50 protein-coding genes and 1 pseudogene (2 of these 51 running past the window's edge) are annotated in these 56,587 nt (G+C 68.5%); 13 read left to right on the top strand and 38 right to left on the bottom strand.

The window, feature by feature from the left end; genetic code table 11:
• The 4 genes from FHS55_RS04135 to FHS55_RS04120 form a co-directional block, all read left to right on the top strand.
• Positions 1–970, top strand: partial view of a pyridoxal-phosphate dependent enzyme gene (locus FHS55_RS04135; RefSeq protein WP_183188362.1) — the 3' portion only. The gene continues 524 nt to the left of window position 1, outside the view; 970 of the gene's 1,494 nt are visible here — the last part of the coding sequence; its start codon lies beyond the left edge, outside the window; the stop codon is at positions 968–970.
• Between the two features lie 16 nt (positions 971–986).
• Positions 987–1,976 (top strand): CoA transferase subunit A, encoded by a 990-nt coding sequence (locus tag FHS55_RS04130; RefSeq protein WP_183188644.1) that lies wholly within the window; start codon positions 987–989, stop codon positions 1,974–1,976.
• A gap of 82 nt (positions 1,977–2,058) precedes the next feature.
• Positions 2,059–2,784: a CoA-transferase subunit beta gene (locus FHS55_RS04125; protein ID WP_246339870.1), complete on the top strand. Its 726-nt coding sequence runs from the start codon at positions 2,059–2,061 to the stop codon at positions 2,782–2,784.
• Between the two features lie 134 nt (positions 2,785–2,918).
• The gene (locus FHS55_RS04120; protein WP_183188360.1) at positions 2,919–3,866 is read left to right on the top strand and encodes an LLM class flavin-dependent oxidoreductase; all 948 of its coding nucleotides are present in this window, start codon (positions 2,919–2,921) and stop codon (positions 3,864–3,866) included.
• A gap of 243 nt (positions 3,867–4,109) precedes the next feature.
• Here FHS55_RS04120 and cofH read toward each other — a convergent pair whose 3' ends face one another.
• Both cofH and FHS55_RS04110 read right to left on the bottom strand, forming a co-directional pair.
• A complete protein-coding gene (gene cofH, locus FHS55_RS04115) occupies positions 4,110–6,536 on the bottom strand; it encodes a 5-amino-6-(D-ribitylamino)uracil--L-tyrosine 4-hydroxyphenyl transferase CofH (protein ID WP_183188359.1) in 2,427 nt (808 codons plus the stop codon).
• Positions 6,537–6,540: 4 nt separating this feature from the next.
• Positions 6,541–7,311, bottom strand: a complete 771-nt coding sequence (locus FHS55_RS04110; RefSeq protein WP_343055995.1) for a LamB/YcsF family protein — start codon at positions 7,309–7,311, stop codon at positions 6,541–6,543.
• A gap of 119 nt (positions 7,312–7,430) precedes the next feature.
• Here FHS55_RS04110 and pxpB point away from each other — a divergent pair, with 119 nt between their 5' ends.
• The 3 genes from pxpB to FHS55_RS04095 all read left to right on the top strand — a co-directional run bounded on the left by pxpB (position 7,431) and on the right by FHS55_RS04095 (position 10,112).
• On the top strand, positions 7,431–8,201 hold the full coding sequence (pxpB, locus tag FHS55_RS04105; RefSeq protein ID WP_343055964.1) for a 5-oxoprolinase subunit PxpB: 771 nt from the start codon (positions 7,431–7,433) through the stop codon (positions 8,199–8,201).
• Positions 8,198–9,268, top strand: coding sequence for a 5-oxoprolinase subunit C family protein (locus FHS55_RS04100; RefSeq protein WP_183188357.1), 1,071 nt, complete (start codon positions 8,198–8,200; stop codon positions 9,266–9,268). The genes pxpB and FHS55_RS04100 overlap by 4 nt, the downstream gene beginning before the upstream one ends.
• 91 nt (positions 9,269–9,359) lie before the next feature.
• The gene (locus FHS55_RS04095) at positions 9,360–10,112 is read left to right on the top strand and encodes a GntR family transcriptional regulator (protein WP_183188356.1); all 753 of its coding nucleotides are present in this window, start codon (positions 9,360–9,362) and stop codon (positions 10,110–10,112) included.
• A 152-nt stretch (positions 10,113–10,264) separates the two neighbouring features.
• On the opposite strand, the gene FHS55_RS04090 is transcribed toward FHS55_RS04095, so the two are convergent.
• The 3 genes from FHS55_RS04090 to FHS55_RS04080 are packed head-to-tail and all read right to left on the bottom strand — an operon-like array spanning position 10,265 to position 14,720.
• The gene (locus tag FHS55_RS04090) at positions 10,265–11,440 is read right to left on the bottom strand and encodes a xanthine dehydrogenase family Fe-S subunit (RefSeq protein ID WP_183188355.1); all 1,176 of its coding nucleotides are present in this window, start codon (positions 11,438–11,440) and stop codon (positions 10,265–10,267) included.
• Entirely contained in the window at positions 11,437–12,297 is an 861-nt protein-coding gene (locus FHS55_RS04085) for an FAD binding domain-containing protein (protein ID WP_183188354.1), read from the bottom strand. The genes FHS55_RS04090 and FHS55_RS04085 overlap by 4 nt, the downstream gene beginning before the upstream one ends.
• Positions 12,294–14,720, bottom strand: coding sequence for a xanthine dehydrogenase family protein molybdopterin-binding subunit (locus FHS55_RS04080; RefSeq protein WP_183188642.1), 2,427 nt, complete (start codon positions 14,718–14,720; stop codon positions 12,294–12,296). Before FHS55_RS04080 ends, FHS55_RS04085 begins: the two co-directional genes overlap by 4 nt.
• A 182-nt stretch (positions 14,721–14,902) precedes the next feature.
• Here FHS55_RS04080 and FHS55_RS04075 point away from each other — a divergent pair, with 182 nt between their 5' ends.
• Entirely contained in the window at positions 14,903–17,206 is a 2,304-nt protein-coding gene (locus FHS55_RS04075) for a xanthine dehydrogenase family protein molybdopterin-binding subunit (RefSeq protein WP_183188353.1), read from the top strand.
• A gap of 184 nt (positions 17,207–17,390) precedes the next feature.
• Here the strand turns inward: FHS55_RS04075 and FHS55_RS04070 are convergent, their stop codons facing one another.
• The 13 genes from FHS55_RS04070 to fgd all read right to left on the bottom strand — a co-directional run bounded on the left by FHS55_RS04070 (position 17,391) and on the right by fgd (position 30,608).
• Positions 17,391–18,098: a phosphoribosyltransferase gene (locus FHS55_RS04070; protein WP_183188352.1), complete on the bottom strand. Its 708-nt coding sequence runs from the start codon at positions 18,096–18,098 to the stop codon at positions 17,391–17,393.
• A gap of 128 nt (positions 18,099–18,226) precedes the next feature.
• The gene (locus FHS55_RS04065; RefSeq protein ID WP_183188351.1) at positions 18,227–19,789 is read right to left on the bottom strand and encodes a GMC family oxidoreductase; all 1,563 of its coding nucleotides are present in this window, start codon (positions 19,787–19,789) and stop codon (positions 18,227–18,229) included.
• Between the two features lie 36 nt (positions 19,790–19,825).
• On the bottom strand, positions 19,826–20,326 hold the full coding sequence (locus FHS55_RS04060) for a hypothetical protein (protein WP_183188350.1): 501 nt from the start codon (positions 20,324–20,326) through the stop codon (positions 19,826–19,828).
• Between the two features lie 16 nt (positions 20,327–20,342).
• On the bottom strand, positions 20,343–21,284 hold the full coding sequence (locus FHS55_RS04055; RefSeq protein ID WP_183188349.1) for an acetamidase/formamidase family protein: 942 nt from the start codon (positions 21,282–21,284) through the stop codon (positions 20,343–20,345).
• 10 nt (positions 21,285–21,294) lie between these two features.
• A complete protein-coding gene (locus FHS55_RS04050) occupies positions 21,295–22,131 on the bottom strand; it encodes a carbohydrate ABC transporter permease (RefSeq protein WP_183188348.1) in 837 nt (278 codons plus the stop codon).
• A gap of 11 nt (positions 22,132–22,142) precedes the next feature.
• Entirely contained in the window at positions 22,143–23,072 is a 930-nt protein-coding gene (locus FHS55_RS04045; protein WP_246339802.1) for a carbohydrate ABC transporter permease, read from the bottom strand.
• Between the two features lie 135 nt (positions 23,073–23,207).
• A complete protein-coding gene (locus tag FHS55_RS04040) occupies positions 23,208–24,620 on the bottom strand; it encodes an extracellular solute-binding protein (RefSeq protein WP_183188347.1) in 1,413 nt (470 codons plus the stop codon).
• Between the two features lie 41 nt (positions 24,621–24,661).
• On the bottom strand, positions 24,662–25,834 hold the full coding sequence (locus tag FHS55_RS04035) for an ABC transporter ATP-binding protein (protein WP_246339801.1): 1,173 nt from the start codon (positions 25,832–25,834) through the stop codon (positions 24,662–24,664).
• The gene (locus tag FHS55_RS04030; protein ID WP_183188346.1) at positions 25,831–26,931 is read right to left on the bottom strand and encodes an ABC transporter ATP-binding protein; all 1,101 of its coding nucleotides are present in this window, start codon (positions 26,929–26,931) and stop codon (positions 25,831–25,833) included. The genes FHS55_RS04035 and FHS55_RS04030 overlap by 4 nt, the downstream gene beginning before the upstream one ends.
• A gap of 274 nt (positions 26,932–27,205) precedes the next feature.
• The gene (gene cofC, locus FHS55_RS04025; protein WP_343055961.1) at positions 27,206–27,877 is read right to left on the bottom strand and encodes a 2-phospho-L-lactate guanylyltransferase; all 672 of its coding nucleotides are present in this window, start codon (positions 27,875–27,877) and stop codon (positions 27,206–27,208) included.
• Complete coding sequence (gene cofD, locus FHS55_RS04020; protein ID WP_183188345.1) at positions 27,874–28,839, bottom strand: 2-phospho-L-lactate transferase; 966 nt, start codon at positions 28,837–28,839, stop codon at positions 27,874–27,876. Before cofD ends, cofC begins: the two co-directional genes overlap by 4 nt.
• Positions 28,836–29,597 (bottom strand): coenzyme F420-0:L-glutamate ligase, encoded by a 762-nt coding sequence (cofE, locus tag FHS55_RS04015; protein WP_183188344.1) that lies wholly within the window; start codon positions 29,595–29,597, stop codon positions 28,836–28,838. The genes cofD and cofE overlap by 4 nt, the downstream gene beginning before the upstream one ends.
• Positions 29,598–29,603: 6 nt before the next feature.
• Positions 29,604–30,608, bottom strand: coding sequence for a glucose-6-phosphate dehydrogenase (coenzyme-F420) (gene fgd, locus FHS55_RS04010; protein ID WP_183188343.1), 1,005 nt, complete (start codon positions 30,606–30,608; stop codon positions 29,604–29,606).
• A 224-nt stretch (positions 30,609–30,832) separates the two neighbouring features.
• On the opposite strand from fgd, the gene FHS55_RS04005 reads away from it, so the two are divergent.
• Both FHS55_RS04005 and FHS55_RS04000 read left to right on the top strand, forming a co-directional pair.
• The gene (locus tag FHS55_RS04005) at positions 30,833–31,870 is read left to right on the top strand and encodes an AI-2E family transporter (RefSeq protein ID WP_183188342.1); all 1,038 of its coding nucleotides are present in this window, start codon (positions 30,833–30,835) and stop codon (positions 31,868–31,870) included.
• Positions 31,867–33,432, top strand: a complete 1,566-nt coding sequence (locus tag FHS55_RS04000; protein ID WP_183188341.1) for an alpha/beta hydrolase — start codon at positions 31,867–31,869, stop codon at positions 33,430–33,432. Before FHS55_RS04005 ends, FHS55_RS04000 begins: the two co-directional genes overlap by 4 nt.
• 100 nt (positions 33,433–33,532) lie before the next feature.
• Here FHS55_RS04000 and FHS55_RS03995 read toward each other — a convergent pair whose 3' ends face one another.
• The 3 genes from FHS55_RS03995 to FHS55_RS03985 form a co-directional block, all read right to left on the bottom strand.
• Entirely contained in the window at positions 33,533–33,754 is a 222-nt protein-coding gene (locus tag FHS55_RS03995) for a YMGG-like glycine zipper-containing protein (RefSeq protein ID WP_183188340.1), read from the bottom strand.
• A 152-nt stretch (positions 33,755–33,906) separates the two neighbouring features.
• Positions 33,907–36,966: an efflux RND transporter permease subunit gene (locus FHS55_RS03990; protein ID WP_183188638.1), complete on the bottom strand. Its 3,060-nt coding sequence runs from the start codon at positions 36,964–36,966 to the stop codon at positions 33,907–33,909.
• Entirely contained in the window at positions 36,966–38,114 is a 1,149-nt protein-coding gene (locus FHS55_RS03985) for an efflux RND transporter periplasmic adaptor subunit (protein WP_183188339.1), read from the bottom strand. The genes FHS55_RS03990 and FHS55_RS03985 overlap by 1 nt, the downstream gene beginning before the upstream one ends.
• A 360-nt stretch (positions 38,115–38,474) precedes the next feature.
• On the opposite strand from FHS55_RS03985, the gene FHS55_RS03980 reads away from it, so the two are divergent.
• Positions 38,475–39,719 (top strand): alpha/beta hydrolase, encoded by a 1,245-nt coding sequence (locus FHS55_RS03980; protein ID WP_183188338.1) that lies wholly within the window; start codon positions 38,475–38,477, stop codon positions 39,717–39,719.
• A gap of 40 nt (positions 39,720–39,759) precedes the next feature.
• Here FHS55_RS03980 and FHS55_RS03975 read toward each other — a convergent pair whose 3' ends face one another.
• The 4 genes from FHS55_RS03975 to FHS55_RS03960 are packed head-to-tail and all read right to left on the bottom strand — an operon-like array spanning position 39,760 to position 44,049.
• Positions 39,760–40,116: a YXWGXW repeat-containing protein gene (locus FHS55_RS03975; protein WP_183188337.1), complete on the bottom strand. Its 357-nt coding sequence runs from the start codon at positions 40,114–40,116 to the stop codon at positions 39,760–39,762.
• 56 nt (positions 40,117–40,172) lie between these two features.
• The gene (gene gltS, locus FHS55_RS03970) at positions 40,173–41,378 is read right to left on the bottom strand and encodes a sodium/glutamate symporter (RefSeq protein WP_183188336.1); all 1,206 of its coding nucleotides are present in this window, start codon (positions 41,376–41,378) and stop codon (positions 40,173–40,175) included.
• Between the two features lie 31 nt (positions 41,379–41,409).
• Entirely contained in the window at positions 41,410–42,867 is a 1,458-nt protein-coding gene (locus tag FHS55_RS03965; RefSeq protein WP_183188335.1) for a GntP family permease, read from the bottom strand.
• 21 nt (positions 42,868–42,888) lie between these two features.
• Positions 42,889–44,049 (bottom strand): patatin-like phospholipase family protein, encoded by a 1,161-nt coding sequence (locus FHS55_RS03960; RefSeq protein ID WP_183188334.1) that lies wholly within the window; start codon positions 44,047–44,049, stop codon positions 42,889–42,891.
• A 247-nt stretch (positions 44,050–44,296) separates the two neighbouring features.
• Between FHS55_RS03960 and FHS55_RS03955 the strand changes: the two genes are divergently transcribed.
• Entirely contained in the window at positions 44,297–45,118 is an 822-nt protein-coding gene (locus FHS55_RS03955; protein WP_183188333.1) for a quinoprotein dehydrogenase-associated SoxYZ-like carrier, read from the top strand.
• A gap of 80 nt (positions 45,119–45,198) precedes the next feature.
• Here the strand turns inward: FHS55_RS03955 and FHS55_RS03950 are convergent, their stop codons facing one another.
• The 9 genes and pseudogenes from FHS55_RS03950 to FHS55_RS03905 form a co-directional block, all read right to left on the bottom strand.
• Positions 45,199–45,528 (bottom strand): hypothetical protein, encoded by a 330-nt coding sequence (locus FHS55_RS03950; protein WP_343055991.1) that lies wholly within the window; start codon positions 45,526–45,528, stop codon positions 45,199–45,201.
• 206 nt (positions 45,529–45,734) lie between these two features.
• Positions 45,735–46,433 (bottom strand): hypothetical protein, encoded by a 699-nt coding sequence (locus FHS55_RS03945; protein WP_183188332.1) that lies wholly within the window; start codon positions 46,431–46,433, stop codon positions 45,735–45,737.
• Positions 46,434–46,454: 21 nt separating this feature from the next.
• Complete coding sequence (gene pqqE, locus FHS55_RS03940) at positions 46,455–47,597, bottom strand: pyrroloquinoline quinone biosynthesis protein PqqE (protein ID WP_183188331.1); 1,143 nt, start codon at positions 47,595–47,597, stop codon at positions 46,455–46,457.
• Positions 47,594–48,636, bottom strand: a pseudogene (pqqC, locus tag FHS55_RS03930) (pyrroloquinoline-quinone synthase PqqC). The gene pqqE and the pseudogene pqqC overlap by 4 nt, the downstream one beginning before the upstream one ends.
• Entirely contained in the window at positions 48,633–49,571 is a 939-nt protein-coding gene (gene pqqB / locus FHS55_RS03925) for a pyrroloquinoline quinone biosynthesis protein PqqB (protein ID WP_183188328.1), read from the bottom strand. The pseudogene pqqC and the gene pqqB overlap by 4 nt, the downstream one beginning before the upstream one ends.
• Before the next feature lie 38 nt (positions 49,572–49,609).
• Positions 49,610–49,687, bottom strand: coding sequence for a pyrroloquinoline quinone precursor peptide PqqA (pqqA, locus tag FHS55_RS03920; protein WP_183188636.1), 78 nt, complete (start codon positions 49,685–49,687; stop codon positions 49,610–49,612).
• Between the two features lie 166 nt (positions 49,688–49,853).
• Positions 49,854–50,543, bottom strand: coding sequence for a response regulator transcription factor (locus FHS55_RS03915; protein ID WP_183188327.1), 690 nt, complete (start codon positions 50,541–50,543; stop codon positions 49,854–49,856).
• Positions 50,540–52,126, bottom strand: a complete 1,587-nt coding sequence (locus FHS55_RS03910) for a sensor histidine kinase (protein WP_246339800.1) — start codon at positions 52,124–52,126, stop codon at positions 50,540–50,542. The genes FHS55_RS03915 and FHS55_RS03910 overlap by 4 nt, the downstream gene beginning before the upstream one ends.
• A gap of 206 nt (positions 52,127–52,332) precedes the next feature.
• Positions 52,333–52,542 carry a hypothetical protein gene (locus tag FHS55_RS03905; protein WP_183188325.1) on the bottom strand — a complete coding sequence of 70 codons (210 nt, stop codon included), beginning with the start codon at positions 52,540–52,542 and terminating at the stop codon, positions 52,333–52,335.
• Positions 52,543–53,036: 494 nt separating this feature from the next.
• Here FHS55_RS03905 and fae point away from each other — a divergent pair, with 494 nt between their 5' ends.
• The gene (fae, locus tag FHS55_RS03900) at positions 53,037–53,543 is read left to right on the top strand and encodes a formaldehyde-activating enzyme (protein ID WP_183188324.1); all 507 of its coding nucleotides are present in this window, start codon (positions 53,037–53,039) and stop codon (positions 53,541–53,543) included.
• 299 nt (positions 53,544–53,842) lie between these two features.
• On the opposite strand, the gene FHS55_RS03895 is transcribed toward fae, so the two are convergent.
• The 4 genes in view from FHS55_RS03895 to FHS55_RS03880 are tightly spaced (at most 7 nt apart) and all read right to left on the bottom strand, a layout consistent with a single transcriptional unit that may run on beyond the window.
• A complete protein-coding gene (locus tag FHS55_RS03895) occupies positions 53,843–54,583 on the bottom strand; it encodes an ABC transporter ATP-binding protein (RefSeq protein WP_210286826.1) in 741 nt (246 codons plus the stop codon).
• Entirely contained in the window at positions 54,580–55,329 is a 750-nt protein-coding gene (locus tag FHS55_RS03890) for an ABC transporter permease subunit (protein WP_183188322.1), read from the bottom strand. The genes FHS55_RS03895 and FHS55_RS03890 overlap by 4 nt, the downstream gene beginning before the upstream one ends.
• A gap of 7 nt (positions 55,330–55,336) precedes the next feature.
• Positions 55,337–56,359 (bottom strand): ABC transporter substrate-binding protein, encoded by a 1,023-nt coding sequence (locus tag FHS55_RS03885; protein WP_183188321.1) that lies wholly within the window; start codon positions 56,357–56,359, stop codon positions 55,337–55,339.
• Positions 56,356–56,587, bottom strand: partial view of a DUF3280 domain-containing protein gene (locus FHS55_RS03880; RefSeq protein ID WP_183188320.1) — the final stretch only. Its footprint extends 290 nt past the window's final position; only the last 232 of its 522 coding nucleotides appear in the window; the start codon falls outside the window, past its right edge; its stop codon occupies positions 56,356–56,358. The genes FHS55_RS03885 and FHS55_RS03880 overlap by 4 nt, the downstream gene beginning before the upstream one ends.

The raw sequence follows: 56,587 nt of genomic DNA, 5'->3' as shown, positions 1-56,587 counted from the left end.
GGAGCAGTGGGTGAGCGACCCGTCCGACATCGTGCGCACGCCGGGCACGGAATCGAACGTGAAGGAGATCTATGACGCCTGCGCGCAGATGGCGAAGGACGAGGGAAACTTCATCCTCAACCAGTTCTCGGAATTCCCCAATTACCTCGCCCACTACTCCATCACCGGCTCGGCGGCGGGCACGCTGTTCGAGGCGCTGAACGCCTCCGGCACGCTCACCCTCGCCGCCTTCGTGGCCGGCACCGGCTCGGCCGGCACCATCGGGGCGGGCGACTGGCTCAAGGAAAAATACCGCGCCCGCATCGTCGCCATGGAGCCGGAGGAATGCCCGACGCTGCTCTATAACGGCTTCGGCGAGCACAACATCCAGGGCATCGGCGACAAGCACGTGCCGCTCATCCATAACGTCACCAATACCGACCTCATTGCCGGTGTGTCGGACGCCGCCACCGACGATCTCGCGCTGCTGTTCGGCTCGGAGGCCGGCAAGGCCTATCTCGCGGAGCGGCGCGGCATCCATGCCGCGACCCTCGAGGGGCTCGCGAGCCTCGGCCTGTCCGGCATCGGCAATGTGCTGGCGGCGATCAAGACCGCGCGCCGGCTCGATCTCTCCGAGACCGACGTGATCATCACCGTCGCCACCGACGGCGCCGAGCTCTACCCTAGCGAACTCGCCGGCCACCTCGCCCGCAAGGGCGGCCGCTACGACCAGATCGATGCGGCGGAGGCTTTCGGCCAGCATCTGCTCGGCGGTGATGCGGACCATGTGCTGGAGCTGGACCACCGCGACCGCCAGCGCGTGTTCAACCTCGGCTATTACACCTGGGTCGAGCAGCAGGGCGTCTCGGTCGAGGATTTCGAGCGCCGCCGCCACCAGTCGTTCTGGAAGGGGCTCACCGCCTCTCTCCCGATCTTCGACGAGCTGATCGATCGCATGAACCGCGATGTCGGCATCGCCGACGCCGCGTGAGGAGCCCCTTGTGACGATGCCCCTCGCCTATTCCGAACTCCGCCAGCGCACCAAGGCGCGCGACCGCAGCCTGCGCGACAAGGTGATGTCGCTGGAGGCGGCGGCAAAGCTGGTGCAGGACGGCGACCATCTCGCGGTTGGCGGCTGCACCGCCTCGCGCACGCCCTTCGCCATGATCTGGGCGCTGGTGCGGGCGCAGAAGCGCGATCTCACGGTCTCGCGCTCGATCATGTCGACCGAGGGCGACATTTTCTATGCCGCCGGCCTGTCGCGGCACCTGATCACGAGCTGGTTCAGTCAGGGCATCGTTTGGGGCGTATCCAAAGTGATGCGCGACTATACCGAGAGCGGGCGTGCCCGCTTCGAGGAATGGAGCCACATGGCGATGGGGCTGCGCTATCGCGCCGGCGCCATGGGCGTGCCCTTCCTGCCGATGCGCTCCATGCTGGGCTCGGACGTGCTGGGCCGGGTGAGCGGCAACGGCGCCGGGCCGGCGGACCCCGCTTTTGCGGCCGCCAAGACCATGGAATGCCCCTTCACCGGCGAGACGCTGCTGCTGGTGCCGGCGTTGAACCCGGATGTCGCCATCATCCATGTCCAGCGCTGCGATGCCTATGGCAACGCCCAGCTCGACGGGCTCACCTTCATGGACATCGACATCGCCATGGCGGCGAACCGGGTGATCCTCACTACCGAGCGGGTGGTTTCCAACGAGCAGATCCGCCGCCAGCCGGACCAGACCAAGATCGGCTTCTTCACCGTGGACGCCGTGGTCGAGGTGCCGTTCGGCTGCGCCCCGCACGAATGCTACGGCCTCTACGAGCCGTTCTACAGCCACATGGACATGTATGCGCAGATGACCGCGCGCGACCCGGAAGCGGGGGCGCAGGACTATCTCGAACGCTTCTATCACGAGCCGAAGGACTGGGCGGACTATCTCAGCCGCATCGGCATGGCCGAGCTGATCGACGCCCAGCGCCGCGGGAGTGCCATTCATGACGACTGATACCGCGCTCGACGCTCCCGCACCGGCCGACCTCTCCCGCGCGGCCGTGCCCGCCTACACCGCCTCCGAGCTGCTGGCGGTGATGAGCGCGCGGCTCCTGAAGGAAGGCCAGACCGTGTTCGCCGGCGTCGGAATCCCGCTGCTAGCGGCGATCCTGGCGCAGAAGACCCACGCGCCGGGCCTTACCATCCTGTTCGAGGGCGGGGTGATCGGGCCCTTCGTCGAGGCCGGCAAGCTGCCGCCCTCCACCAATGAGCAGCGCTGCACCCGGCGCGCCAACATGCTGGTCTCGATCACCGAAGTGCTGCTGATGCTCCAGCGCGGCTATGTCGATGTCGGTTTCATGGGCGGCGCGCAGATCGACCGCTTCGGCAATCTCAACTCCTCCTTCATCGGCGATCCCGCGCGGCCGAAAATCCGCCTGCCCGGCACCGGCGGGGGCAACGACATCGCCTCGCTGGCCGACATGATCGTCGCCATGAAGCACGAGAAGCGCCGCTTCGTGGAAAAGGTCGATTTCATCACCTCGCCGGGCTTCCTCGATGGCGGCGACACGCGGGCGCAGGCCGGCCTGCCGGCGGGCGGCATGTTCCGCGTCGTCACAGATCTCGGCATCATGGGTTTCGATGCGGTGACGAAGGCCATGACGGTGCTGGCGCTGCATCCCGGCGTCACCGCGCAGGCGATCAAGGCCAATACCGGCTTCGATCTGCCGGTACCGGCCGATGCGCCCGTCACCGAGCCGCCGACCGAGCTCGAACTGTCCATCCTGCGCGAGCTCGACCCCGCGCGGCTCTATACGGCTTAGTTCCTTCTCCCTCTCCCCGTGGGGGAGAGGGGTGGGGTGAGGGGTCTTCCTTTGCTCCGCAATCGTACGCCCCCTCACCCGCCGCTACGCGGCGACCTCTCCCCAACGGGGAGAGGTGAGAAGAAGGTCGCCCCATGCCCGCTCCCGTCTCCTTCGGCATCGCGATGCGCAATTTCACCCGCTTCCCGGAAATGCCGGATGCGGGGGCGCTGATCGACTATGGCGTGCGCATGGAGGAGCTGGGCTTCTCCTCGCTCTGGGTGTGGGACCACATCCTGCTCGGTACCGACCCGAACTTCCCGATCATCGACTCGCTGTCACTGCTCACCGCCGTGGCGGCACGCACCAAGACCATCAAGATCGGCACCGGCGTGCTGGTGCTGCCACTGCGCAACCCGGTCATCCTCGCCAAGCAGCTCTCCTCGCTCGACCTGATCTCCAACGGGCGGCTGATGCTCGGCGCGGCGGTGGGCTGGTACAAGCGCGAATTCGACGCCGTCGGCATCCCCTATGAGCGGCGCGGCAAGGTCATGGACCGCAACCTCGACATATTGAAGCGGCTGTGGACCGAGGATTCCGTCACCGGTGAATGGGACGAACTGAACCTGCGCAACGCGGTGATGTTCCCCAAGCCCGTGCAGAAGCCACACCCGCCGATCCTGATCGGAGGCTATGTCGATGTAGTGCTCAAGCGCGCGGCCACAAAGGGCGATGGCTGGCTGACCTATTTCTACACGCCCGAGGGCTATCGCGAAGCCTGGGCGAAGATATCCGCCTATGCCGAGGAGGCCGGCCGCGACCCGGCCGATCTCTACAGCCTCAACCAGCTGCCGATCTATGTCGGCCCGCGCGACGTCGGGCAGGCGAAGATGACCGAGTGGCTGCATGCCGAGTGGGACCTGTCCAAGGGCTCGCTCTCGACCTTCGACAGCGCCATTGTCGGCACCCCTGCCGAATGCGCCGAGCAGATCGCCGCCCATATCGCGACCGGCGTGAAGAAGATCGTCTTCGTGCCGTGGCGCTACGAGAAGGAGCAGATCGACCTTCTCGCCCATGAAGTGCTGCCGTTGCTGCGGAAATAGCCGCAAAAGCCCCGACCTCGCGTCGCCTTCCGGAGATGCCCGCCGCGAGCGGGCTGGTGAGGAGCCGTGAACGTACCCCCCCTGTTCACGCCCCTCACCGTTCAAGCATCGTTCAAGACACCATCGTCAAGACGTGCATCCTCAAGGCAAGCATCCTCAAGACGTGCATCCTCAGGACATGTCCGCGGCACGCGCGAGCGTGGATGGGCGCGTGGGCCGATCGCGGCGCGCGGCCACGCGCCCTCACCCGCCCCGCGCGGCCCGGCTCCCCACTTTCGCGAACTTGCCGGCCGCCGGCTCGACGCGCGGCGTCAGCGGGTCCGCCGCATAGGAGCGCTGCTTCTGCCGCGAGGGGGCCTCGCCATAGAGCGTGGTGCGCTGGCGGGCGAGGCGGCCGGCGGCGCGGATCGCCGCTTCCATGCGGTCGGGCGGAAATTCCTGCCCGTGCACGCCGCCGGCGGCGCGGCTGATCGATTCATCCATCAAGGTGCCGCCGCCGTCATTGGCCCCCACGCCCAGCGCCGCGATGAGCCCACCCTCCCCGAGCTTGACCCAGGAGGCCTGTATGTTGGGGATGAGCGGGTGGAGCGCCAGCCGCCCCACCGCATGCATCAGCAGCGCCTCGCGCCGGCTGGGCCCCTGCCGCGTGCCGCCCTTGAGATAGAGCGGCGCTTCCATGTGCAGGAAGGGCAGCGGCACGAATTCGGTGATGCCACCGGTCTCGGCCTGCAGCCGGCGCAGGTGCAGCAGATGGCGCGCCCAGTGGCGGTAGCCGTCGACATGGCCGAACATAATGGTCGAGGTGGTCCTGAGGCCCACGCGATGCGCGGCGGCCACCGTGTCCAGCCATTCCCGCGTGGTCAGCTTGTCCGCGCACAGCCGCGCGCGCACCGCGTCGTCGAGGATTTCCGCCGCCGTGCCCGGCAGCGAGCCAAGGCCGGCCTGCTTCAGCGCGAGGAGGAAATCCGGCACGGAAAGCCCGAGCGTCGCCGCGCCATGACGCACTTCCAGCGGGGAGAAGGCATGGACATGCATGTCCGGCACCGCCTGCTTCACCGCCCGCAGGATGGCGAGATAGGTGTCGCCGGAGAAATCCGGATGGATGCCGCCCTGCATGCACACTTCGCTCGCCCCGCGCGCCCACGCCTCGCGCGTGCGCCGCTGGATCTCGTCGAGATCCAGTTCATAGGGCCGGCCGCGCAGATGCTCGTGCTGGCGCCCCTTCGAGAAGGCGCAGAAGCCGCATTTATGCGCGCAGACATTGGTGTAGTTGATGTTGCGCGTGACGACATAGGACACCGTGTCGCCCACCACCGCGCGCCGCAGCGCATCCGCCGCCTCGAACACGCGTTGCGCCCGGCTGCCCCGGGCGTCGAACAGCGCGACAATCTCGTCCTCACCCAGTTCGCGGCCGGCGACCGCCTTGTCGAGCACGCCCGCCAGCGCCGTCTCCGGCCCGGCGATCGCGGGCGCGGCGGGCCATTCGACCACGCGGGCTTCCGCCGCGCCGACCCGCCAGCCGCTTTCATGCGCGAGACCCGCGCCGTCGGCCCGGCGCAGCACGAGCGGCGCGACGGCGGGATCGAGCCAGCGCGCGCGGTCTTCGATAAAGGCGGGATAGACCGCGAGCCGAGGGCTGAGCACCTTGCCGGCCTTCGCGGTGGCGGCGGCGAGCGCGGCGAGCGCCGGCCAGGGCGCCTCCGGGTTCACATGGTCGGGTGTGACCGGCGAGACGCCGCCCCAGTCATTGATCCCGGCATCGATCAGCGCCTTCAGCCCCTCCGGCTGCAGGTTGGGTGGCGCCTGCAGCGAGATGGCCGGCCCCAGGATCAGCCGCGCCACCGCGACGGTCCACAGATGCTCCTCCAGCGTCGGCTCGGGCGCGCCCGCCATCTTGGTGCCCGGCTTGGCGCGGAAGTTCTGGATGATCACTTCCTGCACATGGCCATGCCGCGCGTGGCTGTCACGAATGGCGAGCAGCGCCTCGATGCGCTCCAGCCGCGTCTCGCCGATGCCGATGAGCAGGCCCGTCGTGAAGGGCACACCCGCGCGGCCGGCCGCCTCCAGCGTGGAAAGGCGGGCCGCGGGAAGCTTGTCGGGCGAGCCGAAATGCGGCCCACCGCGCGCCGAGAGCCGCTCGGCGGTGGTCTCGATCATCAGCCCCTGCGACGCCGACACCGTGCGAAGGCGCGCCAGGTCCGCCGCCTCCATCACCCCGGCATTGAGGTGGGGCAGAAGACCGGTCTCGCGCAGCACCCGCCCGGCCATGGCGGCGAGATAGTCCAGCGTCGTGGCGAAGCCGAGCGCGGCCAGTTCCTCGCGGGCCAGCGCGTAGCGAAGCTCCGGCTTGTCGCCGAGCGTGAAAAGCGCCTCGTCGCAGCCCACCTGCGCGCCGGCGCGGGCGATCGCCAGCACCTCGTCGGGTGTGAGAAAGGCGCGCTGCCCCTTTCGCGGGGGATGGGCGAAGGTGCAGTAATGGCAGACGTCGCGGCACAGCTGGGTAAGCGGGATGAAGACCTTGCGCGAGACGGTGACGGTCGCGCCGAAGCCGGCATCGCGCAGCTCGGCCGCCGCCCGCATCAGCGCGGGGAGGTCGCGCGCATCGGCCAGCGCCAGCGCCGCGTCGCGGGCGAGCGTTTCTCCGCCGGGGAGCCCTTCCGCCGGCACCATCGCCCTAGCCCCTCATCTTCTCGGGCAGCGTCACCAGCTCGACGCCGGCCTCTTTCAGCGCGGTGCGCACGGCGCGCGCCACGGCAATGGCGGTCGGCTCGTCGCCATGCACGCAGAGCGAATCGAAGCGCGTCGGCAGCGGCTTGCCGTCGACCGAGATGATCTCGCCGTCCAGCACCATGCGCACCGTGCGCTCCGCCGCGATCACGGGATCCTTGATCACCGCGCGCGGGTCGGTGCGGGTAAGCAGGTTGCCCTCGTCATCATAGAGCCGGTCGATGAAAGCCTCGCGCGCCAGCGGCAGGTCAAGCTCCAGCGCCGCCGTCTCCATCGCCGAACCGGACAGCGCGAGATAATAGAGCGAGGAATCCACCGTGCGGATCGCGCGGCCGATCGCCAGCGCATAGCTCTTGTCGATGGCGGCCATGTTGTTGAGCGCGCCATGCGGCTTCACATGCGTCACCTTCGTGCCGGCATAGGCCGCCATGCCGGCCAGCGCGCCGAGCTGATAGGCCACGAGATATTCGAGATCGGCCGGGCTCATGCGGATCTGGCGGCGACCGAAGCCCCAGACGTCGTTGAAGCCGGGATGCGCGCCGATGGAGACGCCGTTCTCCTTCGCCTTGAGGCACACCTCGCGCATCACCGTGGCGTCGCCGCCATGCAGGCCGCAGGCGACGTTGACGCTCTGCACGAGGGTGAGGATCTCGTCGTCATTGCCGATCCGATAGTGCCCGTAGCCCTCGCCCATATCGGCGTTGATGTTGATGCGCACAGCCACGGGCCGCCTCCTCACGATTATCGACGCCGTCGATTAACACATTATCTGGTAATGCATTTCAAGCTCAATCATCCTAACATTAGGATGAATTATTCAGCGACTGGGAGCCTCCCGTGACGGAAGAGAATGCGGTGCGGCATGCTGCCCGTTCCCGGCGCCTCGGCGCGCTGGCCCGCTTCCTCGAGCTGGGCGACACGGCCCTCGCGGTGGAGTTCGGCGCCACCATCGCGCCGGAGATCAACGCCCTCGTCCACCGCACGGCGGCGTTGCTGGCGGCCGATCCGCCCGAGGGCCTGGTCGAGACGGTGCCCACCTTCCGCTCGCTGCTGGTGCATTACGACCCGCGCCGCACCTCGGCCGCCGCGCTTCAGGAGAGCCTCGCCGCGCTGGACATCGGCGAGGCTCGCGTCGAGGCCCCCGCCCGCATCTGGCGCATTCCGGTGCTGTATGGCGGCGAAGCGGGGCCGGACCTCACGGATGTCGCCCGCGCCACGCGCCTCGGAGAGGGCGAGGTGATCGCCCGCCATGCCGGCACGGTCTATCGCGTCTATGTGCAGGGCTTCCTGCCGGGCTTCGCCTATCTCGGCGACCTGCCGGCGGAACTCGACCTGCCGCGCCTTACCACCCCGCGCGTGCGGGTACCGGCCGGATCGGTGGCCATCGCCCAGCGCATGACCGGCATCTATCCCGTCGAATCGCCCGGCGGCTGGCGGCTGATCGGCCACACGCCGCTGCGCTTCTTCGACCCCGCGCAGGCGCCGCCCACCCTGTTCGCGCCCGGCGACGGGGTGCGCTTCGTGCCGGTCGAGGCCGACGAGCACGCCGCGATCCGCGCGGCGGTGGCGCACGGCGCTTACCAGCCGGCATGCGAGGCGAGCCGATGAGCGCGAGCCTCACCCTACTCCAGCCCGGCCCGCAGACCAGCGTGCAGGATGCCGGGCGCCTCGGCTTCCAGGCCTATGGCGTGCCGGTCTGCGGCGCGCTGGACGAGCCGGCGCTGCGGCTCGCCAATGCGCTGGTGGGCAACGCGGCGAACGCGGCGGCGCTGGAACTGCGGCTCGCGGGTCCCGTCTTCGAGGTGACGGGCGGCCCTGCCCGGCTGGCGCTGACCGGGGCGGACGCCGTGATCGAGGTGGAGCAGGACGGGCAGACGCAGCGCTTCGGCCCCTGGCGCGCCATCGATATCCCTGAGGGCGCGCGGGTGCGGATCGGGCCGCTGCGGGGCAGCGGCGGCGCCATCCTGGGCTTTGCCGGCGGCATTGACGTGCCCGTGATCCTCGGCTCGCGGGCGACCGATCTCAAGGGCCGTTTCGGCGGGCATCAGGGCCGCGCGCTGGCGGCGGGCGACGTCGTGGGGCTCGGCCCCTCTCCCCTCCACGGTCCGTGCCTTGAACTACAGAGCCCGCCTTCGCTCGCCTTTGGCGGAACGCTGCGCGTGGTGCTAGGCCCACAGGCCGAGGCGTTCACCGAGGACGCGATCGCGACCTTTCTCGGCACGGCCTATCGCGTCTCCCGCGAGGCGGACCGCATGGGGCTGCGGCTGGAGGGCGTGCCGCTCGGCTTCCGCCAAGGCGCCGACATCGTTTCCGACGGCATCGTCACCGGCTCGATCCAGGTGCCAGGCTCGGGCCTGCCCATCCTGCTGCTGGCGGACCACCAGACGATCGGCGGCTATGCCAAGATCGCCACGGTCATTTCCGCCGACCTGGCCGCCGCCGGCCGGCTGCTGCCGGGCGCCGGGATCCGCTTTGCCGCCGTCTCCGTCGCGCAGGCGGAAGAGGCGCGGCGCGCGCAGGAACGGGTCCTCGCCCAGCAGCTCGCCGCGCTCGTGCCGGTGCGCGCGCTCGCCCGGGTCGATCACGAGGCGCTGCTGCGCGAGAATCTGGTTTCCGGCGTCGTCTCGGCGCTGGAATCCGACGAAGGGCGCGCAGCGATGGATAGGATTACATGATAGGGAAGATAGGAAGACCCCCGCGATTCTGACCTGACCCGCGGCCCCGCACGCGAATGCGCGGGTGTCGCCATCGGAACCGACATTGCCCATGCTCAAGGACTCGCCCGCCGGCCTGACCAGTCCCGATTATCGCCGCAGCCCGGTGCCGCGCTATCTGCAGGTCGCCGGCGTGATCCGCCGGCGCATCGAGGACGGCGTGTGGGGGCCGAACGAGAAGATCTCGACCCTGCAGGAACTGGAAGCCGAGTTCCGCGTCGCCCGCGTCACGGTGCGCCAGGCGGTGGAGGTGCTGCAGAGCGAGGGTCTGGTGCGGCGCATCCAGGGCAAGGGCACCTTCGTCTCCGCCTCGGTCGAGGAAAAGCGCTGGCTGAAGCTCGATCTCAAATGGCATTCGCTGGCCGGCACCATCGGCGCCAACGTGCCCCGCTTCCTTCCCGTCGCCGCCAACCCGCCGCTGCCGAACGTGCAGCCGGAGGACGGCACCCCCGCCCCGCGCTACCGCTATCTCGAGAGCGTGCAGTCGCGGCGCGGCCAGCCCTATTCCTTCGCGCGGGTGCATGTCGACGAGCGGCTGCTCGCGCTCGCCCCCACCCGCTTCGAGCGCGAGCCGACCATCAGCGTCGTCGCCACGCTGGAGGGGCTGAAGGTGACCAAGGCGCGCCAGTCCTTCATTGTCGGCACGGTGGAGCCGCGCGTGGCGAACCTGCTCGCCATCGGCATCGGCTTTCCCACCGTGGAAGCGCATCTGGTGGTGGTCGACGAGAACGACGTGGTGATCTACCTCGCCGACATCATCTATCGCGGCGACTGCGTGCAGCTGGACGTCGACCTGCTGCGCTGAGGGGAAAGCGCCAATCGGCTCAAGCGCTTGCGCGGCCTTGCGCAGAGGATGATTCATCCGCGCGCGCCGCACCGTTGCTAAAATGATCCAGGCTCACGAAAGCGGAAGGCGAGCCGGCCCAAGGACTTGCATGCCGCTTCGATCAATCTGATTCAGCCGCGCCCGAACAGCCGCGCCAGCCAGCCCCTCACCATGGCGAGGAAGAGCGAGCCGGCGTCGAGCGGCATCGCCGCGACCGGGGTCGCCTGCCCTTTCAGCGCCGCACCCAGATTGGCGGCGAAGGCGCTGGTCAGGCGGGCGGCGAGGTCGCGGGCGATGGCGCCGCGGCTCATCTGCGCCAGCGGGCCCTGCAGCACATAGGCGACCTCGATGTGCACCCGGGTGGCCTTTTCCCCCGTCGCCTCCAGCCGATAGGCCAGGCGCGCCTCGATGCGGCTGGCGCTGCGGCCATCGACGCCGCGCCCGTGAAGGATGCCGGACCAGCTGGCCGGCTCGGGCGCGATGAGACCGACACCGCTGAACGCGGCCTGCATCGGACCGAGCTTCACGCTCATCTGCGCCTGCAGGCGGCGCCCGTCGCTCGGCTGCGTCAGCCGGGCGCCCGGCAGGCAGGCGATGACGCGCGCGGGATCCTGGAACAGCGCCCAGACCGCGCCGCGCGGCGCGTCGACCTCGAACGCCTCGGTGATCTCCACCGGGTTGCGCAGCGGCGCCGGCTCGAATTCGAGCCCCGCTGGTGGCGGCGCCACCAAGGGTGCGGGAGACTCGCCCGATGCCCGGCGGGCGGGCGACACCGGCAGGGTGAGCGGGGACGGATCGGCCGGCATCGGCAAGCTCGCCCCGCGCGTGACGACGGACGCCTCGCCCGCCCGCGCGAGAGCCACGGCGCGGATCGCCCGCACGATGCCGGTATAGCCGGTGCAGCGGCAGAGATTGCCGGCGAGCTCATGGCGGATCGCCGCCTCGTCCAGCCCGGGCCGGCGCAGCACGATGTCCCGCGCCATGATCAGCATGCCCGGCGTGCAGAACCCGCATTGCAGGGCGTGCTCGCGGGTGAAGGCGGCGCGCAGCTCGCCCGCCACCTCATCCTGCGCCAGCCCCTCGATGGTGGTGATGCGCGCGCCGTCCAGCGCCACGGGATAGGCGATGCAGGAGCGGGCGGGCGCGCCGTCCACCAGCACCGTGCAGGCGCCGCACACGCCGTGCTCGCAGCCCAGATGCGTGCCGGTGAGCAGCAATTCCTCGCGAACGAAATCGGCGAGGCTCTGGCGCGGCTCGACCTCGGTATCGATGCTGCGGCCATTGATCTCAAGGCGAACGGGTTTCATGGGGCAACGGACTTCATGGATGGGGTCAGGCTCTCGGGCGTCGTCTCGCGCGCCAGCGCGGCAATGGCATCGCCAATCACCGCGCGGCGCAGGCGGAAGGTGGCGGGATCGCCGCCGAGCCCCGCGCGGCACAGCAGGTCGTCGATGCCAGCGGGATCGGCGATCAGGCCGGCCGCCTCCGTGACCACCAGCGGGCGGGCCTCGGTGGCGCCAACCACGAGGCGATGCACGCCGCGCGCGCGATCGGACAGCACGGCGCACATGGCTTCGGCGAACTCGCCCAGCTTGCGGCAGGACTTGCGATAGCCGAAGCGCGCGCCCGCCGCGCAGCGCGGTATGAAGACGCCGGTGATGATCTCGCCCGGCGCCAGCGCGGTCTCGAACGCGCCGAGGATGAATGCCTCGACCGGCATCTCGCGCCGGCCCGCCGGCCCCGCCAGATGAACGCGGGCGCCGAGCGCGGCGAGCGTGGTCGGCCAGTCCGCCGCTGGGTCGGCATGGGCGAGGCTGCCGCCGATGGTGCCGCGGTTGCGCACGGCGCGATAGGCGATGCCATGGGCGATGCGGGGGAGAAAGCCGGGCGTCGGATCCGGCACCGCGCCGTCCTCGAACTCGGCATGGGTGATGGCAGCGCCGAACAGCACGCCGCCCGCCCCCTCCTCCACCCGCCGCAAATCGGGCAGCCGCGCCACATCGACCAGCCGCGAGGGCCGGGCGAGGCGCAGGTTCAGCATCGGCCCAAGGCTCTGGCCGCCGGCGATCGGCTTGGCGGCGCCATTGGCGCCAGCATCCATCAGCGCCGCCGTCGCGGCCGCGAGGTCGACAGGCCGCGCATAGTCGAAACGCGCCGGCTTCACGACACGCCCCCCGTCGCCCGAGCGGTCCCCGTGGCGAGCGCCGCCCCCTTGGCCCGCGCTGCCGCCACCGCCTCGCGCACGCGGCGCGGGGTCATGGGCGAGACGGTGAGTTCCACGCCGAGATCGGCCAGCGCATCGTTGATGGCGTTGCCGATGGCCGCCGGCGGCGCGATGGCACCGCCCTCGCCGATGCCCTTCTGGCCGAAGCGTGTATTGGGCGAGGGCGTTTCCATGTGGGCGATGCGCACGGGCGGCATCTCGTTGGCGCCGGGCAGGAGATAGTCGGCGAAGGTCGAGGCGAGCGGCTGGCCATGCTCGTCATAGGCCATCTCCTCATAGAGCGCCGTGCCGATGCCCTGCGCGGTGCCGCCATAGATCTGGCCGTCCACCACCATCGGGTTGAGCAGCACGCCGCCATCCTCGACGATGACGTAATCGAGAATCTCGACCTCGCCCGTCTCCGGCTCGACGGCCACCACGCAGGCATGGCTGGCATAGGAGAAGGTGCCGGTATCCACCACCGGCCGATAGCCCGCGACCAGGTCGAGCCCCGCCGGATCGGCATCCTGCGGCAGGTTCTGCGGCGCGCGGTAAAAGGTATGCGCGACCTCCCAGAAACTGACGGAGCCGGCCGGGCCGACCACCCTCGCCTCCTCGATCCGCACCGCGTCGAGAGGCGCCTGCAGCAGGTGCGCGCCGATGCGCGTAATGCGTTCGCCAAGCGTCTCGCAGGCGCTCGCCACCGCCCCGCCGGCCATGACCGCCGAACGCGAGCCCCAGGTGCCGGTGGAATAGGGCGTCATGGCGGTGTCGCCATGCACGACATTGACGTGATCGGGGTCGATGCCCAGCACCTCACAGGCGATCTGCGCCAGCGTCGTTTCCATCGACTGGCCGTGGCTCTGGTTGCCCAGGCGCAGTTCCAGCGTACCGTCCGGGGTGAGGCGCGCGCCGCACTGCTCGAAGCCCGGCACCATGGGAATGCCCCAGCCGTGATAGACCGAGGTGCCGTGCGCGCCCTGCTCGCAATAGGTGGCGTAGCCGATGCCGATACGCCGCCCGTCCGGCTCGCCGCGCGCCTGCCGCATGCGCACGCCGGCATGGTCGATCATGGCATGCGCGCGGCGCAGGCTCTCGGGATAATCGCCCATGTCGAACGCCTTGCCGGTGATCGAGGTGAAGGGCATCTCATCGGGCCGCACCAGATTGGCGAGGCGCACCTCATAGGGCTCGCGCCCGGCGGCGCGGGCGACCGCGTCGATCATCAGCTCCATCGCCGTGCACACGCCGGTGCGGGCAACGCCGCGATAGGGCACGATGGGCGGCTTGTTGGTGCAGGCGGAATAGGCGCGGCAGCGATAGGCCGGCAGATTGTACGGACCCGGCAGGTTGGAAACCACCTGCGCGCCTTCCAGGCAGGCCGAGAACGGGTAGACCGAATAGGCCCCGGCATCGACATGGGCCAGCGCCTCGAAGCCGAGCAGCGTGCCGTCGGCCTGCGCATAGGCGGTCATGATGTAATGGTGTTCGCGGCAATTGGCGGCGGCGATCAGGTGCTCGCGCCGGTCCTCCAGCCACTTGATGGGCCGGTCGAGCGTCAGCGCCGCCCAGGCGCAGCACACTTCCTCGGGCTGCAGCAGCCCTTTCCAGCCGAAACCGCCGCCGACATCGGGCGCCACGACGCGGATGCGGCGCTCCTCCAGCCCCAGGCATTCGGCGAGGCCGGAGCGCACGATGTGCGGCATCTGGGTGGAGGTCCACAGGTGCAGTTGCTCGGTGTGGCGCTCATGCACGGCGATGCAGCCCTTGCCTTCCAGCGGCGCCATGCATTGCCGGCTGGTGCGCACCTCGCGCGTGACCTTGATCGGCGCGCCGGCGAGGCGCCCGTCGAACTCGCGCTCGGTCTGCGAGACGAGGAAGACATTGTCGGGCCAGTCCTCATGGATGCGCGCGGCATCCGGCTTCACCGCGCGCAGCATGTCGACATTGGCCGGCAGTTCCTCATAGTCGACGGTGATCTCCTCGGCGAGGTCCTCCGCCTCGGCCCGCGTTTCGGCCAGCACCATCGCCACCGGCTCGCCGACGAAGCGCACCTTGAGATGGGCGAGCGAGGGCTGGGCGGAGACGCGGAAGCCCGGCAGGCCGGTCTTGGCGAGGATGTCCTTCACGCCCACCATGTCGTCATGGGTGAAGGCGCGACCCTTGAGATGGGCGGGAATGTGGATCGCCCGGATGCGGGCATGGGCGAGCGTGGAGCGCACGAAGGCGGCTTCCAGCTGGCCCGGAAATCGCATGTCGCCGATGAACCGCCCGCGCCCTTCCAGCAGGCGGGCATCCTCCTTGCGCGGGATGGAGGCGCCGACCCCGCGGCCCTTCGCCGGCTGCGGGTCCAGCTTCTGCTCGTCCACCCTGTGCTCATCCATGTGCGGGCCGACCATGAAATTCCCCGGGGAAGCCTGTTTTGCGATAGGCTATCTTCTTCGGATATAGACATTATCGCACGATATGTGCTGATCTTTGCACAAATAGTATCATTGGCCAATATGCGGGCAAGCCGCTCCGTGGCGGCCCAGCTGCAGAGCGCAAGCGAGGCGGAGCGGAAACGATGAAATTCGGTGTTGGTCAGCCCTTCCGGCGCGTCGAGGACCTCAGGTTCATCACCGGCACCGGCCGCTTCACCGATGATCTCCACTATGCGGGCGAAGTGTTCGCCGCCGTGGTGCGGGCGCCGGTCGCGCACGGGGTTCTCAACGCTGTGGATACGAGCACCGCCCGCGCGATGGAGGACGTGCTCGCGGTCTATACGGCGGAGGATCTCGCGGCCGACGGCATCGGCGCGCTCCCCGTCGTCATCGTGCTCGACCATGCGACAGGCGGGCGCATGCCGCTGCCGGCGCACACGCTGCTGGCGAGCGGCAAGATACGCTATCTCGGCGAGCCGGTCGCTTTCGTCGTCGCCACGTCCGCGCGCGCCGCTATGGAGGCGGCGGAGGCGGTGGCGCTGGAGATCGACGACCTGCCAGCGGTGGTGGAACCTGCCACGGCGCTCGCCGAGGGCGCGCCGCTTCTGTTCGAGGAGGCGCCCGGCAATCTCGCCCTGCACTGGCAGCTGGGCGATATGGACAAGGCGGAGGCCGCGCTGGCGGCATCCCACCGCGTGGTCGAGCTGGCTCTGGTCAATAACCGCATCGTCGTCGCCTCCATGGAGCCCCGCAACGCCATCGGCCTTTACGATGCGGAGGGCGAGAGCTTCACCCTCGTCACCGGCTCGCAGGGCAGCCACATGATCCGCGACTTCATGTTCGAAGGCGTGTTCGGCCTGCCCGCGACGAAGTTGCGCGTCATCACCCCCGATGTCGGCGGCGGCTTCGGCATGAAGGCGGTGCCCTACCCCGAGCAGGCGCTGGTGCTCTATGCCGCGCGCAAGCTGGAGCGGCCGGTGCGCTGGCAGTCCAGCCGGGCGGAGGCTTTCCTGTCCGACACGCAGGGCCGCGACAATCAGTCGACGGCGAAGCTCGGCCTCGACGCACAGGGCCGCTTCACCGCGCTGAAGGTGGAGACACTGGCGAGCGCCGGCGGCGCGCTCTCGGCCTTCGGCGTCTATTGCCCGACGCTTTCCGGCCCGCCCATGGCGCCGGGCGTCTACGCCATCCCGGTCGTCGCCACCGATGTGCGCGTCGCCTACACCAATAATGCGCCGATGGATGCCTATCGCGGCGCCGGCCGACCCGAGGCGGCCTATCTGATCGAACGGATCGTCGACAAGGCGGCGCGCGAGCTGGGCATGGCGCCGGACGCGCTGCGCACGCTCAACATGATCCCGCCCGAGGCCATGCCACACAAGACCGACACCGGCGTCGCCTATGATTCCGGCGACTTCGCCCATGTGCTGCGCACGGCGCTGGACACGGCGGACTGGGCCGGCTTCCCAGCCCGCCGGGACCAAGGCTTGGGTCCATCCGGGGACAGGCTCCTGCGCGGCATCGGCATCGGCTACTATATCGAGCGCACGGGCGTGCCGGGCAAGGAAGGCGCGGCGGTGGAGATTGCCGCCGATGGCCGCGTCACCGTGCATGTCGGCACCCAGTCCACCGGGCAGGGCCACGAGACCACCTATGTGCAGATGACCGCCGAGGCGCTCGGCATCGATCCCGCGCGCATCACGGTGAAGACCGGCGACACCAACCAGCCGATTCCCTCCGCCGGCGGCACGGTCGCCTCGCGCTCCATGGTGCATGGCGGCGGGGCGCTCAAGCTCGCCACCGGCGAGGTGCTGGCCAAGGCGAGCGCGGCAGCCGCCACGTTTCTGGAGGTCAATGAGCGCGAGCTGGAGTTTGACGACGGCGCCTTCCGTGTGCCCGGCACCAACCGGCATGTCGGCCTTCTCGACCTCGCCGCGAAGGTCGGCGGGCTGATGGGGGTCGGCGATTTCGAACAGCTGGCGGGCACCTTCCCCAATGGCGCGCATGTCTGCGAGGTGGCGGTCGACCCCGACACCGGCATCATCCGGATCGAGCGCTACACAGTGGTCGACGATTTCGGCCGCACGCTGAACCCGCTGCTGCTGAGCGGGCAGATCCATGGCGGCATCGCGCAGGGTATCGGCCAGGCCATGCTGGAGCGCGTGGTCTACGATCCCGATAGCGGGCAGATGCTCTCCGGTTCGTTCATGGATTACGGCCTGCCGCGCGCGGACGATCTGCCGTTCTTTTCCGTCGCGACGCAGAACACGCCCTGCACCACCAACCCTCTGGGCATCAAGGGCGCGGGCGAGGCCGGCGCCATCGGCGCGCCGCCGGCCTTCGTCAACGCGGTGATCGATGCGCTGAGCCCACTCGGCATCACCGAGCTGGACATGCCGCTAACGCCCTCGCGTGTGTGGGAGGCAATCGAGAGGGCGAAGGGCTAAGCAAGGGATTCGGCCGAAGAGCTTTGCGCTGGATCCCGGATCGGCGCTCCACCTGCGGTGTCGCTGGTCCGGGACACGAAGGCCACTCCGTTTCCTGGACAAGCTGCGCGAAGCGCAGCGCCGATCCGGGATCCAGCGCAAGACTCCGCCGCAGGCGGCTTCATCCGCCATCCAGCGGCAATGGCTAAGGCACCACCGGCATGGTCTCCGCCTCCGGCCACCAGCCATCGTGGCGCAAGATGAAACGCGGGCAGCCATAGGCAGCGCTTACCGGCACGCCCGCCATCGCCTCCACCCAGCGATTGGTCTGCTTCATCGCCACCACCATGCCGGCGATCTCCGCCCCGGCGCGCTGCAGCAGCCGGCAGGCGGCGATGGCGGTGGCCCCCGTCGAGATGGCATCGTCCACCAGCGCCACGCGGCGTCCCTCGATGAGCGGCAGGAGATTGGGATCCAGCCGCAGACGCTTGCCGGCCTCGGGACTGGTGATCGAGGACACCGGCTCGGACAGAGCGTCCGCGTACCAGAACTTCCGGGAATAGCCGAGCGGCACATAGCGCTTCTGGCCGAGACGCTCCGCCACCAGAGCGGCGAAGGCGAGACCGAGCGTGGGCAGGCCGACGACAATATCCGCGCCTAGCCCCCGCGCCTGTTCCGTCATCACCTGCGCCAGCGCCGCCACCACATGATGCGCGGCCTGGTTGGCGATCAGCGAGGCGACGGCGTGCTCGCCATCCGGCAGGGCCCGCAGCGGCAGGAGCAGCACGCGGCCATCCGGCAGCCGCACGGGATAGCCGAAGCGATAGGGCGGCGCGCAGGAGAAGCCGGCGGGAACCGCGTCATGCAGCTCCTGCCAGTAGGAAAGCGTGGGCTCGGTGAAGTCGTCGGACACGTCGCAGCGGCCTTTCCCTTGCCGTCATCCCGGCCGAAGGCATAGCCGGCGAGCCGGGATCGCTCGCCGCCTCCCCCGCGATCCCGGATCGGCTGGCGGCCGGCCAGGATGACACCCCCCTCGAAGCCTCACAACTCCCCCGCCGCCATCTGGCCGGCCATGAAATCCGCCTGCCGGATCGCCAGGGCGACGATGGTCAGCGTCGGGTTGCAGGCGCCGCCGGTGGCGAAGTTGGAGCCATCGGCGATGAACAGGTTCGGCACCTCCCACGCCTGGCCATGCCCGTCGAGCACGCCGTCCTCGGGCCTCGCGCTCATGCGGTTGGAGCCGAGATTGTGGCTCGCGGGATAGGCCGGCGCCTCCACCGAGCGCTTGGCCCCGGCCGCCTTGTGAATCGAGGTCAGCACCTTGTAGCCGTGGCTGCGCAGCTTCAGGTCGTTCGGGTGGTCGTCATAGTGGATGTTGGCGACCGGCACGCCGAAGGCATCGAGTTCGTCCGTCAGGGTGATGCGGTTATCGGCCTGCGGCATGTCCTCGCCGGACATGAAGATGCCGGCCATCTTCGAATATTGCTCGATCACCGAGGCGAAGTCGCGCCCCCACCAGCCCGGATCCATGAAGGCGGCGGTGGTCGGCAGGCCCATCGAGTTCATCTCGATGTAATAGCCGCCGGCAAAGCCCCGCGAGGGATCGTGGCGGACGAAATCGTCGATCATGCCGCCCATGATCTCGCCGCGATGCATGTGGACCGGCTTGTCGAAGGTCGACCACACGGTCTGGATCAGATGGCGCAGATAGTGCCGGCCGACATGGCCATGGCCATTGGCGAGGCCATCCGGGAAACGCGCGCTCTTCGAGTGCAGCAGCAGGCGCGAGGATTCCACGCAATTGCCCGCCAGCACCACGGCGCGCGCCTTCTGCCGGTGAGTGAGGCCGGCGCCGTCGACATAGACCACGGCCGAGGCCTTGCCCGCCGCGTCATGCTCGATGAGCACGGCGCGCGCCTGCGAGCGCAGTTCCAGCTTTCCGGTGGCGAGGCCCTTGGGGATCTCGACATTCAGCGTCGACCAGCGGGAGCCGGTCTTGTCGCCGGTGATGGTGAAACCGTCCTGAATGGTCGCCGGGCGGCCATCATAGGGGATGGTGTTGATGGCGTGGCGGCCGGTCGAGACGTTCAGCCCCAGCGCTCTGGCGCCGGCATACATGACCTTGAAATTGTTGTTCGGGGGAAGCCCGGGCAAGCCATTGGTGCGGGTCACGCCCATCTTGGCTTCGGCGAGGTCGTAATAGGGGTTCAGTTCGTCCAGCGTGATCGGCCAGTCGATCAGCGTGGTGCCGGGAATGTCGCCATAGACGGTCCTGGCGCGCAGTTCGTCCGCGATGAAACGGTAGCAGCAGGCGGACCAGTGGGTGGTGGTGCCGCCGACCACCTGACAGCTCCAACTCGGGGTCAGCGGGTGGTCCTTGGCGACGCGCCAGGTGCCGGACGAGGTGCGCTTGTCGAGCCAGGACAGCATCTCGTAGCCGCCCCATTCGTCATTGACGAAATCCTCGGCGGTGAGGTGCCGGCCCGCTTCCAGCAGCACCACCTTGACGCCGCGCTGGGCAAGCTCGTTGGCCAGCGTGCCGCCGCCCGCGCCGGAGCCGATGATGACGATGACACCATCGTCGTCGAGTTCGTAGGCCGTCATTGGAAATGCTCCGAAATCGGGAAGGCGGACGCGCGATCAGACGCCGGGCGGCGGATCGGGCAGCCAGTCGAGGTCGTTGAAACCGCGGTTGACATAGCCGCCGAGGTGGACCGAGGCGCCCTCATAGCCAAAGGCCTGCCACACCTCGACATCGTCATAGAGGAAGCGGACGCAGGAGCGCTGCACCAGCCGGAAGGCGGTGCTCGCCTCCAGACCTTTCAGCACCTGCACGCGGTAGCCCTCCGACAGTTCGCGGAAGATCAGCGGCAAGGCGCCGTCGACGAGGTCGACGAACTCGGCGAAGGCCTGGGCAGCGCCGGGGGCCTTGGATGCCATGGCGTCGAAATGCGCCACCGTGCGGCGATAGACGCGCTCGGGCAGCCCATCATGGGGGTAGAGCGTGCGGGCGGCAGCGACCAGCGTTTCGGCCGTGTGGGCGTCGAACAGCTTCAGCGCGGCGACCCATTCCGGGCCCTCGGGCAGGTCCAAGGGGGGCGGCAGTTTCGGGTCCTTGTGGGCCGTGGTGGCGGCGGACATGGGCAGGCTCCGGAGATTACGGCAGGTACTTCTTGGAGAGCACGCAGTGGATGCCCTTGTTGAGGTCGACGGTCTGCGTCACCCGCAGGTCGGCGCAGAGCGAGCACAGCGTGTAGGCATCCTGCGCGGAGAGGTCGGAGTGCTCGCGGATGAGCGCGATCATGTCGCGCAGCGCCTGCTTGGCGGCGTCGTCGAGATCGGGATCGAAGCCCATGGTGATCCAGTCGGCCGGCGTTTCGGCGCGCGGGGTGGTCAGCTTCATGTCCTTGCGCAGATGGAACTCGAACGTGCCGGTGAGCGCGGTCTCCAGCGCCGTGAGGCACACTTCGCCATCGCCCTGCCGGCCATGGCCGTCGCCGACCGAGAACAGCGCGCCCTTGGCGAAGACCGGAAAATAGGTGATCGAGCCGACGGCTAGTTCCTTGTTGTCCATGTTGCCGCCGAAAACGCGCGGCTCGGTGGAGGACAGCCGCCCCCATTCGAGGGCCGGCGCCACGCCGAAATTGCCGAAGAACGGCTCCAGCGGCAGTTCCTTCCCCCATGGCATCACCGCGACGCCGCGCGCGGCCTCAATGGGGATGTGCAGGCGGCGCAGATGCGGGAAATCCTCCGGCAGAGTGCCCCAGAACGGCATCTGCAGGTTCCAGCCCCAGTCGGCGCGGAACGCGATGTCCTTCAGCCGCACTTCCAGCACGTCGCCCGGCTCGGCGCCCTCGATGAAGATTGGGCCGGTGAGCAGATGCGGGCCGGGGCCGCGGAAGGTGCGCGCGAACACCTCCGCCTGGCCCGGCACCGGGGTGAAGCCGAGCGCAGGGTCCGGCATGTCCTCGGGCTCGCCCGAAAGCGTGTCGATGACCACGGTGTCGCCGGACTGGATGGTGAGCACGGGCTTGAGGCTCGCATCCCACTGCCCCCAGTTCACCGTGCCGGGCTGTGCCGGCAGATAATGCTCGGCCATCGGAAGCTCCTCACCCCTTGACCGCGCCGAGCGTGAGCCCGCGCACGATGTGACGTTGCAAGACGAAGACCACGGCGAGCACGGGCAGCAGCGCGGTCATGCCGACCACCGCCATCTCGCCCCAACGCACGCCCTGCGAGGTGATGAGCTTGGGGATGGAGACCGGCAGCGTCTGCACCGCCTTGCCGCCCAGCATGAAGGCGAACAGGAACTCGTTCCACGCGAAGATGAAGCACAGCACGGCGGTCGCCACGATGCCGTTGCGCAGCAGCGGAAACACCACGCGGCGGAAGATCTGCGGCCGCGACCAGCCCTCCAGCGCCGCCGCCTCCTCCAGTTCCACCGGCAGATCGCGGCAGAAGGAGCGCAGCACCCAGATGTAAAAGGAGAGGTTGAACGTCATGTAGGCGAGCGTCAGGCCGAGGAAGGTGTCGAGCAGTCCGACCTTGGCGAAGATGAGGTAGAACGGGATGACGAGGCACACCGGCGGAGCCATGCGCGAGCCGAGGATGAACAAGAACAGATCGTCCTTCGCCCGCATCTCGAAGCGCGCGAAGGCATAGGCCGCCGGCGTGCCGATGATCACCACCAGCGCGGTGGAGACGGTGCAGAGCAGGAACGAGGTCAGCAGGTACCAGTGGAACCCCTGTGCCAGCACATATTCGAAATGCTCCAGCGTCGGGGTGAACAGGAACTGCGTCGGGCGCGCGAACATGGCGTCGTTCGGCTTCACCATCATCGACGCCATCCAGTAGATCGGAAACAGCACGATGAGGGCATAGACGATCGTGACGCTGGTCCAGAAATAGCCCCTGGAACCTTCGGGGCGGCTTGCGGCCTCGGCCATGTCTCTCTCCCTCAGAAGGCGTTCAGCTTCTTCTTGGCAATCTGGTAGAAGACCGAGCAGAAGGCGAAGAAGGCGATCCACACCAGCACGGCCAGCGCCGAGGCCTCGCCGATGTTCCAGAACTCGAAGGTCATCTTGTTGGCGAGGATGGACGGCGTCTCGGTGGAGATGCCCGGCCCGCCGCCGGTCAGGATGTAAATCGTGTCGAACACCTTGAAGGCGTCGATGAAGCGCAGCAGGCCGATCACCGCCAGCAGCGGCGTCATCAGCGGCAGGGTGATGTGGAAGAACATCTGCAGCGGGTTGGCCCCGTCCACCGCCGCGGCGCGATAGGGCCCGAGCGGCAGCGCCTGCAGGCCGGCGAAGAAGGCCAGCATCATGAAGGGCGTCCACTGCCAGATGTCGACGAAGATCAACGCGTAGAGCGCGTAGTCGGGCGAGGCGAAGACCGAGGTGCCCGGCAGAATGTCGAAGCGCTCCAGCACGTTATAGGACAGGAAGCCCCACGAGCCCGCGAGCATGATCTTCCATAGGAGGCCAACGACGATGGGCGCCATCATGGTCGGCATGAACAGCAGCGGGATGAGCAGCGAGCGCCCGCGCACATTCTGGTTCAGCACCAGCGCGCCGGTGAGGCCGAGCATGAATTCGATCGGCACGGCGATGACCACGAAGGTCGCGGCGACGCCGATGGAGTTCCAGAAGCGCGGATCGGCCAGCAGGGCCGCGTAATTGTCGAAGCCGATGAAGTCGGTGACGCGGCCGAACTTGGCGGCGTGGAAGCTGAGATAGACGGCGTAGAGGAACGGCACCAGCGAGACCACGACCAGCATGATCATCGACGGGCCGATGAGCAGATAGGGATACCAGCGCCGTTCGCGCAGCACGGGCGCGCTCACCGGCGCGGGCTCCGTCGTCATCCTGTCGCTTGCACGGGTCATGGGAATGCCGGGTCCTCAAGGCTTCGGACAAGGTCTTCAGGCGAAAGGCCTTCGGGCGGAAGGCCTTCGGGGGACGTCTTCGTCTCCCTCTCCCCGGCGGGGAGAGGGAGCTCGGCCTGTCAGAGGCTGTGACGCTCAGATCGTGCAGGACTTGCCGCCGCAGAGCTTCACGAGGATGGCCTGGCCCTGCTTGGCGCCCTCTTCCGGCGTCATCTTGCCCAGGCCGACCTGCTGGGCGATGCCGCTCATGGCATCGAACATTTCCGGGTACTTCTCCATCTTCGGCCGCGCCGAGGCCACCGCGAGCGAGGACTTCATCGCCGCGAACAGCGTGGAGTTGGAGGCATCCTTGATCGCCGGCAGAGCCCAGGAGCTTTCGCGGATCGGCACGCCGCCCTGACCCATCTCGATCAGCTTGTCCTGCTGGCGCTTGGAGGCCAGCCATTCCAGGAACAGGAAGGTGGCTTCCGGGTTCTTGGACGCGGCGCTGATCACCGTCACCGAAGGTTCGGCATCGGCATGGCGCTTGGCCTCGTTACCGGCCTTGGCGGGCACCGGGGCATAGACAAACTTGCCCGCGTAGGGGGACACGCCGGGCTTGTCGATGCCGAGAACGAAGTCCGACCAGGCCAGCGACTGCGCGGCGATGCCGTTGCCCATCACGGTCGGCACGTCGACCAGCGAATATTCGGCGATGCCGGGCGGGGCATAGGTCCACAATTCGCGCCACATGGTCAGCGCGGCAACGGTCTGCGGGCTGTCGAAGACCGGCTTGCCGTCCTTGTCCAGCACGTCGCCGCCATAGTTCTGGATGAAGTTCACCCAGAGGTTGGAGAAGGTCGAGCCGCCCTTGATGCCCTCCAGCACAATCCCGTAGAAATCGCTTTCCAGCGGCTTGCCGGCCAGCATCGCGCCCTTCTTGCGCGTGAAGAACTGCGCGATGTCGCGCATCTGCTCGATGGTCTTGGCGGGGGCGAGATCGTAGCCGTACTTCGCCTTGAACGCGGCCTGTTCCTCCGGGTTGTTCAGGAGATCGGCGCGCGCCCAGTAGACGTGGTTGTAGTTCCAGTTGATGAAGCCGTACTGCTTGCCGCCGCTGAACGCGGTGGTCTTGTACGGTGTTTGGATGAAGTCGTGGTCGTTCATCGCGGGATCGGCGAGCTTGGCATTGGCCACATAGGCATCAATCGGCGCGATCACGCCGGCCGAAAGCATCGGGCCAAGCTGGGAGCCGTGCAGCATGATCGCATCATAATAGCCGCGGCCCGACAGCATGTCGGCCTGGCCCTTGTTGATCACCTCGAAATGGTTGAGCAGCTCCCACTCGACCTTGATGCCGGTTTCCTTCTCGAAATCCGGCACGATCTTGGAAAGCGTCTCCTGCAGCGGGGTGATCTCGTCCAGCACGCGGATGGTGGTGCCCTTGTAGGGCTTAGCGGCTTCCGCATAGAAGCTCGCGTCCTGGGCCATGGCCGGATGCAGGGCCGACGCGGTCAGCGCCGTCGTTGCCGCCAAGGCGGCGGCGAAACACCAGATCTTACGCTTCATCGCTCTTTCCCTCTATGTGTGCCGTTAGCGGCTTGTGCGTCTCAGGTGCCGGCCAGTGCCCGGCCGGTCGCGCCGTCGAAGAGCGACAGCCCCTCGGCGGGAAATGTGATGCCAACGCCCCGGCCGATGCCGCCATCCGCGCCCAGCGCGGCAGCGGCGGCCATCGAGGTCTTCACCTTGGCCAGCAGCGCGCCGAGATCGATCGTGACGATGGCGTGCTTGCCGAACGGTTCGTTGGAATAGATCTCCGCCGCGACCGCGCCTTCCGCGCCAGCCGGCGCGAAGGAAATGCCGTCCGGGCGCACGCCCAGGATGATGCTGTCCGTGCCATGTCGGGCGGCGGCCGCGGCGAGCGCGGGCGGCAGGGCGAGACGCATGTCGCGGCGGGTGACATAGAGCGTGTCCGCCGCGCGCATCAGCGTTCCCTCGATCAGATTCATCGGCGGGTCGCCCAGCAGCCGGGCGACGCGCGCGCTGGCCGGCCGCTGCCAGATTTCCTCCGGCGTGCCGACCTGCTCGACTCGTCCCTGGTCGAGCACCACCACGCGATCGCCGACCGAGAGCGCCTCCATCCCGTCCGGCGTCGCCCAGATGCTGGGCGCGCTCTGGGCGGACAGGCGGCGACGGATCTCCCCGCGCAGCTTGTGGCGCAGCTTGGCGTCGAGATGGGATATCGGCTCGTCCAGCAGAAAGAGGTCCGGCACCTGCACCAGCGTGCGGGCCAGCGCCACGCGCTGCTTCTGCCCACCCGAGAGAGCGCCTGGAAGGCGCTCGCCGAGATGGCGGATTTCCAGCAGTTCCAGCACCTCGTCGACCCGCTTCTGCGCCTCCGCCGGAGCGAGCCTCCCCCCCGGCGCCTGCAACGGCGAGAGCGCGTTGCCGCGCACGGTGAGGTGGGGATAGAGCGCATAGCTCTCGAACATCAGCGCAACGCGGCGCTGGCCGGCGGGCACCGCGCCGAGATCGCGCCCGGCGAGCGTCACCGTGCCGGCATCCGGCCGCTCAAGCCCCGCGAGAATACGGCAGAAGGTGCTTTTGCCCGCCCCGGACGGGCCGGTAATGGCCACAAGTTCGCCGGGGCCGACCTCGATGCCGATCTCATGCAGCACCTTGTGCGGATCGACCTTCGGCTTGGCGCCCGGCCGGGCAAAGCTCTTGGCGATGCCCCGCGCCGTGAGGCCGGGCGGGATGCCCCCATTCAAGATCGCACTCATGCCCGCGCCTCCCGGTTGCGGCCGGTCGGTTCGTCGAAGACGAGCAGCTTTCGCACATCGATGCCGAGCGCGACGCGGTCGCCGGCCCTCCATGGCGAGGGGCCGGCGATCTCGGCGACAAGCTGACCGCCCGGCCCGCCCGGCACCTCCAGCGCGACGGTCAGCACATCGGCGTCGCCCCTCGGCTCGCGATAGGTGATGGTGCCGCGCGCCTCGCCCGCCATGTCCGGCGCGCGCACCGCGATATTCTCCGGGCGTATGCCGGCAACCACCGCATCGCTGCCGGCGGTGAGTGCCGGCAATCGCGCCGGATCGAGCGCGGCCGACCAGCCGGGGCCGGTGATGCGCCCGCCCTGCGTGAACTCCGCCGTCATCAGGTTCATCGGCGGCTCGCCGATGAAATTGGCCACGAACAGGTTGGCGGGGCGCTCATAGAGTTCCTGCGGCGCGCCGACCTGCTGCAGCACACCATGGTTCATCACCGCCACCCGGTCGGCCATGGCGATGGCTTCGGTCTGGTCATGCGTGACGAGAATGGACGTGACCTGCCGCAGCTTCTGCAGCCGCTTGATCTCGGCGCGCAGCTGCACCTTCTGGTCGGCGTCGAGATGCGAAAGCGGCTCGTCGAACAGGATGACTTCCGGGTCGCGCACCAGCGCGCGGCCGATGGCGACGCGCTGCTGGGCGCCGCCGGACAGCCCCTTCACATGGCTGTCGGCCATCTGCCGCAGCCCGAGCAGTTGCAGCACCTCGCCGATGCGCGCGGCGGCCGGCTGGCCGGTAATGCCGCGTATTTTCAACGGGAAGGCGACGTTCTCCCACACCGTCATGTTCGGGTAGAGCGCGTAGTCCTCGAACACCATGGCGATGTTGCGCTCGCCCGGGGCAAGGCGCGAGACGGGGCGCTCGCCGAACCAGATCTCGCCTTCGGTAACGCTCTCGATGCCCGCCGCCATTTTCAGCGTGGTCGACTTGCCGCAGCCGGACGGGCCGAGCAGCGCCAGCATCTCCCCCGCCGCGCAGGAGAGGTCGAGCCGGGTCACGGCTTCCACCTCCCCGTAACGCTTGCCGACGGACACGAAAGCGATGGACGACATCGGGCACTCCACAGGCTATGCCGATGAGTAATCCAAGTTCTGTGCCAAAGTGTGCTGGTGTATAGACACTCCGTATGACTGGTATCTAAACACCCTATTCAAATTGCACGCTGCTCAAATATTCATCCCTCAGGCAGTGGCTGCCGCGATTATGAGCGGGCCCATCCCACCCGCTCGTCGTCACCCGCCGCCGCCGCGCATGGGAAACCTACCGCGATGGACCTGCCCCGCCGGCAAGGCCCGGCCGGGGAACCATCGCCCATCGGCGCGCGGGCTACGCCATGCCCTGCTCGGCCAGCAGGCGCCATGTGTGCGAGCCGGGTGGCAGGCTATCGAGCCGGGCCAGGTCGTCGGGCCGGTCGATGTCGCAGGAGAGGCCGGGAAACTGCGCGAGTTCATGCACCTGCAGCGCGGCCTGCGCCTCGCGGGCATTGGCGAGATGCATGGGAAAGCTGAGCGGGCCGAAGGAGAATCGCAGTGCATCCGGCGGCGAGACGACCAGCGCGTTGGTACCCTCGCCGTCATGCGCCGGCACCACGCTCACCGCCCGCCCGGCCGGATGCGCGGCGACCAGCCGGCCGATCTCGTCGGAGGTCACGGTGGGAATGTCGGAAGGCACGACCAGCATGCCGCTGCGCCGCTCGGCCGCGAGATAGGCGCCCGCCTGGGCGACAGCGGGGTTGAGCCCGCGCACCGTGCCCTCGAACAGCAGCCGCGCGCCATATTCGCCCGCGAGCAACCCCGCCTCCGGATCGGCGGTGACGACGACGACACCGGCGATCGTCTCCGCTCCGCGCAGCGCGACCAGCACGTCGCGCAGCATGGCCCGCGCCAGGGCGCGCCGGAACGAGGGCGGAAAGGCGCCGGCAAGACGCTGCTTGGCCAGCGCGAAATCCTTGACCGGCACCACCGCGAGGATATCACGGCCAGCCAGCGCCGCGCTCACGCGCGCACCCCCGCCAGGCCGAGCACGATCCGGGCAAGGTTCATCCGGTCATCCAGCGTGCGCATCAGCGTGGGCGCCGCCACCGTGCGCACCCCCGCCCCGGCGTCCATGTGGGCGTCCATGCCGGCATCCGCCTCGTCCACCACGAACAGGTCGATCAGCCCGGCATAATGGCGGGCAACCTCGGCGGCGGAGGGCACCCGCCCGAGCTCGGTCATCATCTTGGCGGTCGGCCCCTTCACCGCTTGCCCCGCGATGATGGGCGAGACGGCGACGACCGGAGCGCGCCCCGCGCGCAGCGCCGCCCGCAGCCCCGGCACGGCGAGGACGGGATCGACGCTCAGATAGGGGTTGGACGGGCAGATGACGATGAGGGCGAGGTCGGGATCCGCCAGCGCCGCCGCCGCGCCGGGGGCGAGGCGTGCCTCGTCCGCCCCCGCGAAATCGATGCCGGTGACGCGCGGCTCGCAGTGCCGGCGCACGAAATAATGCTGGAAGTCGAGCCGGCCCTCGTCGGTCTCGACCTGCGTCGCCACCGGGTCGTCGCTCATCGGCACGATCACCGAGCCGATCCCCAGCTGCCGGCGCAGGAAATCGGTGACGTGGGAGAGCGTCTCGCCCGCCGCCAGCCGGCGGGTGCGCTCGACATGGATGGCGAGGTCGCCATCGCCGAGCTGGAACCAGCCCTCCCGCCCGAGTTCGCCCATCGCGCGCATGAAGGTCCAGGTCTCGTCCCGGCGCCCCCAGCCCCGCACCGGGTCGTCGAGCCCGGACAGCGTGTAGAGCAGCGTGTCGATGTCGGGGGAGATGTGGAGGCCGAAATGGCGGAAATCATCGCCCGTATTGACGATCACGGTGAGCTGGCCGGGGGCGAGCACGCGGTCGAGGCCCAGTGCCAGCTTGGCGCCGCCAATGCCGCCCGACAGCGCCACCACCTTGCCGGGAAAGGAGAGCGTGCTCATCGAAACAGGTCCTCGTTCTCGGGCCGGAGCAGCGCGCGCGCCGGGCTGAACGGGGCATACCACGGCACGCCGCGCAGCAGCACCACCGGCAGTCCCTCCGCCGCCGGGCCCATCAAAAGCGAGGCACCGGCGGCGATTTCATCGGCGAGCGCGATCATCGTCACCTGCAGGGGGCGGCCGAACAGGTCGGCCTCGCCGCGCCGGTCCACCAGCGCCGGCAGGCCGGCGGCGCCGATGGCGGTGCCCACCGTGCCACGCCGCCAGGGCCGGCCGAAACTGTCATTGATGACGATGCCGATCCGCATGGCCGCGTCCGGGACCAGCCGCGCGCGCAGCCGCTCGGCGCTGGCGTCCGGGTCTTCCGGCAGCAGCAGCGCGAAGCCGTCCTCGACATTGGACTGGTCGATGCCGGCATTGGCCATGACGAGGCCCAGCCGGTGCTCGACGATGAGCACGCCCGGGCTCTGGCGCACCACGCGCCGGCTCTCGCGCAGGATGAGCTCGACGAGGCGCGCATCCTTGCCGACCTCCTGCGCGAGCGCCCCAGCCCGCGCGGTCGGCGTGACATCGGCCAGCGCGACCCGGCGGCCCTCCGCCTTGGAGACGATCTTCTGGGCAACCACCAGCACGTCGCCGTCGCGCAGCACCAGCCCGGCGCGGTCCAGCGCGGCCGCGATCAACCCGGCGAGGTCATCGCCCGGCTGAACCAGCGGCAGCCCGTCCAGCGCGAGGAGTTCGAGGCGGGGCGGCACACTCATGCGGGGTCAGGCGAAAGCCGCGCGCAGGCGCGGCGCCACATGCTCGGCGAACAGCCGCAGAAAGCGCGCCTGGTCCTCGCCCGGCGCATGGAAGACCAGATGATTGAAGCCGAGTTCCACATAGGGCCGCACGCGCTCTACCACTTCATCCGGGTCGCTGGAGACGATCCAGCGCCGCGCCGCCCGCTCCAGCGGCAGCGCGTCGGCCAGCTTCTCCATTTCCAGCGGGTCTTCCACCGACATCTTCTCCTCCGGCGTCAGGGCCAGCGCCGCCCAGTGCCGCGTGTCCCGCAAGGCGCGTTCCCGGTCGGTGTCGAAGGACAGCTTCATCTCGATCATGCGGTCGTAAGTGTCGGCGGAACGACCGGCGGCTTCAAGGCCGGCAGCGACATTGGGCAGCAAGGTATCGCGGTAGAGATCCCACGCCTTGCCGCTGGTGCAGATGAAGCCATCGCCCGCGCGGCCGGCGAATTTCGCCACCATCGGCCCGGCTCCGGCGACATAGATCGGCACCGGGGTCTCCGGGCGGTCATAGATGGTCGCGCGCTCGGTGCGGTAGAACTCGCCCTCGAAGCTGACGCGCTCCTCGCTCCACAGCTGGCGGATGAGCCGCACCGCCTCGCGCAGCCGGGCGAAGCGCTCCTTCAGCTCCGGCCAGGGCGCGCCGGTGGCCGGCACTTCGTTGAGCGATTCGCCCGAGCCCACGCCGAGAATGAGGCGGCCGGGAAAAAGCTGGCCCAGCGTGCCGAAGGCCTGCGCCACCATGGCGGGGTGGTGGCGGAAGGTCGGGGTCAGGACGCTGGTTCCGAGCACGATGCGCGAGGTCGCCGCACCCGCCGCGCCGAGCCAGGGCAAGGCGGCCGGCGCGTGCCCGCCCGTGTGCCGCCAGGGCTGGAAATGATCGCTGATGAAGACCGAATCGAAATCGCGCCGCTCCGCCTCCACCGTGAAGTCGAGCAGCGCGCGCGCGTCGAACTGTTCCGCCGACGCCTTGTAACCGAGCCTGAGCACAATCGCCTCCCCATCCACACCGCGAAGATAGAGTGATATTTAGTTGCAGCACAATATATGAAATTACCTTTTTATAACAATGGAGTAATAATGTTGATTTCGCACTCGGCCGCGCGCGTGCGCGCCACCTCGCGGCAAAGCGCTTGTGACGTCCCGGACAAGGGCTTATCGGGCAGACTTGGGCTTATCGGGCCAAGCTTCACGCGAAAAAGGGACGCAGTGCGATGAGCCAGCGTGGTACGGCGACGATGATTGCAATCTGCACGGCCATCCTCGTGGCGGCGGCGCTGTTTCTGGCAAGCAGCATCCTCGCACCGGTGGCCTTCGCCCTGTTCATCATCGCGCTGGTGTGGCCGCTGCAGAAAGCGTTGCAGCGCCCCCTGCCGCAGCTTCTGGCGCTGTTCATCACGCTTGCCGTGACGATCGTGGTGCTGCTCGGCCTCGCCTCCCTCACGCTGTGGGGCTTCGGCCGCGCCGCGCAGTGGCTGATCGCCAATGCGGCACGGTTCCAGGCGCTGTACATGAACGGGGCCGGCTGGCTTGAAGGACACGGTCTCTATGTCGCCGGCACCTTCGTCGAGACGTTCAACGTCAGCTGGCTGATCCGCTTCTTCCAGGGCGTGGCCAGCCGTGTGAACGGCATGGTTGGCTTCGGCGTCGTCACCGCCATCTTCGTCATGCTCGGCCTGCTGGAGGTGGACGTGATCCGCGCCAAGCTGGCCGGCGCCGAACTGGGCGAGGGTGGCCGCCAGCTGCTGGTGGCCAGCGAGGAGATCGCGCGCAAGTTCCGTCGCTACATGCTGGTGCGCAGCGTGATGAGCGCCTTCACCGGCCTCGCCATCTGGGCCTTTGCCGCCGCGGCCGGGCTGGACCTTGCCTTCGCCTGGGGCGTCATCGCCTTCGTGCTGAACTATATTCCCTTCATCGGTCCGCTGATGGCGACGCTGCTGCCCACGCTGTTCGCCGTCGCCCAGTTCGAATCCTGGCAGATGGCGGTGGCGGTGTTTGCCGGCATGAACGTCATCCAGTTCTTCTCGGGCAGCTATATCGAGCCGCGCATCGCCGGCAAGGCGCTCGCCATGTCGCCCTTCATCGTGCTGCTGTCGGTGTTCTTTTGGTCCTTCATGTGGGGCCTGCCGGGCGCCTTCATCGGCGTGCCGATGATGATCGCCGCGCTGGTCCTGTGCGACCAGTATGAGGGCAGCCGCTGGATCGCGCGGCTGCTCTCGGGGCGGACGCCGGAAGAGGGAGTTCCGTCATGAAGAGGCTCAAGCGGCTTCTGAAGCTTCTGGTTGGCGCGGTTCTGCTGGTGTTCGTCACCTTCATGGCAACCCGCATCTATTTCGCCCAGAGCGGCGCCCCGCTGGAGCCCTGGCACACCTTCGTGCCGCACGAGCTCAGCATCACCGAGATAGACAAGGGCGACTGGGGCGCCTACCTCACCGCCGAGGATCGCATCTTCCGCGAGGTCGACGCGGAAGTGGTGCAGAAGCTGGATGACGCGGAGCGGGTACCCTCCAACCGCTATTTCTCCGGCAGCATCGTCTATCCCCCGCACTTCACCCATGACTGGAACCGCTCCTACACGCTGGACCCGCAGGGTGCGGTGAAGGGGGCCGTCGTGCTGCTGCACGGGCTGACCGATTCACCTTACTCCCTGCGCCATGTCGCGCGGCTCTATGCCGATGCCGGCTATGCCGTCGTCGCCCCGCGCCTGCCCGGCCATGGCACGGTGCCGGCCGGCCTCACCGACGTGGAATGGGAGGACTGGCTCGCCGCCACCCGGCTCGCCGTGCGCGAGGCCCGTCGCCGGGCGGGGCCGCAGGGAGAGCTGCACATTGTCGGCTTCTCCAATGGCGGCGCGCTGGCGCTCAAATACGCGCTCGACGCGCTGGACGATCCGGCGCTGGCGCGGGTCGACCGGCTGGTGCTGATCTCGCCGATGATCGGCATCACCCGCTTCGCGCGCTTTGCCGGCCTCGCCGGACTGCCGGCCTTCCTGCCGGCCTTCGCCAAGGCGGCCTGGCTGGCGGTGCTGCCCGAGTTCAACCCGTTCAAGTACAACTCGTTTCCGGTCAATGGCGCGCGCCAGTCGCACCGCCTGACCGCGGCGCTGCAGGATTCCATCGCCGCGCAGGCGCGCCGGGGAAATCTCGGCGCGCTGCCCCCCGCCCTCACCTTCCAGTCGGTGATGGACTTCACCGTCTCGACGCGGGCGATCATCACCGCCTTCTATGCCCTGCTGCCGGACAATGGCAGCGAACTGGTGCTGTTCGACATCAACCGCAACACCAAGCTGGGGCCCCTGCTGCGGGCGGCGACCTATGCCGCGCTGACGCGCATGCTGCCGCCGGCACCACGCCAGTTCCGCACCACCATCGTCACCAATGTGAAGGGCACCGACGAGGTGTCGGAACATTCGGTGGCGGCCGGTGCCACCGAGGAAACCGTGCGCCCGCTTGGACTGGCCTACCCGCGCGACGTCTATTCGCTCTCCCATGTCGCGCTGCCCTTCCCCTCCAGCGACGGACTCTATGGCTCGGATCCCGATCCGGCCGACGATTTCGGCCTGCAGCTCGGGGCGATGGCGATACGCGGCGAGCGCGGGGCGCTGATCGTCAATCTCGACACGCTGGTGCGCATGTCGTCCAACCCGTTCTTCCCCTATATGCAGCAGCGGATCGGCGACGATATCGCGCTGCCGCCCGCCCGCACACCCGGTGGTGCGCCCGCTATGGCGGCCCCGGCCCCGACCCTGCCCGCGCCGGATGCGGTGATGCCCGACGCGGCGATGCCGGAAGCGCCCGAGACCGTCGCCCCCTGACACGAAAAAGGCCGCGCCCGATGTCGGACGCGGCCTGGTAAATCGTTCTGCAAAACGCGCGGTGACCGATCCGGACCGGCGCCGCGCGAAGGCGTGGCCTTTAGTTGGCGGTGGCCGCACCGATGACCGCGCCGGTGCCCGCGCCAATGGCGCCACCGATCGCCGCGCCCGTGCCGCCGCCGGCGATGCCGCCGATGATGGCGCCCGCGCCGCCGCCGATCAGCGCCCCGCCGGCGGTGCGCTTCTCGGTGGTGGTGCAGCCGGCCACGGCCAGCGCGACAATACCAATCGCCGCGACCTTCACCGCGATCGACTTCGTCATGGTCAAACTCCCCTTCATGGAGCCGGGAACCCCTCCCGGCTATTCAACCCGTGGCGATGCGTGATTCGCCCGATTGGACCGGCAGCATTCTACCTCAAGCCCGTGCCGCGCGAGGGGCGGGATGGCGCGAGCCACCCCGCCCTGCGGCGATGTCAGGAACCGGCAGGGGCTGGCGGGGCAGCCGGCGGCGTGTCGCGAACGACCGCGACATAGAGCGCCGGCAGGAAAATCAGCGTCAGCACCGTCGCCACCAGCAGCCCGCCCATGATGGCAAAGGCCATCGGCCCCCAGAACACAGTCGGCGCGATCGGGATCATGCCGAGCACGGTGGAAACGGCGGTGAGCATGATCGGTCGGAAACGGGCCGAGCTTGCCTCGATAACCGCCTCGCGCACAGGCTTGCCCTCCGCGCGCTCCGCCTCGATCTGGCCAATCAGGATCACCGCATTTTTGATGATCATGCCGATCAGCGCGAGGATGCCGAGGATCGCCACGAAACCGAGCGGGCGCTGGAACAGCAGCAATGCCAGCACCACGCCGATCAGCCCCAGCGGCGCCACGCTGAGCACCAGCGCCATCAGCGTGAAGCGGCGCAGCTGGAACATCAGCACGGTCACCATGATGAGCAGCATCAGGGGCACCACGGCGACGACCGAGGCCAGCGACTTGGCGCTTTCCTCCACCGTGCCGCCGGTCTCGATGCGGTAGCCGGCCGGCAGCGACTTGGCGAGTTCCTCGATCTTCGGTGCGAGCGGACCCACCACCTCGTCGGGCAGCACGCCCGGCGCGACATCCGCCTGCACGGTCAGGCTCGGCACACGGTCGCGCCGCCACACCAGCGGGTAGGTCTGCTCATACTCGAAGGTCGCGAACTGGCTGAGCGGCACCGTGCGCCCGCCGGCGATCGGCACCTGCACCGTGCGCAGCGTGTCGAGCGAGACGCGTTCCTCATCGGTGGCGCGCAGCACGACGTCGACGAGATAGATGTCGTCGCGAACCTGCGTCACCGGCGCGCCGGTGATCATGGTGTTGAGCACGCTGCCAATGGCCTGCGTGCTCAGGCCCAGCCGGCGCGCCTCGTCCTGGTTGACGCGGATGCGGATCTCGCGCGCGGGCTGGATCCAGTCGTAATTGACCAGCCGCGTGTCCGGGTTGGTGGCGACCACGTCGGCCAGCCGATAGGCGATATCGCGCACCGTGCCGAGATCCGGGCCGATCACCCGGTACTGGATCGGCCATCCCACCGGCGGGCCGAGTTCCAGCGGATAGACCCGCCCGACCACGCCGGGGAAGTCCTGCGCGAGGCGCTGCTCCAGCCGCTGCTGCAGCCGCTCGCGCGCCGCCACGTCCTTGGCCACCACCACCGCCTGCGCGAAGAAATCGTTCGGCAGCTGGGCGTTGAGCGGCAGGTAGAAGCGGATGGCGCCCTCGCCGACATAGGTGCTCCAGCGGTCGACATCCGTGTCGCCCTTCAGCGCTGCGTCGAAGCGCTCGACCGCCGATTGCGTGGCGTAGATCGAGGCGTTCTGCGGCAGGCTGAGATCCACCAGCAGTTCCGGCCGGTCCGAGGACGGGAAGAACTGCGAGGGGATCAGCGGCATCAGCAGGAAGGCGCCGATAAAGGCCGCCAGCGTCGCCGGAATGGTGATCCAGCGCGCGGTGATCGCCGCTCCGAGGAAGCTCCGGTACAGCTTCATGATCCGGCCCGGCTCCGTCGACGCGCCGGGCTTCGGAGGCTTCAGGATGGCAAGGCCGAGCAGCGGCGCGAACAGCACCGCCACCACCCACGACACGAGCAGCGCGATCGCGACGACCGCGAACAGCGAGAAGGTGTATTCGCCGGCCGAACTCGCCGCGAAGCCCACCGGCACGAAGCCGGCGATCGTCACCAGCGTGCCGGCCAGCATGGCGAAGGCATAGGCCTTGAAGGCATAGGTCGCCGCCACCTCCTTGCGCTCGCCGAGCGCGAGGCGGTTGATGGTGGCATCGGTCGTGGTCATGGCGTCGTCGACCATCAGCGCCAGCGCGATGATCAGCGCGCCGAGCGAGATGCGCTGCATGTCGATGCCGGCGATCTGCATGATCGCGAACACCGCCGCCAGCGTGAGCGGAATGGACAGCGCCACGATCAGGCCGGGGCGCACGCCGAGCGCCAGGAAGCTGACGACGAGGATGATGGCGATCGCCTGCCACAGCGATTCCATGAACTCCGAGATGGCGCCCTTCACCGTCACCGCCTGGTCGGCGACCAGATGCGCCTCGATGCCGATGGGCAGTTCGGCGGTGATCGCCTTCATCGACCTGTCGATATTGGCGCCGAGCGCGAGAATGTCGCCGCCTTCCTTCATGGCGATGGCGAGGCCGATGGCCGGCTGGCCATTCACCCGGAACATCGGCTGCGGCGGATCGACGAAGCCGCGCCGCACCGTGGCGATGTCGGCGAGACGCAGCATGCGCCCGTTCACCGCGAAATTGATGTTGGCGATGTCCTGCTCGGAGCCGAACGCGCCGGTCACGTCGAGCGCCAGCTTCTCGTCGCCGGTCTGCACCGTGCCCGAGGGCTGCACCACGTTCTGGCTGCGCAGCGCCTCCACCAGAGCGAGGCGGTCGACGCCGAGCGCGGCGAGCTGGCGGGCCGAAAACTCGACATAGACACGCTCGTCCTGCGCGCCCAGAATCTGGATCTGCGAGACGTCTGGCACCTGCAGCAGCTTGGAGCGCGCCGCTTCGACCTGGTCGCGCAGCTCGCGATGGGTGAAGCCGTCGGCCGTGAAGCCGTAGATCAGGCCGAACGTGTCGCCGAACTCGTCGTTGAAGCCGGGCCCGACCACGCCGGCCGGCAGGGTGCGGCGCATGTCCGCCACGCGCTTGCGCACCTGGTACCAGACCTCCGGCACCTGCGCCGCCGTGGTCGCCCCATCGAGATTCACGAAGATGGTGGTGAGGCCCGGACGGGTATAGCTGCGCAGGAAGTCGAGATGAGGCACTTCCTGCAGCGTGCGCTCGAGGCGCTCCGTCACCTGCTGGAGCGTGTCCTCCATGCCCGCGCCCGGCCATGCCGCCTGCACGACCATGGTCTTGATGATGAAGGAGGGATCCTCGCTGCGGCCGAGGCGGAAATAGGAGAACAGCCCCGCCCCGACCACCACGAGCATGAAGAAGACGACCAGCGAGCGCTGCCGGAGCGCCCAGGCGGACAGATTGAAGCCCATCACGAACCCTGCCCGAGCAGCCGCACCGCCTGGCCCGGATGCAGCGCCTGCACCCCGGCCGTCACCACGATGTCACCCGCGCCGAGGCCCGAGGCCACCGCCACCGTCGCCGGGTTGAACCGCGCCACCTCGATATTGCGCAGCGACACGGTCAGCGTCGCCGGATCGACGATCCACACCGCCGGGCGGCTCTGATAGGCGGTGAGCGCCGAGGCCGGGATCTCAATGCTCGCGCCGGCATCCATATGCACGCGCCCGTTCACGCTGGAGCCCAGCCGCATCGCCTCCGGCGGATTGTCGAGCCCCACCCGCACGCGGAAGGTGCGCGTCACCGGGTCGGCCTGCGGGGCCACCTCGCGCACGCGGCCCGTCGCCTTCACGGCCGGATCGTCGACGAGCGAGACCTCGATCAGCGGATTGGCGGGTACCGCGCGCAGCAGCTGCGCGGGCACGTCGAACACCGCGTCGCGCCCGCCCTGCCGGGCGAGCTGCACGATCAACTGGCCGGCCTGCACCACCTCGCCGGGCTCGGCGCCGCGCGCCGTCACCACGCCGGGCGCATCGGCCACCAGCTCGGTATAGCCCACATTGTCCTCGGCGATCTTGAGCTGCGCCTCGGCATCGTCCACCGCCGACTGCGCGCTGCGCAGCCCCTGGGCGGCGTCGTCATGAATGGCGCGGGTGGTGAAGCCGTTGCCGAGCAGGCGCTCCTGCCGCTCGAAATGGTTCTGCGCCTGAACGAGGCGGCCTTCCGCGGCGGCCAGCGCCGCCTGCGCCGAGCGCTGCCCGTTCAGCGCGTTCTGCGGATCGAGCCGCGCCACGACCTGGCCGGCCGTGACCCGATCGCCGACATTGACGAGGCGTTCGATCATGCGGCCGCCAACGCGGAAGGCGAGCGCGGCCTCATCTTCGGCCTGCACGTCGCCGGTGAGCGTCACCACGTCGCCGGCGGTGCCGATCTCGACCGTGACCGAACGCACGGGGCGAACCGGCGCGGGCGCATCCTCGTCGCCGGCATCGCAGCCCGCTACTGCGAGGGCAAGCAGCGCGGCAAGCACCAGCCCACCCGTGCGCCGGCCATGGCGCGCTTCGGCCCTGTTGCCCAGGCCAGGCGCCGCCCGGCGCTCGGCTCGTTTCCCATCCCGCATGTCCCGGCAGACTCCCACTATGATCTTGCCATTATGGCACCGATTGGCGCCGCCGGACACGACCGCAAGAAGACAGGACATAGCCGCGTGAAGGGATGACATAGGCGCGTGGCGCCTCGGCCACGCGCCGGTGCGAAGGGGCAACGCCGCGGCGCAATCACCTCCCCGATCCGACGCGGGCGGCACGCGGCGCTTGAGCCGGAGGCCGGCCCGCTGTAACCGTTCCAAGGCGCGGAAGAGATCCCGCGAGCGACCAGTGGCAGCCGGGGTAGCGTGGTGAGTGACGGTGCAGCAGGTCCCCGGCGGGCAGCTCGGCAGAACGACGCGCAGACCCGCGTGCGGGCCGAAGCGGTGAAGCGCATGGGAACCTCTGCCGGGCGTCGCGCCGGACTTTGCGCCCTTCTCGTTCTTGGCACGCTGATCGCGGCCTGCGCCAACCGGCCGACGGGCGTGCTCGGCCCCGTGGCGCAGACGGCCACGGATGCGACCGAAGTCAACATGCTGGTCGCGACCACGCGGGCGCCCTCGACCGATCCGAACGTGCTGTTCACCGGCGAGCGGGCCCCGAAAGTGTCGCTGACCGCCTTCACCGTCTCGATCCCGCCGGACGACCGGCGCCAGATCGGGCAGGTGCAGTGGCCGCGCAGCCTGCCCTCCAACCCCCAGACCGATTTCGCCACCCTCGCGGTGAAGCCGCTGGACGGCACCAAGGCGGCCAAGAACTGGCTGGACCAAAATCTGCCGCCGAGCCGCCGCGTGCTGATCTTCGTGCACGGCTTCAACAACCGTTTCGAGGACGCGGTCTACCGCTTCGCCCAGATCACTCATGATTCACGCTCGGATGCGGCGCCGGTGCTCTTCACCTGGCCCTCGCGCGCCCGGGTTTTCGACTATCTGTTCGACCGCGAGAGCACGATCTTCTCGCGCGATGCCTTCGAGGAAACGGTCTGGCAGGTGGCGAGCGACCCGAGGGTCAACGACGTCATCATCATGGCGCACTCCATGGGCGCCTGGCTCGCCATGGAAGGGCTGCGGCAGATGGCGATCCGCCGGGGGAAACTGCCGGCGAAGATCAGCAACGTCATCCTCGCGGCGCCCGATGTCGACGTGGACGTGTTCGCCTCGCAATGGCGCTCGCTGAACAGCCCCAAGGCGCGCTTCACGCTGTTCGTCTCGCAGGATGACCGCGCGCTGCAACTCTCGCGCCGCATTTCCGGCGGCGTCGACCGGCTGGGCCTTGTCGATGCGCAGCACTTCTACGCGGAGCTGGAGAAGACCGGCATCGTGGTGATCGACCTCACCTCCCTGCGCAGCGGCGACGACGCGCTCAACCATGGCCGTTTCGCCGCCTCCCCCGAGGTGGTGAAGGCCATCGGCCAACGGCTGGTGAACGGGCAGACCGTGACGGATTCCGACGTGAGCCTGGGCGACCGCATCGGCGTCGCCGCCATGGGCGTCGGCCAGACGGTGGGCAGCGCCGCCGGCCTCGTCATCAGCGCACCGATCGCCGTGGTCGATCCGGCGACGCGCAACACCTACCAGAGCCAGGTCCAGCAACTTGGCCGCTCGGTCAGCGAGACGGTGGAGAACCCCGCCGCCGACTAGGTCGGCGGCGGGTCGATCGCCCTGCGCGCGAGACGCGCCGTTACCAGCTGCGGACCCAGCGGCCCGGCTCGTAGATCCACTGGCCGCGACGCAGCACCCAGCGCGGGCCCGCATAGGTGAAGCCGCGGCGGTTTTCCTCCCAATGGCCGGGGAACCAGCTCCAGCCGTGACGGCCGGTCCAGTTCCAGTGGCCGGGAATCCAGGTGTAACCCCGGCGCGGGGCCGGGCGCGGCTCGCGCTGCGGCCGGGGCGGCGGGCCAGGGGGGCCGGCCGGGCGCCCGCCCGGCGGGGGCGGCGGAGCCCCTTGCGCATCGGCGGCGGCAATGAGGGCCGCACCCGCCGGCACGGTCAGCGCGGCGGCGATGAGGCTCCTGAAGAGCGAGCGTCGTGAGAGCATCGGCAGCTCCTTGAACAAAGGCCGTGAACAAACGCCGTTCCCGAACGAATCGGCGATCAGCTGGCGAGATAGCCGATGACGGCCGCATTGACGATGTCGATGAAGAAGGCCGAGACCAGCGGCAGAATGATGAAGGCGCGCGGCGCGGCGCCGTGCGTCTTGGTCACGGCCGTCATGTTGGCGATGGCGGTCGGCGTCGCCCCCAGGCTGATGCCGGTGAAGCCGGCCGATAGCACCGCCGCCTCGTAATTCCTGCCCATGGCCGGAAAGACGATGAAGACGATGTAGAGAACCGCCGCCAGCGTCTGCAGGCCGAGCACCAGCATCAGCGCCGGCCCGAGCCCGCCCAGCGTCCACAGCTGCATGCTCATCAGCGACATCGACAGGAAGACGTTGAACGAGAAGTCCGACACCAGCGCCAGCGCGCGGGTGCGCGTCGGCCACACCAGGTTCGGCAGCAGGCGCGGCACGGTGTTGGTCATCACGATGGCGACCAGCAGGCAAATCACGAAGAGCGGCAGCTTGAGCGCCACTTCATCCAGCAGTTCGTCGACGAAGAAGCCGATCAGGATCGCGACGTTCAGTACCAGCACGGTGCGCAGCAGGCTGACATGGCTGACATCATCGCGCACGCCGTGCTCGCTCTTGTCCGGCAGGCCGATCACGTCGACGCCCGTCTTCGGCCCGTGCAGGCCGTGACGTGCGATGAGGTGGCGGGCGATCGGCCCGCCCACAAGGCTGGCCACCACCAGCCCGAGCGTGGCGGTGGCGATGCCGACCTCCATGGCGTTGGGGATGTTGAAGCGCTCGGTGATCAGCGGCGCCCACGCGATGGTGGTGCCGTGCCCGCCGATGAGCGAGGCCGAGCCAAGGAACACGGTGAGCCCCTCCGGAAGGCCCAGAGCCGCGACGCTGCCGGCGGCGATCAGGTTCTGCAGCACCAGGAAGACGACGGTCAGGATCAGCAGCACAAGCAGCGGCCGGCCGCCGGTGATGAGGTCGTCGAGCTTGGCGTTGAGGCCGATGCCGGTGAAGAAATAGAGCAGCAGCATGTCGCGCGCCTCGAGCGCGAAGCGGATTTCGACATCGAGAAAGCGGTAGGCGAGGAACGTCGCCAGCGCCATCAGCAGGCCGCCCGTCACCGCCTCGGGAATGTTCCAGGCCTTGAGCGGGGGGATCGCCCGGTTGATGGCCACGCCCGCGAAGAACACCACGATGGCGATGGTGAAGGTCAGAAAGCCCGGCGTCTCAAGCGTCGTCATCGTCTCCCCCCTGGGCGCTGCGCTCGTCAGGTCAGAACGACCCGACGAACGAGCCGAGCAGGATGACCGCCACCAGCGCGACGATGGCGCCCACGATGCCGACCATGACGATGTCGAGATAGCTCTCGCGATGCGTTGTACCGCAGACCGCGAGCAAAGTCACCACCGCGCCGTTATGGGGCAGGCTGTCCAGCGTGCCCGAGCCGATCACCGCCACGCGGTGCAGCAGCGCCGGGTCAAGGCCGATCTCGGCGGCGAGCTTCATGTAGGTCGGGCCCAGCGCGTCGAGCGCGATGGTAAGCCCGCCCGAGGCCGAGCCGGTGAGCGCGGCCAGCACGTTGGTGGCGATGGCGAGCGAGACCAGCGGCCCGCCCTCGATGCCGAGCACCCATTCGCGCACCAGCTCGAACGCCGGCAGCGCCGCGACCACCGCGCCGAAGCCGACCAGGCTGGCGACGCTGAACACCGGCAGAACGGAGGCGTTGGCACCGGCATCCAGCGTGGCGCGCAAGCCCGGCAGACGGCGCCAGTTGATCGCCAGGGCGACGAGAATGGCCGCCGTCAGCGCCACCACTACCGACCACACGCCGCCGACCGCCGAGAGCGTCGTCCCGCCCCAGCGCGGCTCGGCGAGGAACGAGACATCCATCTGCGGCAGGATGACCAGTGACATCAGCAGGTTGACGACGACGACCACCACGAGCGGCAGCGCGGCGAGCCCGAAGGAGGGCTTGGTATAGGCATGCACCCCGTTATGGATCTCGGCCGGGTCGAATTCATGTGCGGTGGTGGCCCGCTCGCGCACGATCGGGTCCTCGGCGGCGGCATCCACGGGCGCGGTGGCGTCCGCCGGACCGAAGCCCTCGCCGGCCAGCCGCGCCCGGCCTTCCGCGCGCCCGAGCCACCAGAGGCCGAAGGCGAGCATGATGACCGAGGCGAGGATGCCGAGCCCGGGCGCGGCGAAGGGCGTGGTGCCGAAGAACGGCATGGGGATGGCGTTCTGGATCGAGGGCGTGCCGGGCAGCGCCGACATGGTGAAGGTGGAGGTGCCGAGCGCGATGGCGGCGGGCATCAGCCGGCGCGGGATGCCGGCCTGGCGGAACAGCGCGATGCCCATCGGCGCCAGCACGAAGAAGGCGACGAACAGGCTCACGCCGCCATAGGTGACGAAGGCGCCGGCCAGCACCACCGCCAGCATCGCCCGCCTTGTGCCGAGCTTCTCGGTCATGAATTCGGCGATCGACGTCACCGAGCCACTGTCGTCCATGATCTTGCCGAACAGCGCGCCAAGCAGGAACAGCGGGAAGAACTGCGCGATGAAGCGCGCGCCGCTGCCCATGAAGGTCTGCGTCCAGTGCGCCAGCAACGGCTCGCCCGCGAAAGCGGCGGCAATGAGCGCGGCGATGGGCGCGAGGAGCAGCACGCTCCAGCCCCGGAAAGCGAGTGCGACGAGCAGGCCGAGGCCGACCAGAATGCCGATGAGACCCATTCTTCCCCCAGAAGCGCGGCGTCAGACGCCGTCGAGAAGCTGATCGATGTCGAGCGTGGAACGCTTGCCGAGATCGGCGCCATGCTCGTCGAGAAAGGCCTGAGCCGAGGCGCGGCCCTCGTCGCGCAGCATGCTGAGGAATTCCCACTCGGCATTGAGCTTGGACGAATAGCCGAGCGTGCCCATGACGTTGTTGCGCACCATGTGGATGCGCATCTTGGCCCACAGCGCGCCCTCGGTATTGCCGGGATCGGCCACCTTGCGCATCAGCGCCATCATGCGCAGTTCCTTGAGCAGAACGGCGTTGAAGGATACCTCGTTCAGCCGGTTGAGAATCTCGCGGGCATTGCTGGGCGTGCCCTCGCGCTCCACCGGATTGATCGGGATCAGGATGGTGTCATCGGAATCCAGCTCCCGGACCAGCGGCGTCATGGTCGGGTTGCCGGAATAGCCGCCGTCCCAATAGGGTTCGCCGTCGATCTCCACCGCCTGGAACATGGTGGGCAGGCAGGCCGAGGCGAGCAGCACGTCCGGCGACAGGTCGGCATTGCGGAACACCTTGCCGCGCCCGGTGCGCACGCTGGTGGCGGTGATGAACAGCTTGATCGGCGAGGTCTTGACCAGATCGAAGTCGATCAACTCCTCCAGGATCGCCCGCAGCGGATTGCCGCCGCCGGGGTTGAGATCGTAAGGCGAGACCAGCCGCGACATCAGGTCCATGGCGACGAAGAGCGGGGAATTGTCGAGTGTCCAGCGCCCCAGCAGCTTGTCCATCGGACCGCGCTGGAAGGGACTGAAACGCGCCGCTTCCGAAACCTTGGTCCAGAAATTGGCCAGCGCGGCACGCGCGCCCTCCGCCCCGCCCTTGGCGAAACCGAAGCTCATCACCGCCGCGTTCATCGCGCCCGCCGAGGTGCCGGAGACGCCGTCGATCTTCAGCCAGGGCTCCTCCAGGAAGCGATCGAGCACGCCCCAGGTGAAGGCCCCATGCGAGCCGCCGCCCTGCAAAGCGAGGTCGATCAGCACCGGAGCCCGTGCGGACGGCGCCGCGTCGTCACCGGCAGGCTCGGCGCTCGCAGCCTCGGTTGCGGGGCGAGCGGCGCGCCGACGCGGGGCCGGGGCATCCGCCTTGGAAGCCTCGGAATCGGGTGTGGATGGCGTTGAGGTGGTCTCGGTCGACATGACGCTCCGTGTCCGCCTGATGGTATCCGCCGCCCGGTACGGGCAACCGCAGGATAGCACCCTAGAACGCGCCAATGACAGTGTGATTGCCCTAATGCCTTCGGCGGGGCCCGCCACGCGGGGAATGATGCGTCCGCGCAAGGGACGCGGCCTCGCGCCTTCGTGCCTGCAATTTCACTTCGACAAGGTGTATGATGGAACCAATCGCCGGACGAGCAACGATCCGGCGTGCTCCGTGGGAGGTTTCATGCCACATCGTATCCGCCTGTTACTCGCGGTCGCCCTGTTCTCCGCGCTCGCGGTTTCGGCCGCGGCGGCACAGGAAGCGGGCGCCGACGCCACCTGGACGAGCCTGAAGCCCGACGTGTTCGGCGAGCGGGCGATCCGTGACGACAGCCCGCTGATCCAGCTCACCGCGCCCGTCCGCGCCGAAGATGCCGCGCTCGTGCCCATTTCGGTGGAGGTGGCGCTGCCGGCGGGCGACACCCGCACGGTGAAGAAGCTCACCCTCATCGTCGACGAGAACCCCGCTCCCGTCGCGGCCACCTTCACCTTCGGCGGCGAGCGCCATGACCTGACGCTCGGCACCCGTCTGCGGGTGAACAGCTACAGCTATATCCGCGCCATCGCCGAACTGAGCGACGGCGAACTGCACATGGGCGAGCGCTTCGTGAAGGCCTCCGGCGGCTGCTCGGCGCCCGCGATGAAGGACGAGGAGGCCGCGCTGAAGAGCATCGGCCAGATGAAGCTGCGCCTGGTCAAGGACGGGCAGATGGGCGACGCCACCAAGGCGAACCGCGTCTCGCAGCTCCAGCTCATGATCCGCCACCCGAATTATTCCGGGCTGCAGATGGACCAGATCACCCGGCTCTACATCCCGGCCAAGTTCGTCGACGCGATCGAGGTCAAGCAGGGCGACGAGCTGGTGTTCTCGATGGAAGGCGGCATCTCGCTCAGCGAGGATCCTGCGATCCAGTTTTCCTATGAGCCGAGCGGCAAGGAAATCCATGTCGACGCCGCCGACACGGACGGGCGCCGCTTCGAGGGCGAGCTGAAGCCGGCCGGGTGAGCCTCGCGCCGCCTCCCGTCTCGGGCATTATCCCGGATCGGCCCTGTGGGCCGTCCGGGATAATGCCAGGTGGTCTCGCCTCAGTAGAAGCAGGTGATCTCCGCCTCGGCCTGCGCGCGGCGCAAATCGGCGACGATGTCGCGGAACATGGCGGTGGAGCGGAACACCTCCGCCTGCTGGCCGGCGACCTGACCCACGCTGAGGATGGTCTCCGCCTCGACATATTTCTCGTAAGGCAGGATGGTCGCGATCGTGTCGATCGAGCAGGAGCATTTCTCCAGCGATTGCCGCGACTGGCCGTTCGCCGCCATGCAGCCGAACACGTAATCCGCCCGCGCCACGGTGGGGTAGTCATTGATGAGGCCGGTGCCGGGCACGGAAGGGGTCGGCTTGCTCGCGCCGGCCGCCACCGGCGCCAGGGTCGAGGCCGCGCCCGATGTGGCCGGCGGATTGGCGTCCTGCGCCCGCGCGGCTCCGGGAATGACCGGCACGATCAGGGACGCAGCGAGCAGCGGCACGGCAAGCAGCAAATAGGCGCCGCCGCGGGCGATCCTGCTGGCGTTGATGGGCATGGCTTTCTCCTCGGGTCGCCTGTTCGGCGTGTTTTTATCGGCGCTTATTTCGTGGCCGTCGGCGCGCTCGCGCCGGTCAGCGTCAGGCTGGTGTCGATGAGGTTGGCCGCCCCGTCCTTGGCGGGCGTGATGACGCGGATCGCGTAGAGCCCGCCCGGCACGGCCTCGGAATAGATGAACTCATAGCGTCGATCGACCAGTTCCAGCAGCTTGTCCTTGTTTGGATCCTGCGCGAAAGGAGACATGGTCAGCTTCCAGCCCTCGACCTCGTGTCCCTCGAAGGAGAAACGCGCCGGCTCGACCGTGCCGCCGGCGAGATGGTCGCGCAGCCGGTTGCGCAGGTAGAACGGGCTGCCCTTGGTGAGCAGGGCTATTTCCTTCACGTCGCGCTCCAGTAGCACGAGCGAAATCGGATTTCCGTTGCGCGTGGGGAACGGGCCGGCCTCGCCCTCCTTGTCGCCGCGATGGATCACCACATTGGCGATGCGCCCGGCCGCATCGTCCGGGGCGGCGTCCACTTTCATCGCCAGCGTCTCGTCGAAACTCTCGCCGAGATCGGGTCTGGCCGTCACGTGCTTGTAGATGTAGTCGAGCGTCGTGCCGGCCGGAACCCGCGAAAGGTAGGGCGTATCGAAGAAAAGCTCGGTCGCGGTCGGCGAGGCGAGCGCGGCGCCGGACAGCAGGGCGGAAACGAGAAGCGCGGCGAGCCCGGAGAGAGGGCGGCGCGCGAACAGTCGGGGCATGGGCGATTCTCCTGAAAGGGTTCAGTTCGCCCGGTCCGGCACGACATAGCGCCGATAGTCATAGGCGACCTCACCGCCCGCGGCATCGGCCTCGGCGAGGGCGAGCAGATGCGCGTGCAGCGGTGATTTGTGGCAGGCGGGATCGGTGGCGGCGGCATCCCCGGCGATCGCCATCGCCTGGCAGCGGCAACCGCCCCAGTCCTTTTCCTTGCGCTCGCAGCTCTTGCACAGATCGGGCATCCAGTCGGTGCCGCGAAAAGCGTTGAAGGACGGCGCGTTCAGCCAGATGTCCTCCAGCGCGTGCTCGCGCACGTTCCAGAAATCGAGGCCGGGAATGGTCTCCGCCGCGTGGCAGGGCAGCACCTTGCCGGCCGGCGTGACGTTGAGCGACTGGCGGCCCCAGCCATTCATGCAGGGCTTGGGATATTTGGCGTAATAGTCCGGCACCACGGCGTCGATGGTGAGCTGGCCCTTCAGCCGCGCGCGCGCTTCCTCCACCACGTCGAGCGCCCAGAACACCTGATCGCGCGTGGGCATCAGCGCGCCGCGGTTGCGCAGCGCCCAGCCATAATATTGCGAATGGGCGATCTCGATGCGCCCCGCGCCAAGCTCCAGCGCCAGCTCGATGAAATCGGGGATCTGGTGGATATTGGCCCGGTGCACCACGGAATTGATGGTGAGCGGCAGGCCGAGCCGGCGCACCTCGCGCGCCACGGCGAGCTTCCTCTCATGCGCTCCGCGAAAATTCGAGACCTTGTCGGTCACCTCGGCCGTGGCGCCCTGAAAGGAGAGCTGCACATGGTCGATGCCCGCGTCCGAAATCGCCGCCAGCCGCTCCGGCGTGACGCCGACGCCGGCGGTGATGAGGTTGGTGTAGAGCCCCACCTCGACGCAATGGCGGATCATCTGTTCGAGATCGCGCCGCGCGGTCGGCTCGCCGCCGGAGAGGTGCACCTGCAGCACGCCGAGCTTGGCCGCTTCCGAGAACACGCGCAGCCATGTCTGTGTATCGAGTTCGACCGTGCGGCGATCGAGGTCGACCGGGTTCGAGCAATAGGGGCATTGCAGCGGGCAACGATGCGTCAGCTCGGCCAGCATGCCATAGGGCGCGGGCGGGGCCGGACGTGCGATCGGCTGCGCAAGCGGCTGGGCGACCACGTTCATGATGCCGCATCTCCCACGGTCACGGCCGCGAGCGTGACGATACCCTTCTCCTTCAGCCCGGCGAGAAAGGCGTCGACATCGGTGGCGATGCGCGCGCGCTCGACGGTGAAGGCGCTGGCAAGCTCATCGACGATGATCTCGATGGAGCGCACGCCGTCGACCTTTTTCAGGATCTCCACCGCCACCGGATCGGGATTGAGCACGCGCTCGGGGGCCAGCAGCACCCATTGGCCGCGGGCCTCGTCGTGGCGCAGGCGCACGCCGCGCGCGAGCCGGGGAACGGCGGAAGTGACGAGCGCGGTCATCGCGTCTCCTTGGGCGCGAAAGCGCCGGGATAGGCCATTTTCGGATCGACATAGGCGAAATAGAGCGCGTCCAGCTGCACCCACAGCACATCGCACTTGAATTCCAGCGCGCGGATCGCCGCTTCCTGCTGCTCGGGCGTGCGGGCGTGGCGCTTGACATAGTCGAGCGCGAAATCGGCATCGCGCGGCGCCTCGGTGAGGCGGTTCTCGAAATAGGCCAGCGTCTCGCGCGAGACGAAATCATAGTTCTTCAGCATGCCGGCGACACGCTCGCCGATGATGCCGGGCGAGAACATTTCGGTGAGCGAGGAGGCGATCGCTTCCAGAAGGCTCTTCTCGCGCACGAAATGCACATAGGCATCGACCGCGAAGCGCGTGGCCGGCAGCAGGTTGCGCAGCGAGGTCACGGCATGGCGATCGAGGCCCAGCCCGTCCGTCAGCTTCAGCCAGCGGGCGATGCCGCCCTCCCCTTCATGGTGGCCGTCATGGTCGATGATGCGCTGGCGCCAGACGCGGCGCAGTTCCGGCTCGTCCATCCGCGCGAGGATGGACGAATCCTTCACCGGGATCATCGCCTGATAATAATAGCGGTTCAGCGCCCAGGCCTGCACCTGACCGAGATCGAGCTTGCCGTCGTGCAGCAGGCGATGGAACGGGTGAAGATTGTGATAGCGGCGCGTGCCGACGTCGCGCAGGCGCGCCTCCAGCTCGTCGGCCGACAGCAGCGTGGTCATAGAAGGATCTCCATCCCGTCTTCGGCGATTTCCCACCCGGCCCGGTTGGCCGCGACGCGCTCGGACGAGCCGTCGATCAGCACCGGATTCGTGTTGTTGATGTGCACGTAGATGCGTCGGCCGATATCGAGTCCCGCCAGCGCCGCCATGGAGCCTTCCGCACCGGACATGCTCATGTGGCCCATGCGCCGTCCGGTCTTGGTGCCGACCCCGGCCAGCGCCATCTCGTCGTCCCGCCACAGCGTGCCGTCGAACAGCACCGCGTCGGCGCCGTCGAGCCGCGCGCGAAGCGCATCGGTAATGGCGGCGCAGCCGGGAATGAACAGCACGCGGGCCTCGCCCAGCCTCAATTCGACGCCGATGGTCTGCTCGCCCTGCCGGTCGGTGACGAGGGTGCCCGTGTCGGCCTCCTCACGCGCCTCGAGATAGAGCGCGATCTTGCCCGGCACCGGAAAGATCGTGGCGCGGACACCCTCGACCAGATCGAAGGAGGCGCCGAGTTCCACCAAGCGCCGCTCGACAACGCCCTCGGCGAGCACATCGAAGGCGCTGCTGGCGCGCAGCACCTGGTGCACCCCCGGCGTGGCGAGGAGGCTGAAGGGTTGCGCCTCGCGCAGGCTGAGCAAGCCCGCGACATGGTCGATATCGGCATTGGTCAGCAGAACGGAAGCCACCGGCGATTGCCGGCGGCTTCCTCGCGGATGCAATGCCGGCACGGATCGTATCTGCGACAGGATTTCCGGTGCGCAATTCACCAGCGCCCACCGCTCACCATCCGCGCTCACCGCGATGGAGGTCTGCGTCCGCGAACGGACACGGGGATCCCTGTCCCAGGCGAGCGCGCAGACCGGACATCGGCAGTTCCATTGGGGAAAGCCCCCGCCGGCTGCCGAGCCGAGCACGATGAGACGCGGGCGGGACACGGAGGTTGGCATCACAGCGTCACCCCCGGTCCGGCCAGCCGTCCCAAAGCTCAGAAGTCAGCCGGCATATAGGCGTTGACTTCCATTCCGACGCAAACTTCGACGATATGCGGAGTGGTCCAGGCCATTTCTTCCTCCAGGATTATCTGCCGCTTATACTTCATAAGAAGTTGATAAGAGGCCGGTTGTTTGCACGGTACTTAGAACCGCACGAGTAATGTGGAGACGATATCCCCACACGTCAAGCAATGCCAAAAATATCTTCAAAGGCATACATTATGCCACGAAATCCGATCAAGCGGATCGCGCCTCGAACATGAAGCCGCGGCCGCGCACGGTGACGATCATCTGCCCGCCTTCCGGCGTCGCCTCGGCCAATTTGTGGCGGAGATAGCCGACATAGACATCCACCACATTCAGCGAAGCTCCGCCATGGCCGGCCCATAGCGCGGCGAAGATATCGGCGCGCGCCAGCGGCTCGCCGGCATGGCGCATCAGCAGCGCGAGCAGTTCCACCTCGCGCTCGGTGAGGCGCACCCGCGTGCCGCCCAGCAGCGCCTGCCTTGTATCGAGATCGAGCGCCAGCGGACCGGCGGTAAGCACGCGTGATTCGCCCTCCCCGCTGCTGCGCCGCAACGCCTGCACCTTTACCCGCGCCAGCAATTCCTCGAAGGCGAAGGGCTTGACGATGTAGTCGTCAGCCCCGGCGAGCAGGCCTTCCGTGCGCTCGTTCACGCTGGAACGGGCGGAAAGCATGATGATCGGCGCGGTCTGCCCGCCCGCGCGCAGCGCCTTGCACACCTCGATGCCGGAGCGGCCGGGCAGCATCACGTCCAGAATGATCGCCTCCAGCGGCTTGCCGGTCGCGGCCCGCAGCGCCTGCTCGCCATCGCCCACCAGCTCGACCTGATAGCTCTCCGAGGCGAAGCCGCGCCGCAGCAGCGAGCCGATGTCGGGATCGTCCTCGACAATGAGAATGGTCATTGGGCCGCCTCCACCGTTATGTCGGGCACCGGGACAGGCAGCCGCACGGTCACGCAGGTCCCCGTGCGGCCTCCCCCTTCGTCGGCGGTGCCGCTTTCTATGTCGATCCGGCCGCCATGCCGGTCCACGATCCATTTGGCAAGGGCGAGGCCGATGCCGAAGCCCGGCCCCTCGCGCGTGCCCGCCGCGCCGCGCCAGAAACGCTCGAAGACATGCGGCAGTTCCTGCGCTGGAATGCCGGTGCCGTGGTCGCGCACCCGCAGCAGCACCTCGCCGCCCGCGCGCCCGGCTTCCAGCTGCACCACGGCACCGGCCGGGGAGTGGCGCACGGCGTTGGCGACAAGGCCGTCCATGGTCTGGCGCAACCAGTCGCGGTCCGCCTCGATGGCCACGCCCGGCGAGGTGCAGGCGACCTCCAGCGACAGGCCGGCGGCGCGGGCCAGCGGCAGCATGCTCTCCTGCACCTCGCGCAGGAGATCGGCGACGAGGAACAGCGAACGCTCCAGTTCGATCTGCCCGCTTTCGGAGCGGGCGATGCGCAGCAGATCCTCGACACGCCGGTGCAGCTTGCGGGCACGGTTCTGGATCACCATCAGCGCGGCGCGCAGGTCCTCCTCGCTGGCCCGCGCCGCGCGCAGCGTCACCTCCGCCTCGCCGAGGATGACGGTGAGCGGCGTGCGCAATTCGTGGCTCACATCGGTGAAGAAGCGGCGGCGGGCGAGATCGACATTCTCCAGCCGCGTGTTCGCCCCGCGCAATTCGGCGGTGCGGGCGTCGACGATCTCCTGCAGCCGCCTCTGGTCGGCAATCAACCGCGCCTCGCGCCGGGCGAGATGGGCGGCCATGCGGTTGAACCGCGCCATGGCGAGGCTCAGTTCGTCATGGCCGGTCACGGTTAGCCGGATGTCGGTGCGCCCCTGGGCGATGGCGGCGGCGGCGGTCGCGACATCGGCCACCCGGCGCACCAGCGAACGCCCCAGCACCTGATAGAGCACAACCGCGACAAGGCCGGCGAGCAGCACGCCGGCAAGACCCCAGCGCATCGCGCTCTCGCGCAGATCATGCACCGATTCCTGCGCGCCGCGGGCGTCCGTGCGCTCTTCCTCCATGGCGAGGCTGAGCGGTGCGCCGAAACCGGCGGCGAACACATCCAGCACCACTCGCACGGCCGTGGTGGGATCCGGCTGCTGCAACGCGGCCTGAACCTGCCGGTCCATCCCCTCGAACTGCGCCCGGAGCCGCGCCACGGTGCGGCTGCGCGCGGCCATGAGCGTGCGCTGTTCCTCGTCGCCGCGGCGCTCGACTTCCGAGCCAAGCGCGGTCTCGAAACGCTGGAAGGCGGCGAGCGTCCCCTGCCGGGCAGTCGCCAGCGCGTCGCGGTTGCGCTCGCCCGGCTGCTGCGCCGACTGCAGCGAGACCAGCGCATAATCGCCGATGCGGCCGGATATGGACGATAGGAGTTCCAGCCGGCTCTGCGCGGAGACAAGGCGGTCCAGTTCGACATTGGCCCGACCGAGCACGACCACGAGCAGCACGGCCGCCGCAGCGGTGACGAAAACCGCCACCGCGAGCAGCAACGCCATTCGCGCCCTCAGAGATGAAAAACTGCCGCGCCCCATGCTGCCTTCCCGAACAAGGCAGCCGACAGGCCGCCGGTGGGAATGATTTCATGGACCGCGCGCTCGCGCACGCTGCGCCGCAGCAGAGCGTGAGCCCGAACGGCCGCCGATCCGCCCCGGCGACGCGCGCGACGACGCCTAGTAACGACGCCCGTCGAGGATGCCGGCGCTCAAATGTCCCGGCCGCCCACGCTGGGGCGGCCACAGCGCCACTTTTGCACCTTCCACTTGGGATGCGTGCCGCTCCATTCGGCAATGGTCGGCATCGCGGTGATCATGCACTGCATCGGCATCTGGGTCTGCTCGACGCTGACCGAGAGTGCCTCTTCACGGCAGGTTCCCGGATTCGCCACGAGGCAGATCGAAAGTATCAGTTCCATAAGCGGCTCCCTCGGCGTGCGACAAAGCCACTCCCGCGATCATCTCCCCCCAAGACCGGTATTTGCGGCACCAAAGGCCACTCCGATCTGCGCCTTCCGGCGCTGGTATGCCAAAGCAAGATGAATGCCAGAGAACCGTGCGCGACGACCCGCCATGACCACAAGCTACATTCTGCCACAGCCGGCGCGACGGGCCGACAGCGAATGCGTGGGGTGCACAACTCTTCATCATGCCGCCTTATTCCTCATCGGCACGTAGGCGACGGCGACCTTTTGGCGCGTGTGGCCGGAAAGCGTTGTCAATCCTGCGGAAGCACGAAGAATCCCTTGCAGTTAAAAGCGAAGCGGGCCTAGTCTCTCGCCCGTAACGTGTCGGTCGCGCTATCGGGCCAACCGGTTTGGTGTCCCCAAACGCTGCAACAAAGATAGCCGGGACATTAGAGAGGGACGCCCCGTTCCTTGCTCGTGAAACCCTGCTTTGGGAGGTAGTTTAGATGGCCAAGATCAATAAGGTACTTATTGGTGAGTCGCTCGTCGGCGACGGCAACGAAGTTGCTCATATCGACCTGATCATCGGGCCGCGCGGCTCGGCTGCGGAAAGCGCCTTCGTTAACGCGCTGACCAACAACAAGGACGGCTTCACCTCGCTGCTCGCGGTCGTGACCCCGAACCTGCTCGCCAAGCCCAACACCATCCTGTTCAACAAGGTCACCATCAAGGACGCCCGCCAGGCCGTTCAGATGTTCGGCCCCGCGCAGTATGCCGTCGCTAAGGCGGTGGTAGACAGCGTCGCCGAAGGCGTGATCCCGGAAGAAGAAGCCGACGACCTGTTCATCTCGGTCGGCGTGTTCATCCACTGGGAGGCGGCTGACGACGCCAAGATCCAGCAGTTCAACTACGAGGCGACCAAAGAGGCGCTCAAGCGCGCCGTCAATGGCGAGCCGAAGATCGGCGAAGTTCTCGCCAAGGCCGGCGCCGCCAAGCATCCGTTCGCCGCTTAGATCGGAAGCAACCCTGGGCAGACAACACCACCGCCCGCGGCCCCATCTCATCCGAAGGGCCTGCTCCAGCGGTTGGCGGCGATATTTCTCGATAAGTGAGAGCGCGATGCTTTCGCTTTCGTGAGGGAGACGACGGACCTCCGCCCTCTCCCGAAACGCCGACTTACCATAAGCCCGGAGCCTCGTGCTCCGGGCTTTTTCATGTGGCGCGCTCGATGCATTGACCCTTGGGGCATCGCGGCCGGCAGGCGCCGGACGGCGATATTTCGGATCGCGTGATATCGGGCGGCGTGCGGCGGTCAGACTTCGTCGGACAAGGCCTCGGGCTCGGCCAGCCCGGCAGCCACGAGAAAGGCCTGCAAGCGCGCGGGCGAGCCGCGCTCGGCGGCGCCGAGGTCGACCCGAATGTCGCGCGCGATGTGCACCGGCGTTCCCTCCAGCCGCACGATGCGGCTGGCCAGCGCCGCCGCCTCGCGGCTGTCATGGGTGACGAAAAGCACCGTGGCGGGATGGCGGATGATGAGCCGGCGCAGCAAATCCCTGAGCCGGTGCGCACTCGCCTCATCCAGCGAGACAAAGGGCTCGTCCATCAGCAACACATCCGGGCGCAGCACGAAGGCGCGAGCCAGCGCCGCGCGCCGCTGCTGGCCGAGCGAGAGCCGCTCGGGATAGGCATCCGCCAGTTCCGCAAGGCCGACATCCGCCAGCATGGCCCGCGCCGCCTCCCGCCCCTCGGCGCCGGAGGGCAGCACCAGCGCGACATTTTCCAGCACGGTGCGCCAGGGCAGCAGGCGCGGGCTCTGGAAGGCATAGGCGATGCGCGGCGGTGCGCCCTCGAACCGGATCGCGCCGCGATAATCGGTATCGAGCCCGGCGATGATGTTGAGCAGCGTCGTCTTGCCAAGGCCCGAAGCTCCCAGCAGCACGAGAAACTCGCCGGCAGCGACATCAAGACGGAAATCGCGGAAGATTTCCCGCGCCGGCGCGCCCGCCCGGGCGGGAAACTGCTTGCCCGTGATGTCGATGCCGATCGCGCTCATCGCCGCCACCGGTTGACCCGCCGCTCCCAGGGCTGCAGCAGGCCGATCTCGATCAGCTGCACCACGGCGGTGAAGGCCAGCGCATAGGCGAGCACCAGCGCGACATCGAACATCTGGAACGCGGTCTGCAATTCGAAGCCGACCCCGTTGGAGCGACCGAGCAGTTCCACCACCAGCACGATCTTCCAGGTGAGCGCCAGCCCGGAGCGGGCGCTGGCCGTGAAGAACGGCACCAGCTGCGGCAGCGTGACATGGCGCAGCAGCTTCCAGCGCCCGAGGCGATACACACGCGCCATCTCGTCGAGGTCGCGCGACAGGGCCGCGGCGCCCTCGCGCATCGTCACCGCCACATTGGGGATCTTGTTGATCGACACGGCCGTGATGGCGGCCGCCTCGGTGAGCCCGAACCACACGTAGCACAGGATGATGATCACCAGCGCCGGCAGGTTCAGCAGCACGATCACCCACGGGCCGAACAACTCATTGAGGCGCGGCGAACGGCCGAGCGCGATGCCGATGGCCGAGCCGAGCAGCATGGCGATGACGAAGCTCGCCGCCACCCGCGCCAGCGTGATGGCGATATTGCGCTGGAGCGCGCCGCCTTCCGCCGCCCGCATCATCGCCGCCAGCACCGCCGCCGGCCCCGGCAGCAGGGGCGAGGCCGCCCACCAGGCAGCGACCTGCCACACCAGCACGAGCGCCAGCAGCGAGAGGGCGGACATCATCAGGCGGGAGGCGGTGGACACGCCGGCCCTACTCCCCGATCGGGCCGAACAGCGCCCGGTCGAAGCTGGGATTTGGCCCCACCAGCTCGGCCCCGCCGAGTTCCGCCAGCACCTGGAACAGCCGGGCGCAGGATTGCCGCTCGGCCTCGCCGAAACTGCCGGGAATGCCGGCGCGGTAATAGTCGCGCAGACGCGTGAATTCCGCGTCGTCGCTCGCCTGCATCAGCGGGCGGATGCGCACCCACGCGGCGTCCGAGCTGGCCAGCACCCGGTTGGCAGCGGCGGCCGCGCGCAGGAAAGCGGCCACCGAAGCGCCCTTCTCCGCCATGATGGCGTTGCGCCAGACATAGCCCACCAGCGGGGGAACCGGATCGATGCCGAGCCCGGTAACGACCTCCTTCATGTCGATCAGCCGCTTGAAGCCGCGCGCGTCGAGCCGCGCCGCATAGGGCCAGAAGGTGAGCACCGCATCCACCCGCCCGAGCGCCAGCTGTTCGCTGACCAGCGGCGGCGCGCCATAGACGGGCTCGGCAACCTCGGCCAGATCGGCGCCGAACAGCTTTCGGCCATAGGCGCGCAGCAGCAGCCAGCTCTTGTCCAGCGCGCCGCTGGCCACGCCAAGCTTGCGGCCCTTGAGGTCCGCCAGGCTTTTCACCGGCCCGTCCGTCGCCACCATCACCGCGCCGAGCGCGGTGGAAAACGGCGCGAACCGCAGCGGCTCGCCGTCATTTCGCCGGCGCATGGCCCAGAGCCAGTCCGACACGATGAGGTCGATGTCGCCCGCCTGCAGAGCCACCGTGGTGGCCTGCCCGCCGGCGAAGTCGACACTCGTGAGCGGCAGGTTCTCCCGCGTGTCGAAGCCATCGGCGCGGATGGTCTCGACGAGCCAGTTGAGCGTGCCGAATTTCAGCGTGCCGATGCGCAGCGCGGGCAAGCTCGCGGGGGCCGGCGCCTGCGCCATTGCCGGGAGCGCGCGCAAGCTCGCCGCGACAGGGAGCGCCGCGGCCGCCGCCAGCAGGGCGCGGCGCGAGAGAGCGGGGGGAGGCGTCATGGCGCGGCCTTTCCGGTGAGCGGCGGATCCAGCAGGCGGTTGCGCACGAGATAGGAGACGCCGCGCAGCCAGGATTCATCGGTGTTGTTGCGAATATCGACGCTGCCGGCGCGCAGCACGGCGCCGCTCTCGGCATCGCGCAGCTGGAAATTGATGTTGAGGATGAGGTTCGACACCTTCTGCACCAGGCCGATCACCTCGATCTGCGCCCCCGCTGCGCGGGCGATG

Source organism: Ancylobacter tetraedralis (assembly GCF_014195655.1).
Lineage (GTDB): Bacteria > Pseudomonadota > Alphaproteobacteria > Rhizobiales > Xanthobacteraceae > Ancylobacter > Ancylobacter tetraedralis.
The sequence above is the reverse complement of the archived record's forward strand: the minus strand, read 5'-3'. Positions and strand labels throughout refer to the sequence as shown.

Coding starts and splice junctions, on each gene's coding strand:
- FHS55_RS03955 (WP_183188333.1), top strand. CDS start 44,297: ATGCCACATCGTATCCGCCTGTTACTCGCGGTCGCCCTGTTCTCCGCG.
- FHS55_RS03945 (WP_183188332.1), bottom strand. CDS start 46,433: ATGCCCCGACTGTTCGCGCGCCGCCCTCTCTCCGGGCTCGCCGCGCTT.
- FHS55_RS04040 (WP_183188347.1), bottom strand. CDS start 24,620: ATGAAGCGTAAGATCTGGTGTTTCGCCGCCGCCTTGGCGGCAACGACG.
- FHS55_RS04045 (WP_246339802.1), bottom strand. CDS start 23,072: ATGACCCGTGCAAGCGACAGGATGACGACGGAGCCCGCGCCGGTGAGC.
- FHS55_RS04050 (WP_183188348.1), bottom strand. CDS start 22,131: ATGGCCGAGGCCGCAAGCCGCCCCGAAGGTTCCAGGGGCTATTTCTGG.
- FHS55_RS04030 (WP_183188346.1), bottom strand. CDS start 26,931: ATGTCGTCCATCGCTTTCGTGTCCGTCGGCAAGCGTTACGGGGAGGTG.
- FHS55_RS04100 (WP_183188357.1), top strand. CDS start 8,198: ATGAGCGCGAGCCTCACCCTACTCCAGCCCGGCCCGCAGACCAGCGTG.
- FHS55_RS03985 (WP_183188339.1), bottom strand. CDS start 38,114: ATGCGGGATGGGAAACGAGCCGAGCGCCGGGCGGCGCCTGGCCTGGGC.
- FHS55_RS03980 (WP_183188338.1), top strand. CDS start 38,475: ATGGGAACCTCTGCCGGGCGTCGCGCCGGACTTTGCGCCCTTCTCGTT.
- FHS55_RS03885 (WP_183188321.1), bottom strand. CDS start 56,359: ATGACGCCTCCCCCCGCTCTCTCGCGCCGCGCCCTGCTGGCGGCGGCC.
- FHS55_RS03895 (WP_210286826.1), bottom strand. CDS start 54,583: ATGAGCGCGATCGGCATCGACATCACGGGCAAGCAGTTTCCCGCCCGG.
- cofD (WP_183188345.1), bottom strand. CDS start 28,839: ATGAGCACGCTCTCCTTTCCCGGCAAGGTGGTGGCGCTGTCGGGCGGC.
- pqqB (WP_183188328.1), bottom strand. CDS start 49,571: ATGCCAACCTCCGTGTCCCGCCCGCGTCTCATCGTGCTCGGCTCGGCA.
- cofE (WP_183188344.1), bottom strand. CDS start 29,597: ATGAGTGTGCCGCCCCGCCTCGAACTCCTCGCGCTGGACGGGCTGCCG.
- FHS55_RS03915 (WP_183188327.1), bottom strand. CDS start 50,543: ATGACCATTCTCATTGTCGAGGACGATCCCGACATCGGCTCGCTGCTG.
- FHS55_RS04000 (WP_183188341.1), top strand. CDS start 31,867: ATGAAGAGGCTCAAGCGGCTTCTGAAGCTTCTGGTTGGCGCGGTTCTG.
- FHS55_RS03975 (WP_183188337.1), bottom strand. CDS start 40,116: ATGCTCTCACGACGCTCGCTCTTCAGGAGCCTCATCGCCGCCGCGCTG.
- FHS55_RS03910 (WP_246339800.1), bottom strand. CDS start 52,126: ATGGCGTTGCTGCTCGCGGTGGCGGTTTTCGTCACCGCTGCGGCGGCC.
- FHS55_RS03995 (WP_183188340.1), bottom strand. CDS start 33,754: ATGACGAAGTCGATCGCGGTGAAGGTCGCGGCGATTGGTATTGTCGCG.
- pqqE (WP_183188331.1), bottom strand. CDS start 47,597: ATGAACGTGGTCGCCCAGCCGCTTGCGCAGCCGATCGCACGTCCGGCC.
- FHS55_RS04060 (WP_183188350.1), bottom strand. CDS start 20,326: ATGTCCGCCGCCACCACGGCCCACAAGGACCCGAAACTGCCGCCCCCC.
- FHS55_RS04075 (WP_183188353.1), top strand. CDS start 14,903: ATGAAATTCGGTGTTGGTCAGCCCTTCCGGCGCGTCGAGGACCTCAGG.
- FHS55_RS04005 (WP_183188342.1), top strand. CDS start 30,833: ATGAGCCAGCGTGGTACGGCGACGATGATTGCAATCTGCACGGCCATC.
- gltS (WP_183188336.1), bottom strand. CDS start 41,378: ATGACGACGCTTGAGACGCCGGGCTTTCTGACCTTCACCATCGCCATC.
- FHS55_RS03905 (WP_183188325.1), bottom strand. CDS start 52,542: ATGGAACTGATACTTTCGATCTGCCTCGTGGCGAATCCGGGAACCTGC.
- FHS55_RS04035 (WP_246339801.1), bottom strand. CDS start 25,834: ATGAGTGCGATCTTGAATGGGGGCATCCCGCCCGGCCTCACGGCGCGG.
- FHS55_RS04080 (WP_183188642.1), bottom strand. CDS start 14,720: ATGGATGAGCACAGGGTGGACGAGCAGAAGCTGGACCCGCAGCCGGCG.
- FHS55_RS03960 (WP_183188334.1), bottom strand. CDS start 44,049: ATGTCGACCGAGACCACCTCAACGCCATCCACACCCGATTCCGAGGCT.
- pqqA (WP_183188636.1), bottom strand. CDS start 49,687: ATGGCCTGGACCACTCCGCATATCGTCGAAGTTTGCGTCGGAATGGAA.
- FHS55_RS03990 (WP_183188638.1), bottom strand. CDS start 36,966: ATGGGCTTCAATCTGTCCGCCTGGGCGCTCCGGCAGCGCTCGCTGGTC.
- cofH (WP_183188359.1), bottom strand. CDS start 6,536: ATGGTGCCGGCGGAAGGGCTCCCCGGCGGAGAAACGCTCGCCCGCGAC.
- FHS55_RS04095 (WP_183188356.1), top strand. CDS start 9,360: ATGCTCAAGGACTCGCCCGCCGGCCTGACCAGTCCCGATTATCGCCGC.
- FHS55_RS04065 (WP_183188351.1), bottom strand. CDS start 19,789: ATGACGGCCTACGAACTCGACGACGATGGTGTCATCGTCATCATCGGC.
- FHS55_RS04120 (WP_183188360.1), top strand. CDS start 2,919: ATGCCCGCTCCCGTCTCCTTCGGCATCGCGATGCGCAATTTCACCCGC.
- FHS55_RS04125 (WP_246339870.1), top strand. CDS start 2,059: ATGAGCGCGCGGCTCCTGAAGGAAGGCCAGACCGTGTTCGCCGGCGTC.
- FHS55_RS03965 (WP_183188335.1), bottom strand. CDS start 42,867: ATGGGTCTCATCGGCATTCTGGTCGGCCTCGGCCTGCTCGTCGCACTC.
- fae (WP_183188324.1), top strand. CDS start 53,037: ATGGCCAAGATCAATAAGGTACTTATTGGTGAGTCGCTCGTCGGCGAC.
- FHS55_RS04090 (WP_183188355.1), bottom strand. CDS start 11,440: ATGAAACCCGTTCGCCTTGAGATCAATGGCCGCAGCATCGATACCGAG.
- FHS55_RS04055 (WP_183188349.1), bottom strand. CDS start 21,284: ATGGCCGAGCATTATCTGCCGGCACAGCCCGGCACGGTGAACTGGGGG.
- FHS55_RS04130 (WP_183188644.1), top strand. CDS start 987: ATGCCCCTCGCCTATTCCGAACTCCGCCAGCGCACCAAGGCGCGCGAC.